This is a genomic window from Uliginosibacterium gangwonense DSM 18521 (assembly GCF_000373965.1).
GTDB classification, from domain to species: Bacteria; Pseudomonadota; Gammaproteobacteria; order Burkholderiales; family Rhodocyclaceae; genus Uliginosibacterium; species Uliginosibacterium gangwonense.
On the sequence record NZ_KB892842.1, the window covers coordinates 54829 to 96701 of the forward strand.

The window sequence follows — 41873 nt, forward strand, 5'->3', positions numbered from 1 at the left end:
AATCAATGCTTGGGTGTTCGAGAGATAATTACGTCGGTGATCCGCCACAGCAGATTTGACCGCGAAATCCGACCGCAAAAATTGCGTCCATTGATCTAGATGCGGCGTTGTCCAACGATTACGCCAGACCTCAACATAGGGGTCCGTAAAGACGAGGTCGACCGTGATTCGGAGCAAGGCCTGATTTCGTGCAAAGAGTGCAACATCGTTGAATTTGCGTTCGAAAGGCAAGGCCAGATCGGATGTGTGAAACGCCCCGGCCGCAATGTAGGCGCCGGTGTCGCGTGCAGCAAGCGGAAAGCGCTGGCCTGCAATCAAGCCCTTGCGCAGAATGATATGCGGTTCAAGTTTCTCCATCACTATCACGTAGTTGATGGGGTCGAAGTGATACGCTTTCGGAGCGAGGCACCCAACAAAAGGCTCAAGGCGCGCCATGTAAGAATACTCAAAGAGGGCACGTTCTGCGGTAAGAGGCCAACTCTCCCCGTGTACGCGCACCCAGGGCAGCGCCTGTTTTACGCAAAGCCCCCCTGCAGGAGAATCAACGAGGAAGACCGCATTCAAATTCCCATCAGCTACATCGCGTACTCGCCAATCACTTGGCGTTCCGCCCAAAACCTCTCGTACCCCAGGCAAACTATCCAGATAGTCGGGCAACTCTGATGCGGATAGAACGCGGTAGGCAGAATTCAAATCGTTATGCATAGTTCCACAACTCCGGATGGGCTCGATTCGCACTGAATTCAGAGCAGCATGGTATTTTCCATGAAATGGGAAAGCGACGAACAAATGATTGCTTATTAGATTCTGTCTATATGCATATTACTTTTCTAAAAATAAGGCGGTGCAACAACGCCAGAACCATTTGTTTACGTCCTCTTATACCCAGCCCAAAATAACTCAGCAGTATTTCTTTGTTTGTTCTTGGCTGCAGACACCGCAAAATCCAGACGTCTGGCCCCATAGTTTATGAGCAGCAAGGATTTCGCCAGAAAATTCCCTTTCACGGGTGATGGCTGTTCATGGGTTGAATGAGCACAAATAATGAACGCTAGAGCACCATTTGCCGCAGCCTCCTCTCATACTCCACAAAACAGTGAAGAGCTACCTGGCGAGGCGCGGCAAGGCATACCGATGGTTGAGTTGGAGAATATCTCGGTCAGTTTCCGCTCACCAGATGGCAAATTGGTGCAAGCCGTGCGCGATGTATCTCTACAGATCGCAAGCGGGGAGATTTTCGGCATCATTGGCCGAAGTGGTGCGGGCAAGAGCACTTTGGTACGCACGCTGAATCTGCTTGCCCGCCCTGAAAAGGGCCACGTGAGTATCAACGGGCAAAACTTGTTGTCTCTCGGCGAAAACGAATTACGCCATGCACGACGTGAGATTGGCATGGTCTTCCAGCATTTTAATCTGCTCTCGTCGCGCACTGTATTTGAGAATGTAGCCTTCCCCCTGGAGCTAGCAGGTCACGACAAAGCCTACATCGCAAGAGAGGTGGGGCAGCTACTCGATTTGGTTGGTCTTCATGAACAGGCCTGGCGCTATCCGCACCAACTCAGCGGAGGCCAAAAGCAGCGCGTTGGAATCGCCCGCGCCCTGGCCAGCAAGCCCAAAGTGCTGCTCTCGGATGAGGCCACCTCTGCGCTCGACCCGGAGACCACCCGTAACATCCTGGACCTGCTCCGCCGCATCAACCGGGAACTTGGGCTCACCATCGTACTCATCACGCACGAAATGCAGGTGGTCAAGCAGATATGTGATCGCATCGCCGTCATGGATTCCGGGCGCATTGTTGAAAGCGGCAAGGTCATTGATGTATTCCGCGCCCCCCAAACGGCGATCACCCGCACCATGATTGGCGAGGTGATTGCCCATGAGTTGCCCAGCTCGGTACTGACACGCATCCAGCGCAGGCGCTTGGCGCGCGGCAACACAGCAGGGCCTGAATGCCTCCTGCGGCTATCGTTTGCCGGTGACGACGTGGATCGTCCGCTCCTGTCGGAAGCGGTCAAACGATACGGATTGGACTTTAACATTCTGCATGGTCAGATCGATGAGATTCAGGGCCAGGCCTTTGCCTCACTTACCCTGCTCGCGCACGCGGGTGAAGAAGCGCTGCAAGGAGCCAAGGAATTTCTGCGCAACCACGACGTCAGCATAGAGGAGTTGAATCATGTCGTCTGAATTGCTGAACCTGCTGTGGAGCTCTTTTTTTGAAACGTTGGTGATGGTAGGCGTTGCAGGCGCCGCAGGGGCTCTGCTCGGCATCCCCCTCGGAATCAGTCTACATATCACTTCAGCCAATGGCATATTGCCGAGGCCATTTTTCAACCGGATCGCAGGCCTGCTCGTCAATGCCGTGCGCTCAACGCCTTTCATCATCCTGCTGGTCGCGGTCATTCCCCTCACCCGGTTGATTGCAGGCACTTCCATCGGCACAGCGGCTGCAGTGGTGCCGTTGAGCATTGCCTCCTGCCCTTTCGTTGCACGGCTGGTCGAAACCGCCTTGCGCGAGGTGGCCCCGGGGCTTGTGGAAGCCGCACAGGCCATGGGCGCAACGCGTTTGCAGATTGTTAGAAAAGTGCTGTTGCCCGAAGCCTTATCCGGCATCGTGGCAGGCCTGACGGTTACCTTTGTCAGCCTTGTAGGATATTCAGCCATGGCCGGGGCCATAGGCGGTGGTGGGCTGGGCGATCTTGGTATTCGATATGGTTATCAGCGTTTCCTGCCTGAAGTCATGTTGGTTGTGGTGCTGGTGTTGATTGCCTTTGTGCAGATTGTCCAATCGCTGGGCGACTATTTCGTGGCGAGAATCTCGCACCGGAATCAGTCTTCACCAACCAGCGCGTAGCACCACCCTTCCCCTTTTCAATGGAGCAATACAATGAATACTCGAAAGCTCATTACCTCTCTTCTCGTCGGCCTGCATCTTGCAACCGCGGCACTCACTGCTCAGGCAGAAGAAAAAACAATCAAGGTTGGGGTCACCGCTGGCCCTCACGCACAGATCCTTGAGGTTGTAAAAAAAGTGGCCGAACATGATGGCCTCAAGATCCAGATTATTGAATTCACCGACTATATCCAGCCCAATGCCGCGCTGGCTTCAAACGACCTGGATGCAAACAGCTACCAGCACCTGCCCTTCCTGCAACAGCAGATCAAAGATCGCGGTTACAAGTTCGCTTCCGTAGGCACTACCGTTGCCTACCCCATTGGCATTTATTCTCACAAAGTAAAATCCTTGGCTGACCTCAAGGAAGGCGCCCGTGTTGGGATTCCCAATGATCCCACCAACGGTGGCCGTGTGCTGTTGCTGCTGCAAACCAAGGGGCTCATCAAGCTCAAGGCAGATGCCGGATTACGGGCAACCCCACTGGATGTTGTTGAGAACCCCAAGAAGCTCAAGATCGTGGAACTGGATGCAGCACAACTGCCCCGCTCGCTTGATGATCTGGACGCAGCAGCCGTCAATGGCAACTACGCCGAAACAGCCGGGCTGATTCCGACCCGTGATGCGATCGCACTGGAGGCTGCACAAAGCCCATATGCCAACATAATCGCCGTGCGCGACCAAGACAAGAACCAGCCCTGGGTGGCCAAGCTCGTAAAGGCCTATCACTCTGATGAAGTCCGGCATTACATCCAGACCGCGTTCAAGGGCAATGTGATTGCAACATTCTAGGGATGCCGCACACCAGTTCCCGCATGGCAGGCAATTCATTCATTGAGGCCCTTAGCGCAGCTCTTCCCGCAGGCCGAATCAAGATAGGGAACAATATCCCTGCGGGAGCTGAGCATGATTGGAGCCATGAATCCCACGCAGCACCTTTGGCCTGGGTTGCCCCTCAAAGCACCGAGGAAGTGGCTGCCACGCTACGTGTGTGCCATGCTTACCGTATCGGCGTAGTGCCCCAAGGAGGCCTCACAGGCCTCACGGGAGGCGCCAATACCCAACAAGGCATCGTGGCATTATCCCTTTCCGCCATGCACGCGATTGAGGAAATCGATGCCCGTACCGCCGTGGCACAAGTGCAAGCGGGTGTCGTCCTGCAGCGCTTACAAGAAGCGCTACTCCCCTACGATCTGGTCTTCGGCGTAGATCTGGGGCCACGCGGCAGTTGTCAGATTGGTGGGCTCATTGCAACCAACGCTGGCGGATCAGGTGTTATTCAATACGGCACCACCCGCGCCCAGATACTGGGGCTGGAAGTAGTACTGGCAGATGGCTCCATTCTGCCTATGATGCGCGCATTGCCAAAGAACAACAGCGGCTATGATCTGAACCAGATCTTTATCGGCTCCGAGGGTACGCTGGGCATCATCACCCGGGCCATCTTGCGTCTTCACCCTTGTGCCCCTGCGCGCCATACGGCACTTCTGGCCCTGAAGGACTACAACGCCAGCTTGGCTGTTTTACAGCATCTACGCGCCAAATTTCCACAAGGAATTGCCGCTTTCGAGCTGATGTGGGAGGACTACGTCAGCGCAGTCCAGCAAGCTACCGGACTTCCTCTGCCCTTTGCTACGCAGGCGCCACTGGCGGCCTTGCTTGAAATCTGTGGTCAGAACAAGGACGCTCTCCTTACGGAATTCGAAAATGCCCTGAGTGAGGCCCTGGATCAAAACTGGATCGAAGACGCCGTGATTGCAGCATCACAGGCCCAGACAACACAACTGTGGAAACTACGCGAGAGCGTGCCAGAGCTTTTCGCACTGCGCCAACCCATAAATTTCGATCTGAGTCTGCCAATCTCGCAAGGAGGCGCCTTCGTGGCCCGCTGCCGCGAGTTACTGCTGCAGCGCTGGCCACTCTGCAATCCATTGTTCTTTGGTCACCTGGGGGATGGGAATCTTCACATCATCGCAGATGCCAAGGGGCTACCCGCTGCCATCGAAGCTGACGCACTGTGCGAAGCGGTGTATCAACTACTCCCGGAATTTGGGGGAGCCATCTCGGCTGAGCATGGAATTGGCAGCCTGCGTACCTCCCAATTGCGTTACTGCCGCACCACCGCAGAAATTGCTGCCATGCGTGCGCTTAAACATGCATTTGATCCGAATAACATCTTGAACCCTGGCAAGGTACTGCCAGCACAATGACGCTTTCCCGCTTGCTCAATATTGACGATCTGCGCAATCTGGCACGCCAGCGCCTGCCAGGCTTTGCTTTTGATTACCTGGATGGTGGCGCAGAAGCGGAACAGACGCTCCTGCACAACCGCTCGATTTTCTCGCAGTGGCGGTTCCAGCCTGCCGCCCTGGTCGACACCAGCCAATGTTCAGCAGCCGCCAAGCTGCTAGGCGTACCAGCGACAGCCCCTGTTGCTGTCGCTCCGACAGGCTTCAACGGAATGTTATGGCCAGACGCAGACATCCTGCTTGCCCGTGCTGCCAGAGACGCTGGCGTTCCCTTTACGCTGAGCACCATGGCAAGCAGATCGCTTGAAGATGTAGCCAATGAGGCAAAAGGCGTGCGCCTATGGTTTCAGCTCTATGTACTCAAGGATCGCGGGATTGCCAAAGACCTGCTCAAACGAGCACTCAGCGTAAATTGTGACACCTTGATCGTAACAACCGACTGTGCCCACTATGGCAAACGGGAGCGAGAACAAAGGCATTTTCGCGCCCCGCTCAAACTCAGCCTTCCCGCGATCATTGACGTAGCCTGCCACCCACGCTGGCTGCAGCGCGTAGTTTGGCCAACGCGCGGGCTTCCTGGCTTTGGCAATCTAGCCCCTTATCTGCCTACAGGTGAGCAAGGGCGTGGCGCCCAATTCATCGCAAAACAACTTGATCCAAGCCTGAATTGGAGTGCCCTTGAAAACATGCGCCAGGCGTGGCCGGGAAAGCTCGTGATCAAAGGCATTCTGAACCGGGCAGATGTGCAGCGTGCTGCGGCAATAGGCGTAGATGCAGTCGTGCTCAGCAATCACGGTGGGCGCCAGCTTGATAGCAGCATTTCTCCAATGGAAATCCTTGCCTCTGTGCATAAGGAATTCGCCGGCAGAATCCAGATCCTGATTGACAGCGGCTTCCGACGCGGCACAGATATCATCAAGGCCCTAGCGCTCGGCGCAGATGGTGTACTAATTGGCCGACCACTTCTATATGGTGTGGCCGCCGCAGGCCAAAATGGCGCGCAGCATGCGCTGCAGATTTTGCTCAACGAACTCAGACTGGGTTTGGCGCAACTAGGCGCGCCTGACATAGCATCCTTGCGAGCGGGCGATTTCTTGAGAAGCCACTCACAAGAGTTTGCGCCACTATCGCCCCCCTGAGCGTGCAGAGCGGGGAAAATGCGCGGACTCTCCTGGCGACCAAAGAAAAAGTTCTTTCCTTATATGATTCAAAAATAGCAAACAGCTATCTTTGGTACTGCCAGATTCCTAATTTGTAAATCAGAAAAGGATCGTTCCATCCCATGTGATTTGATGGCGTAATAACCATATTGGAGAAACGGGAATGCCGTTTCGCTTTTTGCTATATGCGGAGGAAATCCACTATGAAACGTCTTCTTGCCTCTCTTCTGCTTGGAACTGTCCTGGCTGCCTCTTCACTGCCTGCATTGGCTGCGGGCAAAACGATTGTATTTGGTATCTCACCAGGCCCCTATGGCGATCTCATCAAGCAGGCGATCCAGCCCGGCCTGGAAAGGAAAGGCTACAAGGTTGAAGTCAAGGAATTCAGTGACTACGTTCAACCCAACCTTGCGCTGGCAAATGGGGCACTGGATGCCAACTTGTTCCAGCACCGCCTCTACCTGGAGAAGTTCTCTGCGGATAAGGGCTTGAAACTTTCCGCCGTCATCAATGTACCCACTGCAGGGCTTGGACTGTATTCGCACAAGATCAAATCGCTGGACGAACTGAAGAAAGGTGATGTGGTCACCCTAGCCAACGATCCGACGAACTTGGCTCGGGCCCTGCGATTCCTGGCAAAACTGAATTTGCTAACCTTTAAGAAGGATATTGATCCTACCACTGCATCCGAGAAGGATATCGAACAAAATCCACGTGGTCTTGTATTCAAGCCGCTTGAAGCAGCACAACTCCCCCGAACGCTCGATACCGCAACGGTATCGGTGGTTAACGGCAATTTCGCAATCGCAGCAGGCTTGAAGTTATCTGAAGCACTGAAGCTGGAGGAGCTTGATGAGAACATCAAGAATCTGATTGCTGTTCGCACGGAAGACCTGAATAAGCCTTTTGCAAAAGACATCAAGGCTGTTGTGGAATCTGACGACTTCCTCAAAGTCATTGATGATCCCAAATACATTTTCAAATCCTTCCAACGTCCTGAATGGGTCAAGACACGTCTTGCCACTCATACGGCTCAAAAGTAAGCATTTTCCGAATGGTGCAACAGCGGGCTGACACTCAGCCCGCTATGAATTCTACGTAAAAGACATGTCAAAACCTATTCTGTTCGAAGAACTCACGCTCGACGAAGCGGTAGAAATTGCCGAAAAACGGGGCATCATCATTTTCCCGGTAGCCACCACCGAAGCGCATGGGGAGCATCTGCCACTGGCCACAGATACGATCACGGCCGAATGGATCGCTCTTGAACTCAGCCGCCGTACCGGCCTGCCCGTGCTATCGCCCACGCCGATTCGTGCCGGAACATCGCCTACGTTCCATTACGACATCAAGGGAGACCCGATACCGGGAACCCTGGCGATCTCACAACAAACAATGTTCTTGCTGATCAAGGACATTCTGCGAGGGTTGTGGGCAACGGGTTTCCGCAAGATCATCATTGTGCAAGGACATGGTCAGGAGCCCAACTTCCAGGTCATTACCCATGAGACCGCGACTGAACTAAGGCGTGAGGGTAAAAACCTGTTCATTGCTGCCGCAACGTATTGGGAACTGGCTGTAGAAACCCTAAGGCGCGAGCTGAACACCCCCTTTTACCATTCTGGTGAAGAAGAAACGAGCAACGTCTTGTTTGCCCGTCCCGATTTGGTAAAGCTCGACAAGGTAAATGGCAAGGAATTCCGGCCGCTGGTGGATAAATCTCTCCTCAAACGGTCAATCACCCAGGATAGTTCCGAAACATTCCAGGTATTCGATATTGCACAAGTACTGCCCATTCCAAACCCTGGGCACTTAAGCCGTGGTGGCATCGGGAAAACCGAGGAGATCCTTACAGCCAGTGCCAATAAAGGGCGAAAGATTCTGGAACGCGCAACCGAGCGGTATCTTGACCTGATTCGTGACCTGGAAGAGAACTACGCACCACAGGAAGTACCGGGAATTGATGTGCGAGCAAGGCCAGAAGAAAAACGATTCCGCGTGGAGTATTGATTAGGCATGATTGATCTACGCAACATATCAGTGCGCTATCGTGGAAGAGGTGGTGAAGTACTGGCCGTCAATGACGTTTCGCTCCATATAGGCGAAGCTCAAATCTACGGCATCGTAGGTGCCAGCGGTGCGGGGAAAAGCTCACTATTAAGAACCATCAATCTGCTTGAGCGCCCGGATCTTGGTCAGGTGCTCATCGACGGGCAAGACATCACCCCGTTGAAGGGCGCAGCACTCCGCCAACAGCGCCAAAAGATCGGAATGGTATTTCAGCATTTCAATCTGATGCACACCAGTACGGTATATGACAATGCAGCATTTGCATTGCGTGCTGCAAGCAAGTCCGAAGAAGAGGTTTGCCAACGCGTACCCGAGATTCTGGAACTTGTTGGATTGAGTGACAAAGCAACAGCCTATCCATCTCAACTCTCAGGGGGCCAAAAACAACGTGTGGGTATAGCACGAGCCATTGCCAACCGCCCCGCCGTTCTGCTGTGCGACGAACCCACCTCGGCACTTGATCTGGAAACTGCTGCATCCATTCTCGACCTGCTCCGCGAAGTCAATCAACGCCTGAGGATCACGATTGTATTGATCTCTCATGAAATGGCAGTGATCAAGAAAATCTGCTCGCGTGTGGCCGTCATGGAGGGGGGCAAAGTTGTAGAAGAAGGGGATGTTTATGACATTTTTGCAAGTCCCAAACATCCCTTCACACGGCAACTTGTCGACCACACCTTAAATCTTGATCTACCTGCCCATCTTACTGAAGACCTGCAAGGGACTTTACTCAAGATCACATTTCTTGGCGAACGTGCGGAAAACCCCGTGCTTTCTGAAACCACGCTAAGGTTTGGGGTATCAGTCAATATCCTCCATGGGAGGATCGAGTACATCAACGGGCGCGCTCTAGGCCTGCTTGTCGCACTCCTTGAGGATCGCCAAACCCACTCCCCGGCCAAGGTTGCACAAGCTGTCGATTACATTACCCAGAATACAGCCCAGGTGGAGGTGTTGCATGGCTAGCGAATGGCTATCCCTGTTTGATGATCTATACAAAGCCTTTGGCGAGACCGCACTCATGGTTGGGGTTTCCACGGTATTTGCGATTATCGGCGGGCTTCCCGTAGGCTTTCTGCTCTACATCGCCGATCGAAAACTGTTTTGGGACAATCCCCTTGTCAGCTCAGTTGGCAGTCTCCTGGTCAACGTAATCCGCTCTGTACCATTTGTCATACTTCTTGTTTTGCTTTTGCCACTCACGCAGTTTGTGCTTGGTACAACAATTGGCCCAGCAGCAGCCTCAGTGCCACTCTCGGTCGCCGCCATTGCGTTTTACGCACGGCTCGTACAAAGCGCACTGTTTGAGGTTGATCCCGGCATCATTGAAGCAGCTCAGGCTTTTGGTGCCAGTCCAGCAAGGATTCTGGGGATCGTGCTTTTCCGCGAAGCCATGCCGGGATTTTTACGTGGGCTGACCATCACGCTCATCAGCCTGATTGGCTACTCGGCCATGGCCGGAATTGTTGGCGGTGGCGGCGTAGGCGATCTGGCCATCCGCTTTGGCTACTATCGCTATCAAACCAACGTCATGCTGGTAACGGTTTTTATTCTTATTGTTCTGGTACAGTTCGTCCAGATAGCAGGAGACCGGCTGGCCACATATTCTGATCGGAAAGGTTCCTGACATGGGAGTCGCAGAACACGTCACCACCGGCAAGTACTGGGATGAAGAGATTGAAACACTGCCACGCAGCCAGTTGGAAAGCTTGCAGCTTGAAAAACTGAAAATACACCTGGATTTTGCTTACCGTCACTCACCTTACTACAAGGCAGCATTTGATGCTGCGGGTGTTCGCCCGGAACAACTGAATCGCCTCTCAGATCTCAGGGCATTCCCGTTTGTAAATAAACAGGTTGAACGTGAGCGGCAACTGGCTTCCCCGATGCTGGGAGATATGCTGGCGGTGCCAGAACGCGACGTGGTGTTTGTGTCAGCCTCATCTGGTTCAACGGGTGTGCCCACGCTGAGTCCTTTTACATCGAAAGACTTTGAAACATTCCAGAACAATCAGGCCCGTCTGTTTTGGGCTGTTGGCATGCGCCCGGAAGACCGCTATGTGCATGCATTGAATTTCACCCTTTTTGTGGGCGGGCCCGATGTCATCGGCGCCCAAAAACTGGGAGCCCTATGTTTCTGGGCGGGAACAGTACCTTCAGACAGGTTGCTGTTCATCATGAAGGAATTTCAGCCCACCGTCACGTGGACGACTCCATCTTATGCATGGCATCTAGGGGAAACAGCGCGTGCCCACGGGATCGACCCAGCCACTGATCTGGGCATCCGCAAGATCATCGTGGCAGGCGAACCGGGGGGCTCAATCCCTGCTACGCGTGCAGCAATCGAGCGCATCTGGAACGCACAACTGTACGACTTCTATGGGATATCTGATATCTACGGGGCCTGCGCAGGCATGTGTGAGGCACGCGATGGCTTACATCTGGTTGAAGACGACATCTTGCTTGAGGTGCTGGACCCTGCAACACTTGAGCCCGTGCCCGATGGAACCCCCGGTGAGATGGTGCTGACAACGCTGACCAAGGCTGCGCGTCCGATGATCCGCTTCCGTACCGGCGATATCATCACGGCAGACCACACGCGCTGCACATGCGGCAGAACACATGTCCGCATCAAGGTGATCGGGCGGATAGATGACATGTTCATTATCAATGGGGTGAATGTGTTCCCCAGCGACGTAGAATTCGTTATTCGTAGCATCCCTGGCTTGACGGGCGAATTCCGCATCACCGTGACCGACCAGAAACATCTTTCGCGCTATAGCCTGGAAGTGGAGCGCGGAGAAAGCACGGAAAGTGATGCAAGCCTGATTGAGCGCATCCTGCACGACGCCAAGACACGCCTCGGCGTTCGCCCCAAGGAGGTGAGCATTCTTGACCCGCACACTCTGCCCCGCAGCACACACAAGGCGAAACGGGTCATCGATCTGCGTAAAAAATCATAGCCATGGCATCCGATACACTCGGTCTTCATGAAACGGTATGGCTGGGCCGCGGCGGACAAGGGGCGTTTACTGCGTCCCGCCTGCTTGGGCTGTCCGCCGTTCAATTTGGTGGGCAGCATGCAATTGCATTTCCCTCCTTTGGGCCGGAAAGGCGAGGCGCGCCGGTATTTGCCTATACGCGTATCGCACCTCAGCCAATTCATGCACGTAGCGCGATACGCAGAGCAGATGCCTTGGTTGTACTTGATGCCTCTCTGTTGGATCAAGTGAGTACTCCGTTTGTTCATGACGGCACCGTAGTGATCGTCAATACACCGTCCCAAGAGCGCTCACCAGGATTGCGCGGACAAATAGTGTGCGTTGACGCCGACACAATCGCGCGTAAAACGCTTGGCACTTCACATACGAATACAGTGTTGCTGGGCTTTCTGGTTGGGCTGACCGGATGGCTCCCAGCAGAATCCGTTGCGGCAGGAATTGCACAGGAATTTGGGCAAGGCAGCAAGACACAGAAAAACATTCTGGCATTTCAACATGCCTTTGCACTGGGTCAGCAGAAAAAGCAGGCATCATGAAAAAGCCCGAGGAAGTCTCAAATCCGCCTTGCCATCTACGCCCCTTCAAACGCAGCACATCTCTTGCCATATGGCCCAATAGCCCTCAGGCTGATTCAGGGCATCTTGCTTTCAGCAATAAAGATTGGCGTAACATGTGGCCACAAATCGAATGGCAGGCCTGCAACAGCTGTAGCTTGTGCTTGCTCTTCTGCCCAGAGGGAGCAATAAGCTGGAATGCCAATAGATTGCCAATCGTGCAAGAGGATTGGTGCAAGGGCTGTGGCCTGTGCGCGCGTGAGTGCCCTAAAAATCTGATCGCAATGATCCCACAAACGCATCGTTAAAATATGGCAAGCGTTGAATTCCTCTCCGGCAACGAGGCTGTTGCACAGGCCGTGCGCCTGGCAAGACCACGAGTGATTGCTGCCTACCCGATTACCCCCCAGACCACCGTGGTCGAGCGTCTGTCTGAAATTGTTGAGGCAGGTGAATTGGACGCCCAGTTCGTGCATGTGGAGTCAGAACACTCCGCACTTGCACTTCTGATGGGCAGCGCCGCAATGGGCGCCCGAACTTTCACGGCAACCTCATCTCAGGGGCTGCTCTATATGGCAGAGTGCCTCTATTATGCCTCCGGTGGACGTTGGCCCTTGGTCATGATGAATGCCAATCGCGCACTCGCCTTGCCGTGGAACATCTACGGTGACCAAAGCGACTCACTCGCCCTGATCTCCTCTGGCTGGATTCAAGCGTATGCAGAGGACGCACAGGAAGCATTGGACATGATTATCCAGGCCTATGCTGTGGCCGAAGATATAGAAGTCCGCACACCGGTACTGGTCAATCTGGATGGCTTTGTACTCACCCACACTTATGAGGCGGTGTCCGTGCCCGATCAGTTGGAGGTGGACCGGTTTCTGCCCCCACCCGATCTACCCGAAGGCTATCCTGGCACTTTCAGCATGTCCAAGCCTCAAAGCCTTGCTATCACAGCAGGCCCGGGAGACTATACAGTATTCAAATACCAACAGCATGCAGCAGTGATGCATTCGGCAGCAGTCATTCGCAGTGTTGGCGAGAAATTTCATCAACATTTTGGTCGTGGCGCAACTGGGCTGATAGAAGGGTATAGAAGCGAGGACGCCGAGTTCATTTTGATCACACTTGGCAGTGTCTCAGGTACCGTTCGCCAAGCCATAGATGAGCTCAGGCGCCAAGGAGTGGCTGTAGGCATGCTGCGGCTGCGATATCTGCGCCCATTTCCAACTGAAGAACTTGTGGAGTACCTATACTCCTCTACCCGTACTCGCCATGTCCAAAACATCGGCGTACTAGAGAAAGACATCTCGTTTGGCCACCAAGGCAGTGTCAGCTTGGAGGTCAAATCAGCACTCTATGAATATGCCAGCCGACAAGGCGGTGCAGCTGTACCAGTGCTGAATTTCGTTGCAGGCTTGGGGGGGCAAGACATCTCTGGCGAGGATGTGCAAAACATCTTCCTTGAGCTTGCCTCATCCGTTAACGCAGCAAATCAATCTCAGCAAACGCTTTCTGCACCGGGATTTTCCGATGTAAGGTTTTTAGGTTTGGAGCCGTTCCGTGAAGAAAATCAGCATCAAGATGCTGCCTGACGACGAATATTTTGTTGGGCATAAAGGCTGCGGCGGTTGCGGGGGCAGCCTGATACTGCGCTGGACATTGAAGGCACTAGGGGAGCGTTGTCATATAGTCATCCCCGCTGGTTGCATGTCTGCCATTGGGTTCATCTACCCACAAATGGCATTGGGCGTGAACGCGATGATCGCACCTTTTGCTGCCACCGGCGCAGTACTTTCCGGCATCGCAGCGGTCATTCGTGCCAAAGGACTGACGGACATACCCGTGGTAGGTTTTGCAGGTGATGGGGCCACTGCAGATATTGGCTTGCAATCCCTATCCGGCGCCCTGGATCGCCGTGAGAAGATCATCTATATCTGCTATGACAACGAAGCCTACATGAACACAGGCATCCAGCGCAGCAGTGCCACACCTCAGGGCGCGCGTACCACCACATCACCGTCTGGCCAAACCGCCTTTGCAGGAAGCAAGAAAGATCTGTTGCGAATCGCCGCAGCACATGGCATTCCCTATGCGGCCACCGCCTCAGTGGGCCACCCTGCTGATTTCCTGCGCAAACTTGATCGGGCTCGTCAGATTGATGGGCCGTCTTTTCTGCATGTTTTTGCCCCCTGCCCCACAGGTTGGGGGTGCGCTACGGATGCCACCACAGAATTGGGGAGATCAGTCGTCACCACAGGCTTGTGGCCGCTGCTGGAATGGGATCATGGCAAAATACGAATCAACCAGGCTCCACACTCTTTCGCCCCACTCGCCACCTATCTCGCCCCCCAGGCACGCTTTCGAGGCCTTGAGGCCAATCAGATTGAAGCACTGGCAGCAGAGCGTGATCGTACATGGGTCGCACTGCGCGCCTGGGAACGGGAAACCACCAATTCTGTGCTAGCCTGATACATTGGCTCTCCACACTATTGAGTACGCAATATGTCTATACGCTCAAAGCTGCCCGAAGTTGGCACCACCATTTTTACGACCATGAGTGCGTTGGCGGCCCAACATGGGGCCATCAATCTGTCTCAAGGATTTCCTGACTACCCCTGCGCGCCCGGCCTGCTTGATGCGTTGTCGGCAGCCACGCAGGCCGGCCACAACCAATATGCGCCCATGGCGGGCTTGCCCGCTTTGCGCCAGGCAATAACGGACAAACTCAAAATTCAGCATGCTATCGAGATCAACCCGGAAACCGAGATCACAATCACAGCAGGAGCCACCCAGGCGTTGTTTACAGCGATCGCGGCAGTACTGCATGCCGGCGATGAGGCGATCCTGTTGGACCCATCGTACGACAGCTACGCGCCAAGCATACTTGCCCAAGGTGCAAAGCCTGTTCACATTGCACTCAGTGCGCCGGATTTCTCTGTTGATTGGCAACGTGTTGAATCCACGATCACGCCAAGAACCCGCCTGATTCTCATCAACAATCCGAACAATCCGGCAACCTCAACGCTTTCATCCGAGGACTTGGACATACTCGCCAGTATTGCGGAAAAACACGATCTGATCATTCTGGCCGATGAAGTCTACGAGCATCTCATCTACGATGGCGCAACACACCATAGCGTCTTGGCACATCCCGCCTTGCGTGAGCGCAGCTTTGCCGTCTATTCTTTTGGCAAAACCTTTCATGCCACCGGCTGGAAAGTTGGTTACTGTGTCGCCCCGCCTGCTTTGACAAGCGAATTCCGCAAGATTCACCAGTTCCTGGTTTTTGCAGTCAACACTCCCGCACAGCACGCTCTGGCTGCACACTTGAGCCAGGCTTCCAGCTGGCAAGGACTGCCTGCCTTTTTTGAAACCAAGCGCGCATTGCTGACCCCCGGACTGGTCACCGCAGGCTTTAAACTTCTGCGCTGCCGTGGCACATATTTCCAACTGGCTGACTATAGCGACATCCGCCCGGATCTGAATGACATAGATTTTGCACGCTGGCTCACCATTGAACATGGGGTGGCCAGCATCCCCATCTCTGCATTCTACAAGAGTGCACCCGATCAGCAGATCGTGCGGTTTTGCTTTGCCAAACAGGAACAGACATTGCTCAACGCTATTGATCGCCTGAAACGTATTCGAAACTAATTCAACATGTTTCCTATGGCATTTTCTGCATAAGCAAAGCAAAAACAATTCTTTCCAGAAAGATTTTTTTCTACCTAGAGTGGCCAGATTATTTGTGCATAAACACGATGCCAGCATCCGAGCCCTATATGTCAAAAATTTCGCGGCCTGCCGTACTCAACCTGATTGGAAACACCCCTCTTATAGAAGTCACCCGCCTGGATACGGGCCCCTGCCAACTCTTCCTCAAGCTCGAGTCACAAAACCCTGGAGGCTCAATCAAAGACCGCGTTGGTCTCTGGATGATTGAAGCAGCTGAGAACGACGGTCGCCTCAAACCCGGCGGCACCATTATCGAGGCAACAGCAGGCAACACCGGGCTGGGTTTGGCACTCGTCGCACAAGCCAAGGGGTATCGCATCATTCTTGTGGTGCCTGACAAGATGTCCCCCGAAAAGATTCTGCATCTCAAAGCCTTGGGTGCGGATGTTCGCATCACACGTTCAGATGTTGGCAAAGGCCACCCCGAATACTATCAGGACTATGCGGCGCGTCTGGCAGCAGAAATACCCGGTGCGTTTTTCGCTGACCAATTCAACAACCCCGCCAATCCTGCTGCGCATGAACAATCAACTGCACCCGAGATCTGGGCACAAACCGGCCATGCCGTCGATGCCATTGTTGTAGGCGTCGGCTCCGCAGGCACAATTACCGGATTGACACGTTTCTTCCAGCGTGCGAACCCTGCAACCGAATTTGTACTCGCAGATCCCGCTGGCTCAATCCTGCGCGACTATATCGAAAAGGGACAATACGATACGGCAGGCTCCTGGGCCGTTGAGGGTATCGGCGAAGATTTCGTGCCCCCCATTGCTGATCTATCTGCAGTCAAGAAAGCCTATTCCATTACGGATGAAGAAAGTTTTGCCACCGCCAGAGCACTCCTCCGGGCTGAAGGTGTGCTGGCGGGCTCCTCAACGGGCACGCTCGTTGCTGCCGCATTGCGTTACTGCCAAGAGCAAACGCATCCAAAGCGCGTTGTGTCTTTCGTGTGCGATACAGGTACCCGGTATCTTTCCAAGATTTACAACGACAACTGGATGATTGATCAAGGCCTCCTGCGCAGGCATACCTACGGAGACCTGCGTGACATCATCGCTCGCCGGTACGAAGACGGGTCTGTAATCAGCGTAAAGCCTGACGACAATTTGCAGACTGTGTTCCAACGCATGCGTTATGCAGATGTCTCGCAACTTCCAGTCATCGAGGATGGAAAAATTGTCGGCCTGGTTGATGAGTCGGACCTGCTCCTGCGCATCCAGGCAGACCCGAGCAGCTTCAAGGCGAGCGCAGCCAGCACCATGACCCTTGCACTGGAAACACTCTCGCCTGATGCAAGTCTGGAAAAACTGCGCGAAACACTCGATCGTGGCTTGGTTGCCATCATTGCCGACAACGCTCATTTCTACGGTTTGATCACCCGTTTTGATCTGCTCAACCATCTCCGGAAACATCAGGCATGAACACCAACAGTAAGAAACCGCATGGCTTTGGCACACGAGTCATCCACGCAGGGCAACACCCTGATCCATCAACCGGGGCAATCATGCCACCCATTTACGCTACATCGACTTTCGTGCAAGAAAGCCCGGGCGTACATAAGGGGCTGGACTACGGAAGATCGCACAATCCCACACGCTGGGCGCTAGAGCGCTGTGTAGCGAACCTTGAGGGCGGCGCGGGTGCCTTTGCCTTCGCTTCGGGTCTGGCGGCCATTTCAACTGTATTGGAACTACTGGATTCCGGCGCCCACGTCATCGCGGGGGACGATCTGTATGGTGGAACCTATCGCCTGCTGGAACGCGTTAAGCGACGCAGTGCCGGGCTCTCATTCAGCTTTGTTGACCTGAGCAATCCTTCCGCGCTACAGGCCGCAATTCGCCCAGAAACGAGAATGGTCCTGGTCGAAACGCCCACAAATCCTCTATTGCGCCTGGTTGATCTGCAGGCGATTGCAGACGTTGCACACGCCAACAATCTCATCACGGTTGCCGACAACACCTTTGCCAGCCCTTGGGTGCAACGACCACTGGAACACGGCTTTGACATTGTCGTCCACTCCACAACAAAGTATCTCAACGGCCATTCAGACATCATAGGTGGCGTAGCAGTCATCAGTACAGAAAATCGCAATGCAGAACTTCTTGAGAGGCTCAAATTTCTGCAAAATGCAGTCGGCGCAATCTCAAGCCCCTTTGACAGTTTCTTAACCCTGCGTGGGATCAAGACGCTTAATCTGCGCATGCAGCGACATTGCGAAAACGCCTTGGAACTTGCCAATTGGCTGGAACGCCAGCCACAAGTCCGTGCTGTGCGTTATCCAGGGCTTGTCAGTCATCCGCAACATGAACTTGCAAAACGCCAAATGCATGGATTTGGCGGAATGATTGCGGTGGAATTGGCTACGAACCAAGCAGGCTCACGCCGCTTCCTGGAAGCATGTGAATTGTTTGCTCTGGCGGAAAGCCTCGGCGGAGTGGAGAGTCTGATTGAGCACCCTGCAATCATGACTCACGCAAGCATCCCAGCGGAACAACGCGAACGGCTGGGAATCGGTGACGCCTTGGTACGCTTGTCTGTCGGGATTGAGGACCTAGATGACCTGCGTAATGATTTACTGTACGCACTTCAAAAAATCTAAAAGCTCGCAAAACAATCCCCCCTTGAACGCATCAAGGGGGATTTCTGTATATACATCTACACCATTAAAAATCAAATAACTGGAAGACCTGCGCAGCAAGCATTCCATTAAGAATGCTTGCTGTCATTCACACACCTTATTCCTTGGAAAGGGTGATTCTCCAGTCAGTTCCTGAGCCGATGTGGTGCTCCTTGGCGAAGTTCCCCTGATTGATGGCAAGCGCAAAATTCATCAGGCTGTTGATATACGCCAAAGGCTTACCAACAGGCACCTCACCAAACGTATGCCTGTAAGGAACAACCACTTCCTCAACCAGTTGATCCTTGTTAAATACCCGAACACGCACAGACTCACCCACTTTAATGCCAAGTTCATCAAAAAGCTTTTGGGGAATATTGGTCCATACGTTTCCATACTGCACATCAAGCACCGGAATAATGCCTTCTACACCGCCTGCAGTGCGTTGCACATGTGTATAGGGCAATTTGACCAGCAAATCTGACGATAGCTTTGGCCCCACCTGCGAAAACTGGATAACGCCCGCTGCCAAACGGGCTCCCGTGTATCCAAACACATCGCGGCCATGAAAGGTGTATGAATCTTCCGAGCCTTTTCTGCGATTGATACGTTCATCAATCTGCCTGAGCTCTTCTACCCCCTCCTGTTCCGCAACCAGTGTCAGCACACCATTGTTGGGTGCCACAAAATAGTGGCCTTTGCGTGTCTTCAGCACGACCGAAAGACGCTCTGTTCCTACGCCCGGATCAATGACCGTGACAAATACGGTGCCTTTAGGCCAAAACGGCGCGACCTGAAACAATCGATACGCCCCGGCAAAAATAGACCCGGGATCTTCGTGACTCAGATCAGAAATCAACAGCTTTTCAGATACGCCATAAGCCACGCCCTTGAGCGCAGAGACAGCCCCATCCTTCTGGCCAAAGTCCGTATAGAGCACCACGGGAGATGCACCGAAAGATGCTTGCAGACAAAGCATCAAGGCAAAGGGAAGCACTCTTTTTAAACTTAACATCAAAAACAATTCCTCATTCTAGACTTTCAAAATGCGTGTTACCTGATCAGGCAAGATTACGCTACAACGTTTTGCTGGGGCTGTTCAGAACGATGCGGACAAACGCAAATAATAATATCCACCATTGATCCCATACGGGGAAACGTGCGAGTACTGATCATAATTCAGACTCTGATAAACAGAAGAAGAAACCTTATTGGGATACACGTTGAACAGGTTGTTTGCTCCCACATTAAGCTTGATGTGATCTGTGAAATTGTATCCCACGTCCAGATCCGTGATATATGCCGGGCGTGTCGTATAGGTGTAATACGGCCCTGGTGCATAACCTTGAACCTGACTGGTTTTGCTGTAATAAGTTTCACGCAACGTTACTTCCCAATCATTATGCAAGTATGTGGCAGCCACCGAGACCTTGACATGAGGCGTTGCACTTGTAAGATTGGACGCCTGCACCACATCCACTAGGGATATTCCTGCTGCTTGAAGGCTTGCTGGCGCATCATGAATACGACGAATCGTAGTTCTGTTGTACCCCGCATCCAACTTCCATTTCACAGATCCAATGCCAGACAAGGTTGAAAGATAATTCAGCCCGAAATCGATCCCACGGGTACGTGTATCCACGCCATTGGTAAAGAAGGCCGCGCTGACATTGCTGCTTGATACACCAGACGGAATCACAGAGCCATTTGCGGCGACAGCCGCCGCTGCCAAGCTACCAGATATGGAACCGGATTGAATAATTCTGTTGTCAATATCAATTTGGTAAATATCAATATTTGCGTGCAGGTTCTTGATTGGCTCAGCCACCAAGCCCAAACTGAAATTCCTGGACTTTTCCGGTTTCAAATCTGGAGCGCCTAACACGCGTGCCCCGGCAGAGCCCAACGGCACCTGGATTTGTGCAAAACCATTCGTAACCGTAGTTGCCGAATAGTATTGCTGGGCCAAGGATGGTGCGTGAAAACCATTACTGGCTGTACCCCGCACGGCCAAAGCGGGATTGAAGTTGTAGCGGGAAGACAGTTTGCCCGTCAGAGTGTCCCCAACACTGTCGTAGTGCTCAAGGCGGGTAGCCAACCCAAGTTCCCATTGAGGCGTGATACGCGTGGAGAAATCCGCGTAGCCTGCCACACTATTTCGGTTGGCATCCGCCTGATCGGAAACCCGGAAGCCTGGAAACGCTTGAGACCCGCCGAGATAATATGAATTTGCTTCGCCGGAGCCTATTTTGAAGGTTTCATATCGATCCTCAAGGCCGAGCGCAACATTCAGTGGCGCGGCCAAGCCGCTTACCTCAAACGGTCGGCGTATATCCAGATTCGTTGTCGACTCAGATGAAGTAAATGAGCCCACACGAAAATTGCTCTGAGCATTTCCAAAATCATTGAGCAGATCTGGGTTGATGGTGTTCTTATTGCGTAGCTTGACATCGTCACGACCATAGCTGGTACTCAGATCCCAATTCCATTGAGCGGGCCCCGCGCCTTTGATCCCAGCAGTGAGCCCGAAATCATTTTCTTCACTACTCTCAATCGGTGTAAAGCCTTGCGGGTACACAGCGTCCACAGCCGCACTGAACCAGCCAGGCTGACGCGGATTTTCATACGCCTGCGCACCTCGATGGGCAACTGTGCCAAAACTATACAGGCTCAAGCCTGAGTTGATAGGCTTCTCAAGGTTATAGCCGACTGTTTCCAGCGTGCTTTTGGGATCACCCTGCACCTTGGCGGGCTGCACACCGCCACTGTCGCCGCTACGATTGGAGTAGTCATGCTGACGAACACCCGCACTGATATGTAATGTCCCTGTCTCGCCCAGGGTTAAACCACTATCAACATCCAACTGTTTGGTTTCACCACCCCCATCATAGTACCCCCCCAATGATGTAGATACTGTATTGCCTTCGCCAGAGTTCTTAAGAATGACATTTATGACACCTGCAATGGCATCTGAACCATATTGCGCAGCTGCGCCATCCCGTAGTACCTCAATACGCTCAACTGCGGCAAGAGGAATCATGTCCAGATCCACCGCATTTGACCCCTGCGCTGGATCAGAATCCGCATAAAGGCTTGCAGACAAATGGCGGCGCTTACCATTGACCAGCACCAGGGTATGGCTAGGCGCCAGGCCCCGCAACTGGAAAGTGCGCGCCAATGCACCCACATCATAGCCTACAGCTGGCGCGTTCAATGAGGGCAGTACGCTTTTTAGCGCATCAAGCAAATTGCTTTGCCCAGTGGCTGTAAGCTCTTCCGCCCGCACAACATCAATCGGAGTTGCACTGTCGCGCGCTTTCCGTCCTACCTCGCGAGTCCCGGTTACCACAACTTGATCAAGTTGCTGACTGGCAGTAGCCTGCGCATGAACAACCTGGGGCAATACCCCAGCAAACAAACTCATGACTGCCAGGTAGTAGTGATTATATTTATGTTCAGACACAGCACATCCCCGTGAATACTGATTGAGCGAAAGAGCTATGTTAGAAAGATTTGAGGCCAGGCTAAATCTCATTTTTTTATATCTTAAGGCAGAACCACGCCCCAACTTCGCTACGTAAAAATTCGCTGCATTTACATATCAATTCATGTTCTTTGGAATTGATTCCGGCTGTTGCTACATTGAAAATCACTCTTTCATGACTAGGTACCACCATGAGACTTCTGAACCAAACTCTATTTTTGGCTGGGCTGGCGCTATCCTCGCTGACGATCTCTGCGCAAGCTGCAGATGAAGTAACGGTGGCCTATCAAACAGTAATCGACCCGTCCAAAGTGGCGCAAGCTGACGGCCTGTATGAAAAGCTCACAGGTGTAAAAATCAACTGGCGGAAATTTGATACGGGTGCGGAAGTCATCACAGCAGTCGCCTCAGGCGATGTACAGGTCGGCTACGTAGGCTCCAGCCCTATCGCCGCAGCTGCCAGTCGGGACCTGCCCATCACGACCTTCCTGATTGCCGCCAAACTTGGGGAATCCGAGGCGCTAGTTGTTCGCAATGGCAGCAAGATCAATCAGCCACAAGACTTGATTGGCAAGAAAATTGCGGTGCCATTTGTATCTACTGGACATTACAGTCTGCTGGCAGCCCTGAAACACTGGAAGATTTCCCCCGCCAAAGTGCAAATCATCAATCTGCGCCCGCCAGAAATTACAGCAGCATGGCAACGAGGCGATATTGATGCCGCCTATGTTTGGGACCCTGCCCTGGGCAAGGCCAAACAAAGTGGCAAGGTGCTGACGACTTCGGCAGAAGTCGCCAAATGGGGCTCACCCACGTTTGACGCATGGATTGTGCGAAAAGACTTTGCCGAGAAGCATCCAGATTTTCTGGAAAAATTTTCCCGTGTCACTTTGGATGCCTATGCGGCGTATCGAAATAACCCGAATGCATGGATTTCCAATGCAGACAACCTGGATAAAGTGATTCGCCTCACAGGTGCCAACAAGGAGGAAATCCCCGGTGTTCTTGCCAGCAACATTTTCCCCTTGGTGAATGAGCAGATCGAACTACTTGGCCCAACCACGGCCAAGGCTCTGGCGGATACCTCTGACTTTCTTAAGGAGCAAGGGAAGGTTGATAGCGTACAGAAGAACTATCTGCCTTTTGTCAGCAATGCCTTCGTTAAAGGCGGCAAACAGGTCGCAACAAAGTAATCCGGAGCCGCGTCATGCCACACGTATTGGTTGATCGGGTTACTGTTCGCTACTCTGATGCAAACGCCAAGCAAGCCGCGCTTGACAACGTCAGCTTGCAACTGGAGCCCGATCAGCTAGTGGTGGCACTAGGCCCTTCTGGGTGCGGAAAAACCACCTTGCTGAATCTTCTTGCCGGTTTTTTACGCCCCACTCAAGGACGAGTACTCTTCGATGGAAAACCAATTAATGGCCCTGCTGCAGATCGAGGCGTGATCTTCCAGGATGATGCCTTGCTGCCCTGGCTCAACGTAGTCGACAACATCGCTTTCGGGTTAAAACTCCAAGGCTTGGAGAAACACCAGCGCAAAGCAAGCGCGGAGGCAACGCTCAAACAGGTCCATCTTGATGGGTTTTCTGGGCACATGCTGTGGCAACTTTCTGGCGGCATGCGCCAAAGGGTTGGGCTCGCACGTGCTCTGGCTTCTGATCCCGCAATGCTTCTTCTTGACGAGCCATTTGCAGCGCTCGACGCATTCACGCGAGAACAGATGCAGGAGTTACTGCTGCAATTATGGCATCAAACGCATAAACAGATTTTCCTGATCACCCATGATCTTGAGGAAGCCGTGTTCCTCGCGAGCGATCTGATTCTGCTCTCTCCCCGACCTGGTCGAGTCGTAGAGCGCATCAAGCTCGATTTCTGCCATCGCTATACGGATGGCGAGTCAGCTCGCAGCATCAAATCAGATCCGCATTTCATTGCCATGCGCGAACATGTGCTGAACCTCATCTTTGCCCAAAGGGAGCCCATCCCAGCATGATCTCCACGGAACTCGCACACGAGCAGCATGCCTTTGAAATACCCTTGCTACCTCGGCATGAAGAGGAGGCTAGCGCCACTCCATCACGACGCTTGAGCACCACAACAATCAGCACCCTTACCATTGCCACACTATTGGTTCTGTGGTGGGGCGTGACAAGTGCTGGTTTGATTGCTCCTCTTTTTCTGCCGCCACCGCAGAATATCCTCATCAAATTCTGGCAAGTCTCAACGCACGGCTTCATGGATTCAACGCTCTGGCAGCATCTTGGAGCAAGCTTGGCCCGCGTATTCTCAGCCCTTGTTGCATCGGTATTGCTAGGCATTCCTGTGGGGGTGGCAATAGGCCAATCGCGCATCGCCAAGGGGATTCTTGACCCCTTGATCGAGATCTACCGCCCCATTCCGCCACTTGCGTATCTACCACTCGTTGTCATCTGGTTCGGAATCGGTGAATTTTCAAAAATACTGTTGATATTCCTCGCCATTTTTGCGCCTATCGTAATAGGGACAGCAAATGGCGTGCGCCAAGTTTCCAACAACCGAATTCGCGTAGCGCAATCCCTGGGTGCTACACCTTGGCAGCTCATACGTCATGTTGTCTTACCCAGTGCGTTACCGGATATTCTGGTTGGCATTCGGATTGGTCTGGGAACGGGCTGGTCAACGCTGGTTGCCGCTGAACTTGTAGCAGCCACAAGCGGTATGGGATTCATGGTGCAATCTGCGGCACAGTTTCTAGTGACAGACGTTGTCATTCTCGGCATTGCGGTGATCGCAATCATTGCCTTCGGACTTGAGCTCGGGCTGCGTTACCTGCACAAACGCCTTGCGCCATGGAGCCTTCCAAACAGAGACCTAGGCTGAGGTATCCAAAGATGGACCAGTCATTCTCATCGCTGACGCACGTTGTTCTTGGAAGCCTCGCCATACTGGTGCTTGTACTCTCCATCCTCTATCCCCTTTATGACAAGGATAGCAAGGCTGACAAAGAATAGACGATGCACTTTATTACCCGTGATCACACCCGCCTGTACTATGAGCAAACGGGCGAAGGTTTTCCGCTGCTGATGCTGAGCGGACTGTGGAGCGACACCCAAATCTGGGATAAGCAGGTAGATGAGTTTAAGGACCTGTATTGCTGCATTCGGCTAGAGCACCGGGGGATTGCTCGCTCAGACAAATGGCAAGGCACCTATTCCTATGATCTACATGCCCAGGATGTGTGTGACTTGCTTGATCACCTGAAAATCGACAAAGCAATTGTAAGCGGCGTATGCCATGGTGGTATGACGGCTGTGCGCCTTGCCCATCGCTATCCGCATCGTTGCACTGCCTTGGTTATCAACGGAACACAGGTGCTACGTTCCGGCAAGCAAAGTCTGCGTTTCCAGGGTTGGCGAACCCTTATAGAACAGAGCAGTTTCGAGACTTTCTATCAGACTGAATTGATCCCCAGTCTCTATTCCGAGTCATTTTTAGCGCATAACAGCTCACGTTTAGAAGCAATCACCGCCGGGGCAAGTGCCCGAATGGAACTAGGCTCCACGCTCTCGATGCTTGACGCTTGCAGCCGCTTCGGTCTGGAAGAGACCGAGCTAAAGGGCATACAAATTCCTGCCTTGATCATGGCGGGGGACGAAGATGCATTTGTTTTGCAAAGCGCAGTGGAACACTCCGCATCTCTCTGGCCCCATAGCCAATATCACCTATTCAAACGCTGCGGCCATTTCCCCCAACGAGAAGCGACCGCAGAGTACAACAGGGTTGTGAAAAATTACCTCGCCACCCTTACGCAGCCTTCACACCTGTGCAGCGGGCAAACTCCGGTTTTTTCAGAATAAGTTCAGACAAAACAATTGGTTTTTCATCTCTTCGGCATCGGTTAAGGTTTAGCATAAACCTTTCCCCTTGCATGGATTTAGAAGCCATCGCACCTTTGCTTGGTGTGACAAATCCAAAAACGTCTGGAGATGCCATGAATGCGCCAAACGAGCTGAAAAGCCATCAGTTGTCGTACCACGAGATTGTCGCAAAGTATCCGACCGTATCGCCTTTCGTCATCCTGAAAACCGACGTGCAACGTCGGGGCGTCACCTATACCACTCAAGCCATCGAACGGGCCAATCCGGCTTTGCATTTGCTTCAGTTCAGAAGCATTTTCCATACAATTGGTGAAAAACAAACCCCACAAATCCCAGTCTCATTGTTACTACGCGATGGTACATCTATCCTGACGGGAATGCGCCCTGATGCGCCAGCCCCCTACCTTGTCGACTTCGTTGACGGTCGCCTGGTTCTCACTGATCACGGCCAGATTTTGGAAGAGGTAGAATATTGGCATAAGCCACAATATGTGGACAAACATACCAGTGCAGGCACCCCCATGTGGCAGGTTGCTACGCCAAGGCCTCAAAGACTGGACATCAATCCTTACTCATATTGTCACTTCTGGGATGATGGCGGGGGCTGCAAGTATTGCAACATCTCATCGCATTTTAACAAGGAACGCAAGAATAACGGCAAGCCCTTGCGCATTGCACCACGAGACATTTATGAAACGGTGCGTGAAGCCGTTAAGCAACCGGGGCGATTCGCCAATATCATGCTGACTGGCGGCTCCATTCTATCGGGTTCTCAGCTCTTTGATGACGAGCTTCAAGTCTACATTGAAACGCTACAGGCGATTGGCGAGAACTTCACAACGCGACGCTTCCCGAGCCAATTGATTGCGTCTGCATTTTCTCTGGATCAGCTTGCTCGCCTATATGAAGAGACAGGATTACTCACCTACACCTCCGATCTGGAAGTGCTTGATGACGCCCTCTTCAACTGGATCTGCCCCGGCAAAGCTGGCAAGCTGGGTTATCAAGCCTGGAAGCGGCGCCTGATAGATGCCGTTCAAATATTTGGCACTGGGCGCGTCAACACCGGCATTGTCGGTGGCGTTGAAACCGCGACACCCCATGGTTTCGCCTCAGAGGATGAAGCCTTAGATGCTACGTTGACCGAGGCGGAAGATCTTGCCCAACACGGAGTAACCGTTGTGCAATGCGTGTGGTCTCCCACCCGGGGCTCAGCGTTCGCCAAACAGCACCCGCCTTCGCTTGAATACTATGTGCGTCTGTCTCAAGGGCTGGATGCACTGCGTCGACATTACAACCTGAATGCGGATATGGATAGCTATCGGATTTGCGGCAATCACCCGGATACAGATTTATCACGCATCTAATTTGGCTCGGAACAGGACTTGAATAATGGCACCAGAATTTAAACAAGATTTCTTTTCAGCGCTCCATGGGCCTGACAGCGTCAAACTCATTGCAACAACTGACGAAACAGGTACTCCGCATCTCGAGGAAGTCCCCTCCCTCACGTTCGATGCAAATGGTTATATTGTTCTGCTTGAAGAAAATGAGTATTCACACACCAATCGTAATCTGGTTGGAAGTTTATGGTTCAATCGCAAGCTCAGCATTTATGTTCGGAATGGTGCAACCCACCAATTCCAGGCCATCGCCAAACCCTACAAGGTCTTCATTACCGGCCCGGTATTTGAAGAGCACTATCGGGCAATACGTGCAAAACGCCCCAATGCAAAACTCTCAGCCGTATGGCTACTGGAAGTCGTACACATCACCGATGAGAACTTCAAAACTCGGCAAGCACATGAGGACCTTGGCAGATTAGCGTTGATTCACCTCGATCAAATCGCCCGTAGCACCGCACCCACGCCATCGTAGGAGTTCAGCCTGTTGTACACCATGGCGCAGCCCGTTGCCAACTCGTTGAAGCTAGAGCCACACAAGACCCAATTGAATGTACGACAGATGGCCTGGGTGTAAAACCAGTAAAAGCGGATATATATTCACAATTTCGCTGGTCCTGCTTCTGTGCAGGGAACGTGTATATACATAGTACTAGAAATTTGTTTTCCGCTCTTTTGGCTGTTGATATTGTGTAATGATCCGTTGCCACAGAATAGGTCTTACCAGATGTCTTTCTTGCACAACTCTCGACGCCCACACCTGCATTTGGTTGCCCTGTTAACGCTGTTGACGCCGACACTGGCACAAGCAACCAACGGCTATTTCAGTAATGGCTATGGTGCAATTTCGCAGGGAATCGCTGGCATCGGTATTGCCTTGCCACTGGATGGGTTGGCCGCTGCTTCCAATCCTGCCGGTACTGCGCTGGTCGGAGATCGCACTGATCTTGGCATTGATCTGTTCCGTCCGAAACGCGAAGCCACAATCAGTGGCAATGGCTTTGGTGCAAACGGGAATTACGATGGCAACGGGAAAAAGAACTTTTTCATTCCGGACCTTGCCCTGACCAAGCAAATTTCATCAACCACCGGCCTCGGACTCGCTGTGTACGGCAATGGGGGCATGAACACCGATTACAAGACCAACCCCTATGGTGCGTTTGGCAGCACGGGGCATGCCGGTGTCAACCTCTCGCAGCTGTTCATTACGCCTTCGCTTGCTTACCGTGTGACGCCCAAGCACAGCGTTGGCTTGGCACTGAATGTGGCTTATCAACGCTTCAAGGCTTACGGCCTGAGTGCATTCGACAATCCCGTTTTTTCCTCCAGTCCAGGGAATGTCACGGATCGTGGGGCTGACTCTTCTACCGGCGTTGGTGTGCGCCTTGGTTATATTGGTGAAATCCTGCCGGATGTCACCCTGGGCCTTACCTGGGCTTCGCGCATTCGTACTGGCAAACTGGATAGGTACAAGGGGCTCTTCGCAAACGAAGGCGGCTTTGATGTGCCGGAAAATTATGGCATTGGCTTGAGCTACCGGCCTACCTCCTCGCTCACGCTGGCGCTTGAGGGGCAGCACATCAACTACAGTGACATCAATTCGATTGCCACGCCGCTTGCGGGCTTGCTCAGCGGCAACAAGCTTGGCTCGGCAAATGGTCCCGGCTTTGGCTGGAAGGACGTCACCGTGTGGCGTGTCGGCGCCAGCTACGATGTCAACAGCACGCTGACACTGCGGGCTGGTTATAGCCACAGTGATCAACCCATTCCGCAGGGCCAGACTTTCTTCAATATTCTGGCTCCGGCCACAGTACGTGATCACCTGACTTTTGGTGCAACCTGGAAGGCCAGTGCTTCCAACGAAATCAGCGCTTTCTATGCCCATGGTTTCCGCGAGACCGTTAAAGGCAGCGGTTCGATTCCGGCAGCCTTCGGCGGTGGCGAAGCGAATATCAGTTTGGAAGAGAACATTTTGGGTTTAAGCTGGGGGCACAAGTTCTGATCACCTCGCCTTGGCATTTATGCACATCACCCACTTTACCCCTCTCAATGCGTTGCTCGGTGGCGTACTGATCGGCATTGCCGCGAGTCTCCTGCTGTGGCTCAACGGGCGCATAGCAGGCATCAGCGGTATCGTCGGGCATGTTGTTATACCGTGGCCGCCCAAAGAAAGCGTCTGGCGCTTGAGTTTCCTGTTTGGTTTGGTCGCAGGCGCGGCAATCTACTATTTCTTCTGGGGTGGTGCGCCCTTGGCACGCACAGAGTTCCCCGGGTGGCTTCTGGCGTTGGGTGGGCTGCTTGTCGGCTTTGGCACCTCGCTGGGCAGTGGATGCACCAGCGGGCACGGCGTGTGCGGGCTCGGGCGTCGGTCTTTGCGATCACTGGTTGCAACGATCGTTTTCCTGGTGGTCGCAATCCTCACCACCTTCGTCGTCAGACACATCGGAGGAGTGTACTCATGAAACGGGTGCTGGCTGCATTCTTCCCCGGCATGATCTTTGGTTTTGGCCTTGCCGCTGCACAGATGACAAATCCCCTGAAGGTGCTCGGATTCCTCGATCTGGCTGGAGCATGGGACCCTAGCCTGCTGTTCGTTCTCGGCGGCGCCGTGGCGGTTACTTTGCTGGCTTTTCGTTTCATCCTGCGGCAGCCCACGCCGATCTTTGACAGCCGATTTTATCTGCCAGCATCACAAGGCATCGACCGCGCGTTGCTACTCGGTGCTGCGATATTTGGTGTTGGTTGGGGCATCAGCGGTTACTGCCCTGGTCCGGCCATTGCATCTCTTGCCGCCCCTACCAGCGAAACCTGGGTCTTTCTACCCGCCTTACTGGTTGGTACAGGCCTTCATCGCTGGCGGACTTTTCACTCACGTTCGCACACGCCAACCTAAGTGCCAAGAAAATCCTTGCTTAGCAGATGGTTCTGCATAGATCCCTGTGAACCGAACTTTACACAGAATAGAGTTGAGAAAAGCGTGTCTGGGCCGCGGTCAATCCACAGGCAAGACAAAATGCTGAAAAATATTACATAAAAATTCTTATATCATATTTAGGCAATACCTTGGCCGCATGGCTTTTGGGCAAAACTTGTGGTGTTTCGGATCTCTACGTCCGCCCGCCCCCCGAAGCCCCGATCAATCTCATCAGTGCGCAGCACACGTGTGGTGTCAGTGACACGTTTGCCGGCTACTGTTTGGGGTGGCGCAATACAGCGTGCGGTTGTCTTTGTCGAGGAGTACCCGCAAATACATCGCCGCGTCTTTTCAGAAGTCCGATATGGCGGCCCCAACAGCAAGCGTGCGCAACTGTTTGCTTTGCTGATCTGACAATTGCGACAGTGAAGCGCCTTGGGGGCTGAGGCACTCAGCGGCAAATCAGAAATAACAATACGGATATCGTATTAAATTATTAACTGATATGTGTACAACCCGTTTAGAGTTTACCTTTGATTGTGCAGCCCTAGCGGCATGCTACGATCCAGCAAGGAAACATCATGCCCCTCTCTATGCGCTTAGCGATAAAATTATTCATTCGTGTTTTAGTTTGTTCTCTTTCGGTTGTCTGTTGCGTACATGCAGAAACAATCCGCGCCCCAGATCCGAGTCAAATTCCCGCAGAGGCTAAAGCTCGAAAAAATACTCTGATTGCAACGATAGCAGCTCCACAAGGGGTGTTTAATCCATATTTGATTTCAAATGGATGGGACGAAAATGTCACCGCTGCTATTTTTGGCAATCTAGTTGGGCTAGACCGCCAGGGCAAACCGGTGTCAGATCAGGCTGAGTCATGGACGATCAGTCCAGATGGATTGGTGTACACATTCAAGCTTGCTAAAAATTTGAAATTCAGCGACGGTAGTCCGCTGACTGCCAGTGATGTGGCATTTACCCTGACGTTCTTGTATGACCCGGCTTACGACGGCGAAACCGATATTAGCTTGGCTCATATCAAGGGAGGTGATGCGTACAAAAAGGGAGCCGCTACCAGCATCAGTGGGATTGTAGTGATCAACCCGCAAACAATCCAAATTACCGTCACCGAACCAGGTGCGACGACGCTTACTCGGCTGGGTGGGCCAATACTATCTAAAGCGTATTACGGGAAAAATTACCAAAAGGGCAAACTCGAGTCGCTACGTGCCCTCAGTAACAAACCAATCGGTTCGGGACCTTATGTGTATGAAAATTTTGTTCCGGGGCAGGAGGTGCGCTTCAAGGCCAATCCCTACTATTTCAAAGGCAAACCTGCGATTGAAAACTTCATCTATCGCATAACCACTGACGCTACCCGCTTACAGTTGTTCCAAACAGGTGGAACTGATATTGAGAGCTTTCCCGTCAATAGTGACAATATCGAGCAGCTCAAAGAAATGGGTTTCGCTAATATACACGTCTATCCCTCTAGCGACTTTAGCCTAATCGATTTCAACCACAAAAAACCTTACCTAAAAGACGCACGTGTACGACAAGCGCTGATTTATGGACTTGATCGCAAGAAGCTGGTTGACCTGATTTATCAGGGCAATGGTAGCGTTGCCAATCTACCGATTGCACCATTGTCGTGGGCTTACAATCCATCAGGTGTCAATACGTTTCTATTTGATCCAGCCAAGGCACGCGCCCTGCTCGACCAAGCTGGATTCAAACCAGGGAAAGACGGAGTGCGCGAGAAAAATGGGCAGCGCCTGTCACTGACACTGCTCGCAACTAAGAGTCAATTCAATGATGCATTAATACCAATTGCAAAGGAAAGCTACAAAGCGATTGGTGTGGAGCTCAATGCTGAAATCTCTGACTTCAATGCCCTGCTCGCCAAACGTAAAGCTGGTAGTTTCGATCTGGCCACCTACCGCACCTCTGGGTTGAGCGACCCGCATGATGGGGTCAAAGATTTCCGTACTAACGAAAATAAATTTGGTTATGGCAATCCTAAGGTCGATGATCTGATCACAAAGGGCAACGAAACCAGCAATATCACGCAACGTAAAGAGATTTACCACCAGCTGTATCAGGTTTTGGCCAACGATCCTCCGTGCATTTTCCTTGCATATCGCAACATACTTTCGGCCAGTAATAGCCGCGTCACCAACTACCAGCCCAATATCTATCTTGGACTAACGGGCATCCTGCCAGAACTGAGGCTAACAGGCGCCAAATAGGGACTGGAAATATCCGTACAGATCAATGAAATAGGCCTCATTTTTTGATGTTGGCTGCAGATATAACCGGCCGAAAGTTTACAGCTATGCGTGCTTTTGTTTTGCGTCGGGTGCTGGCAGCGATACCACTGCTGTTGGGCGCTTCACTATTGATATTTCTGGTGTTTGCTTTTACGCCAGGCGATTTTATCGACGGTAATATAAACCTCACTGCACAGCGTGCGGCCGAGCTTAAAGCGCTATACGGGCTGGATCAGCCGTGGTGGCTGCGCTATCTGCACTGGCTGGAAAAATTACTGCACGGCGATCTGGGCTTTTCGATGCAGTATCAGATTCCGGTCACCGAATTGCTGGGTCAATATGTATTCAATTCTTTCCTGCTAGCATCGGTTTCGATGGTGCTGTACTGGGGAATTGCGCTCTTGACTGGAGTGCTGGCTGCTGTGCAGCCGTATTCGTTGTTTGATAGATTGCTAACACTGGCAGTATTTGCCGCGATGTCGTTTCCGGTATTTTTTCTTTGCCTGCTTTTGATCAAATGGGCAGCGGTCGATCTGGGCTGGCTGCCGGTAGGCGGCATGCTGGCCACCGGCAGCGACACCAGAGGCTGGGCATATGTGCATGAAGTCGCCATCCATATGGTTTTGCCTGTGATTACGCTGGTTATGCTACAGGCGGGCGGGTTGACGCGCTATTTTCGCGCCAGCATGTTTGAAGCGCTGGCGATGGATTTTGTGCGAACCGCACGCGCAAAGGGTCTCAAAGAACGTACGGTGATTTTCAAACATGCGTTGCGCAATGCCTTGCTGCCAATGATCGCACTAGCGGGCTTTGAGTTGCCTGCGCTTTTTTCCGGCGCGATTATCACCGAAAAACTCTTCAACTGGCCCGGTGTAGGGCATGTGCATATCGATACGCTGGCCGCGCGCGACTATCCGGTGCTGATGGCTTTTACGCTATTTTTGGCCGCACTGACCATTCTGGGCAATCTAATGGCCGATATTGTTTACGCCTGTGTCGATCCACGTATCCGTCTGAGGTAATAAATGCGTTTTTTCAGCTCCAAAATGCGCCAGCGACAAGATATCGCGTTGGCCGCAAGCCTGACGCCTATGCGGCAAGCCTTGCGGCGCCTCAGGCATAATCGTGCTGCGATGAGCGCCCTGATTTTTTTGCTGTTACTGATCGCAGTATGCCTTGCCGGGCCTTGGTTTTCGTCATGGCAACTTGATACAACTAATGCCTTGCAAAGCCGACAGGCTCCGAGCATGGATCATTGGCTAGGTACTGATTTTCTTGGCCGTGATGTGCTCACACGCTTGATGTACGCCGGGCGAATATCACTGACAGTGGGCCTGATTTCGGTGGTTCTTTCTGTCGCGCTGGGTTTTGTTGCGGGCGCGCTTTCTGGTTACTGCGGCGGCTGGATTGATAGCCTAATTATGCGGGTGGCCGATCTATTGATGACGATACCAAGCTTACCATTGCTGATTGCTCTGGGTGCGCTGTTGTCCGAGCTGAAGATCGAGCCTGAGATCCGCATCTATATGGTGATGCTGATGCTCAGTCTGATCGGCTGGCCGGGATTAGCACGTATGGTACGAGGTCAGATTCTGTCGCTGCGGGAACGTGATTTCATGCTGGCGACTGAAGTATTGGGTCTTTCACTGCGCCGTCGTCTGTTTGGCCATTTGCTACCCAATACTGTACCGATCTTGTTGGTGGTGGCCACCACTGGCGTCGCTGGTGCGATTCTTGGCGAAGCGTCGCTGAGCTATCTAGGGCTGGGAGTTGTGCCCCCCACACCGTCGTGGGGCAATATGATGGATAGTGCTAATAGCTTTATCGACTTCAAACGTCGCCCTTGGTTGTGGATGCCACCAGGTATGGCGATTTTCCTGACTGTCATAGCGATTAATGTACTCGGCGACGGCATGCGAGATGCGCTGGACCCCAAATCATGAACCAGCCATTGATTGAATTTGATCGTCTCAGTGTGGAAATCCACACCAAGGCGGGTATTGTGCGTGCTGCGCAGGATGTAAGTTTCAGTATATCCGCCGGACAAACCGTAGCACTAGTGGGCGAATCGGGTTGCGGTAAAAGTATCAGTGCTTTATCTCTAATGGGTTTGTTGCCTTCTGCGGCCAGAGTAGCCAGTGGTGAAATTCGCTATCAGGGGGCGCCATTAACCGGCCAGCCGCGCGAAACTTTGCGCCGTCTGCGGGGCAATGATCTGGCGATGATTTTTCAGGAACCGATGAGCGCACTCAACCCGGTCCTGACCATTGGCGAGCAGATTGTCGAGCCGCTGATCAAGCATCAGCGCCTGAGACCCAAAGCTGCGTGGGTCAAAGCGGTGGCCTTGCTCGATAAAGTCGGACTGGCGCGGCCAGATAAAATCGCCGAAAGCTATCCGCATGAATTATCAGGTGGCATGTTGCAACGTGCGATGATCGCAATGTCTATGTCATGCCAACCCAAACTGCTGATTGCTGACGAGCCGACCACTGCGTTGGACGTAACCATTTCGGCCCAAATTTTGGATTTGCTGCAAACCTTGCAAAAAAGCGAGCAAATGGCTCTGCTGCTAATCACACATGATCTGGGTGTGGTGGCGCAAATGGCCGATTTTGTCGTGGTGATGTACGCTGGACGCGTGGTCGAAAGCGGGCCTGTGCGTGCCATTTTCAAACACCCGCAACATCCGTATACCCAAGGGCTACTTGCTGCTCGTCCCGTTCCTGGTGCCCGCCTGGCTCGCTTGCCGTCAATTCGTGGTCAAGTGCCTAATCCGATGAATCTGCCTGAGTATTGCTCTTTTGCCGAGCGTTGTGATCAGGCGCAAGCTCAATGCAGACAAGGCCAGCCAGAGTATGTTTCTTTGGGAGCGATGCACCAGAGTGCGTGCTTTGTGGTTCAAAAAAGAGAGTTTGCATGAATCAAAATCAGGACATCCTGCTGGAAGTGCGTAATTTAGCCAAACACTTCTCGGCACGCGAAGGCGTGTTTGGCCGTAGCATTGTGCGTGCGGTCGATGGTGTCAGCTTTTGCATTCGGCGCGGCTCCAGCTTAGGGCTGGTCGGTGAGTCAGGCAGTGGCAAAACTACTGTGGGCCGAACGGTTCTGGGCTTGCATCGGCGCACTGCAGGAGAGGTTTTATTTAATAACATTGATATCCATGCCCTCAAGGCCGAACAATTGCGCACTTTGCGGCCTCACTTTCAGCTAGTGTTTCAAGACCCGATGGGCTCACTGAACCCGCGTGTGCGCGTAGGTGATGCAATTGGTGAAGCATTACTCGAACATAAGCGGGCTCGTGCAGACGATGTACGCGATAAAGTGCTCGAAGTGATGCAGATCTGCGGACTGGCCCCCGAGCATTATGCACGTTACCCACACGAATTTTCAGGTGGGCAGCGGCAGCGCATCGGGATTGCCCGCGCCATTGCCTTAAAGCCAGAGCTGATAGTGGCCGACGAGCCGGTATCTGCGCTCGATGTCTCCATTCAAGCGCAGATTATTAACTTGTTCTCCGACTTGAAGGAACATCAGGGGGTAACTTTTCTCTTTATCTCGCACGATCTGGCTGTGGTAGAGCACTTGTGCGACGATATTGCGGTGATGTATTTGGGGCAGATTGTCGAAATGGCAAGCAAGGAGCAGCTATTTAGCCAGCCGCGTCACCCTTACACGCAAGGCTTGCTCTCGGCTATTCCGATTGCAGACCCGGACCAACGCCGCAGTCGCATTATTTTGAAAGGCGAGCAACCAAATCCCGCAAACCCACCAACAGGCTGCCGCTTTCATCCCCGCTGTTCATTTGTGTCAGAGAAATGTGTGAAAACTGCACCTGAACTAAGAACTTTACCAGATGGGCATCAAGTTCGCTGCCATCTAGCCTAGTAGCTAACAAGTTCAGTTATAGAGCAAGATCGGAAGTTGGCAAAACTTACAGATCAGGCTGTAGCTGAATTCTTGAATTGGAGCACTTTGCTTCAGTAACAACCTTCAAAGTGCAGAAATTCAATGCCTGCCAAACCTCTTGATTGTCTCCTGTCCTCACATCTGGTCAGAGCGCTTACCCCCAAGCGATAAGGCATTCAACGCGCATCAATAATCAGCACGCTTCATCATTTCAATAATATATTTTTTGCATTTAAAAAGGCACAAGGCCCATCCCCTGCCCTGATGTGTGATGGCAGAAGATAGGCCTTGCGGTCTGCGGTAGGGCTTGCTCAGATGACAAGCCCTTGGCGGGAAGTACTTAACTGCCGAAGTGGCTTTCCAGTGTCAGCCAAGCTTGTCTGCCGTAGGGGTTGTAGTTGCCCACGGGGTAGAACGGCCAACCTCCGGAGCTATCCTTCTTAACCGTATCAAGTAAATTATTGACAATCACCGAGACGGCTGTTTGCTTGGTAAAACGATACGCCACGCTCAAGTTCGCCAGCGCCAACGGCGTGGTGTAGCCACTCTGATCGGCATTGGGTACCTTGCCATAGCGGGTCACGTCCAAAGTCGTTCCCCAGGGGCCATTAGCCCAAGTAAGGCTGGTAATCGTTTTGTTAGACCAATCCATATTGCTGAGCGAGCGCAATAGATCGGTTTCCGGATCGTTCGCAAACTGCCGATATTTGTGGGTCAGCACTCGGGTGTAGGCCACACGGAATTGGAAGCTACCCACTTGCGGGATGCTCCAGCGCAACTTGCCGCTGATATCGATACCAGAGGTACGCTCGCTGGCGGCGTTGATTGGATTGACAGCAATATTGGTGACGGCATCAGGATTATTCGGTGAATTAGACGGGTTACGCGTGATGCGGCTAATCGCATCAACGCATTCAGCGCTGTGAATGTCCTTGACTCCGCTGCGGCAGTCGGCCTCGGTGCGTAGCAGTACATCGGGATCAAGATTGGTGACCAGATCCTTGATCTTGATGTTCCAGTAGTCGATAGAGGCATCGTAGTTGGCCGAAGGAGCAAACACCAAGCCGTAGCCGAAGGATGTACCGTTCTCAGACTTCAGGTCCTTGCTGCCGACCTGTGTGTAGTTATAGCCAGGTGATACATTGGCATAATCACAATTGGAAAGCGGCTGCCCTGCTTTCTGGCAAAGGTAATAATCGGTAGACGACGAATAGTAGCCTCGGGTGGTGGCGGAATACACATAGTTCATGTCTGGCGCGCGAAAGCTGGTCGCATAGTTGCTACGCAACAACAGGGAGCGCGTCGGTCGGTATTCGAGACCAGTTCCGTAGGTGAATTTCCCGTCGCTGCGACCAGCAAAGGAATAATCGTCGTAGCGACCAGCCAGCGTGCCAGAAAGCTGCTTTGTGATAGGAACGGCCAACTCCACCCCGGCAGCAAAGCGGGAGCGATTGCCGCCTGCATTCTGCACAGGTTTCACATTATAGAAGACCCCCTCATTGAGTGCCGGATCGGGGTGTGTGCCATAGCCTTGCGAGCCCACTTCCAGTACGCCGGCGAGCTTCAGAGGGCCGCTCGGCAACTCGAACAGCTCACCCGTGCCAGATAGTGCCAGCGTTTGCGTCCAGGCACGGTCATGGCTGGTTGTCTGCCCCACCAAGCTGTCGAACTCCGCTGGGGTGAGACTGCGATTGAAGTTGGCGGTGTTAGGGTTGTAAATGCTAATGCCATCAGCATCGACACCAAGTTTGTCACCCAAGTAAAATTGATCAATGCTTGAGCGTAAGCGCGATACAGTATTCCTGCTCTCATACGCTGAAGCGCTGTAAGCTGCCTCATAATTCCAGGTCGAGCTGGGCACCTTGCCGCGCACGCCCAAGTTGACTGTGGCGGATTGATCGTTCCAGACCCGGTTAAAGCGCTCTGCACTTCCGATTTCCTCCGGCGCAAAGCGACGTGACCACACTTCGTAATGCCCCGTGCTCTGGTTCAGGAAATAACCAGCCCCTGCCGCGTCGGACGTCCATGTGGGGCCACGGGTATTGTTCTGCGTGGAATTGAAACCCACCATCAAATCTGCAAACAAAGTTGCGGCGTCCGACAACTCATAGTTCAGCCCGGCATAGGCATTCTGGCTGTCATTTTTGGTTTGCGTCGTCCAGTAGCTGGGGCTTGCCTTGCCACTAGCGCAATACACCCCGGATTTGCTCTTCCAGGGCCGCACGCTGCCATCGAAGTTACCGGCAAGCCCGCCGCAAACACTATCTGCTCCAACATATCGACCGGTATCGAGATCGCGGCGCGACCAAACCGAGGTTGGATTCGCCCCTTCGAGCGTGGTATCAGACATAAAGCCGCGCTGCCGACTCCAGATTGGATCGCGTCGGCTCAGCTCAAGCCCGAACACAGCTGAAAATTTATCGTAATTGGCTCCGCCTACCAGCTGCAGGCGTCCGTTGCCACCACCACCATGCTCTGTGCCACCAAGCTTGACATTCACATCAATACCGCTGAGCTGCTTTTTCAGCACGATATTGACCACACCGGCGATGGCGTCCGAGCCATAGATGGCCGAGGCACCACCATTAAGAATCTCAACGCGGTCAATCATCGCCGAGGGGATGTTGGCCAGGTTAACAAAGTTGACCGTCCCATCATATGCCACTGGATATTCCGACACCCGATGGCCATTGACCAAAACCAACGTGTGATTGGGCCCCAAACCACGCAGGCTGATGGTATTGGCTGCGGGGGTGAACGTGTTGCCAAAGTCCGCCCCCTGGGTGAAGCCTGTATTCTGCGTTTGTTGCGCCAGCGCGTCGAATACATTGGTATAACCCATCGATTCGAGCTCTTTGCCCGTCACCACCGTCACGCCGGTGGGGCCTTCCTTTTCTGTGCGTGGGATGCGCGAGCCGGTGACCACTACATTGGAAAGCTGCGTCGCCTGCGTGTCGCGCGAAGCATCTTCGGAATCGGCAGCGCGTGCATTGATCGCTGCGGACATTAGTGCAAGCGCGAGACATGACAAGCGCGCTGGGGGAACAGTAACCATGATCTGCCTTTCTTCCTCATACACAATACAAATTTGCCTACCTACTGGCCCGTAAAATGTCCAGGCGACGCTGCAGGAATCCTTACGGATATTAACAACCCAACAGCATGCTTAATTAGACGCAATCCGATTATGTATATACGCGAAGTGGCGGATACTCGTACCAATCACCCTGAATTGGTACGCAGCTCAGTACTTAATTAATTCCTAAAGCATATGATTTTCTCACGATAAATATAGTCGTCTAACCCCTCCCCCGCCCGGACTTGCGCTGGACGAAGGAGGGGTGATGCAGTTAGCCGTGAGGAGTGCTCAGGGCACAGCGCCGGTGCTCTTGTTGTATTCCGCGAATTTTCGGTTGTCTGCACTGCCGCACTGGATGCTGTAGGCGTTAATGGTGAAGAGCTTTTTTAGCTTTTTGAGATTTTTGAGTACTCGTACTCGGAAAACATCTGAGTTCGGAACTTTGATAATACATTCCATGAGTTAGGCCTGCTCGGTAAAATAATAGCCCAGCCAAATTTAAAGGGGCAAGGCTGTAGCTATGTAGAAAATTTCGCCTAACAATTCCTATATGGATTCCCCCGAAAATCAAAGCTGATTGATTTTTGTTTTTTCGGGGTAAATCACTTGCAGTCGTATATCCGCCACCTAGAGTAAGTTCAGTATGCCCCGTGTCGACATGGAATCTACTTACAAAGCGCCAATTAGCCAAGTAAGGTGTGCAAGCCTTTAGCTTTCACACCCCACGAAAGGAATGACCGCTTTCCAAAGCGCCGAACGTCCGAATTGGGTCGGCTGAGTCGGTCAGTCCCACCGAAAGCAGCCTTTCTGCACCATTGCCATCAAGTGGCCGCTGTTAGCTGCATTGCTGCCATTTTTTTGGTAACGACCGACTGTCGGCTTTGGCCGACGTCGTGCCGGTGAGCGGTCCGTTTGAACGACTGCCGTATTTTGTTACCTGCCCGCTAACCTGTAACCGTTGGAAGGGCCGGATTGGGTCCAGACTGTGTAAAAAGGCACAAAAACAGTCTATGCTTAGTGCATGATTCGTATTTGGGGGAGGGCTGATGAAGCGTTTCGTAGAAGGCGAGAGTCGAGGCCAATGCACGCTACTCCCAGAATGCCTCGACGATTACATCACAGAGAACAACCCTGTCCGTGTCGTTGATGTCTTTGTTGACGAACTGGATCTGGGCAAGCTCGACTTCGAGGGTGTAGCGCCTGCGGCAACAGGGCGGCCTGCCTACCACCCCGCAATACTTCTGAAGCTATACATCTACGGCTACCTCAACCGCATCCAGTCGAGCCGACGTCTTGAGAAAGAAAGCCAACGTAACGTTGAGTTGATGTGGCTGACTGGACGCCTCATGCCAGATTTCAAGACCATCGCCAATTTTCGCAAAGATAACGGCAAAGCCATCCGCAACGTCTGCCGACAATTCGTCTTGATTTGCCGGAATCTGAACTTGTTCACTGATGCCATGGTTGCAATTGATGGGAGCAAGTTCAAGGCCGTCAATAATCGTGACCGCAACTTCACGGTCGCCAAGATTGAGCGGCGCCGGCAGCAGATCGAAGAAAGCATCGCCCGCTACTTGTCCGCATTGGATACAGCGGATCGGGCCGAGCCTGAAATTGCCAAGGCCAAGACAGTACGACTCAACGATAAGATCGCGTTGCTGAAAGCACAAATGGAACAGCTTCGTGATATCGAAACGAAGTTGGAGGCTACGCCTGACAGGCAGATTTCTCTGACAGATCCAGATGCACGCTCTATGGCAACGAGCGGACGCGGTAGCGGCATGGTAGGCTACAACGTACAAACAGCCGTAGATACCAAGCATCACCTAATCGTGGCACACGAAGTCACCAATGTCGGGCATGACCGCAGCCAATTGTCGAACATGGCAACACAAGCGCTCGATGCCATCGGCACAGAGCGTCTAATCGTCGCTGCGGATCGCGGCTACTTCCGGGGCGAAGAAATTCGCGCCTGCGATCAGGTCGGCATTACAACCTACCTGCCCAAACCCATGACCTCTGGTGCTAAGGCAAATGGGAGATTCGATCGAGCTGATTTCATCTATGACGCGCAGAAGAACGAGTACCGCTGCCCTGCGGATCAAGCATTGATCTGGCGATATTCAACGACAGAAAAAGCAATGCTGGTGCATCGCTACTGGAGTTCGCACTGCCAGCAATGCACGCTCAAAGAACAATGCACACCTAGCCCCGAGCGCCGTATCACTCGCTGGGAACACGAGTCCGTGATTGAAGCCTTGCAGCGTCGCCTGGATCAGGCACCGGAAATGATGCGAGTACGGCGTCAAACGGTTGAACATCCATTTGGTACTTTGAAAGTCTGGATGGGATACACCCACTTTCTGACGAAAACGCTAGATCGAGTCAGCACAGAAATGAGCTTGCATGTACTTGCCTATAATATCAAACGCTTGATAGCGATTCTTGGTATCGAAGGTGTAATACAGGCTGTTAGGGGCTAAGGCCTTTTAATCAACTTACGCCTCGATATTCGGGCTTTAGCGTCTTGGAGTGAGCCATCAAACGGGATTCAAAGCCGGAATTCTTTGCGACCCGAAAGCGCTCTATCACCTGTCAAACGAGCAAGTATCGACCACCTTCGACAGCCTAAGCGGAAAATTTGTGTTTTTACACAATCTGGACCCGGTGCGGACGT

At 52.7% G+C, this 41873-nt stretch carries 36 protein-coding genes (1 of these 36 running past the window's edge); 32 read left to right on the forward strand and 4 right to left on the reverse strand.

Annotation, left to right across the window (positions count from 1 at the left end; translation table 11 throughout):
- Nucleotides 1-705 carry the 5' portion of an S-methyl-5-thioribose kinase gene (gene mtnK / locus B145_RS0110545; RefSeq protein WP_026259018.1) on the reverse strand. It extends 594 nt beyond the left edge of the window, so 705 of the gene's 1299 nt are visible here — the first part of the coding sequence; the start codon lies at nucleotides 703-705; its stop codon lies off the left edge, out of view.
- 339 nt (nucleotides 706-1044) lie between these two features.
- On the opposite strand from mtnK, the gene B145_RS0110550 reads away from it, so the two are divergent.
- The 17 genes from B145_RS0110550 (at nucleotide 1045) to B145_RS0110630 (ending at nucleotide 18265) form a co-directional block, all read left to right on the forward strand.
- Nucleotides 1045-2187, forward strand: coding sequence for a methionine ABC transporter ATP-binding protein (locus tag B145_RS0110550; RefSeq protein ID WP_281167667.1), 1143 nt, complete (start codon nucleotides 1045-1047; stop codon nucleotides 2185-2187).
- Nucleotides 2177-2854 carry a methionine ABC transporter permease gene (locus tag B145_RS0110555; RefSeq protein WP_018607232.1) on the forward strand — a complete coding sequence of 226 codons (678 nt, stop codon included), beginning with the start codon at nucleotides 2177-2179 and terminating at the stop codon, nucleotides 2852-2854. The genes B145_RS0110550 and B145_RS0110555 overlap by 11 nt, the downstream gene beginning before the upstream one ends.
- A 33-nt stretch (nucleotides 2855-2887) precedes the next feature.
- Nucleotides 2888-3685 carry a MetQ/NlpA family ABC transporter substrate-binding protein gene (locus B145_RS0110560; protein ID WP_018607234.1) on the forward strand — a complete coding sequence of 266 codons (798 nt, stop codon included), beginning with the start codon at nucleotides 2888-2890 and terminating at the stop codon, nucleotides 3683-3685.
- 23 nt (nucleotides 3686-3708) lie between these two features.
- Nucleotides 3709-5103 carry an FAD-binding oxidoreductase gene (locus B145_RS0110565; protein WP_026259019.1) on the forward strand — a complete coding sequence of 465 codons (1395 nt, stop codon included), beginning with the start codon at nucleotides 3709-3711 and terminating at the stop codon, nucleotides 5101-5103.
- A complete protein-coding gene (locus tag B145_RS0110570) occupies nucleotides 5100-6281 on the forward strand; it encodes an alpha-hydroxy acid oxidase (RefSeq protein ID WP_018607240.1) in 1182 nt (393 codons plus the stop codon). The genes B145_RS0110565 and B145_RS0110570 overlap by 4 nt, the downstream gene beginning before the upstream one ends.
- 206 nt (nucleotides 6282-6487) lie before the next feature.
- The gene (locus B145_RS0110575; protein WP_051082576.1) at nucleotides 6488-7345 is read left to right on the forward strand and encodes a MetQ/NlpA family ABC transporter substrate-binding protein; all 858 of its coding nucleotides are present in this window, start codon (nucleotides 6488-6490) and stop codon (nucleotides 7343-7345) included.
- Between the two features lie 64 nt (nucleotides 7346-7409).
- On the forward strand, nucleotides 7410-8312 hold the full coding sequence (locus tag B145_RS0110580) for a creatininase family protein (RefSeq protein ID WP_018607243.1): 903 nt from the start codon (nucleotides 7410-7412) through the stop codon (nucleotides 8310-8312).
- Between the two features lie 6 nt (nucleotides 8313-8318).
- Nucleotides 8319-9338 (forward strand): methionine ABC transporter ATP-binding protein, encoded by a 1020-nt coding sequence (locus B145_RS0110585; protein ID WP_018607244.1) that lies wholly within the window; start codon nucleotides 8319-8321, stop codon nucleotides 9336-9338.
- Entirely contained in the window at nucleotides 9331-9999 is a 669-nt protein-coding gene (locus B145_RS0110590) for a methionine ABC transporter permease (protein WP_018607245.1), read from the forward strand. Before B145_RS0110585 ends, B145_RS0110590 begins: the two co-directional genes overlap by 8 nt.
- Nucleotide 10000: 1 nt before the next feature.
- Nucleotides 10001-11335 carry a phenylacetate--CoA ligase family protein gene (locus B145_RS0110595; protein ID WP_018607246.1) on the forward strand — a complete coding sequence of 445 codons (1335 nt, stop codon included), beginning with the start codon at nucleotides 10001-10003 and terminating at the stop codon, nucleotides 11333-11335.
- 2 nt (nucleotides 11336-11337) lie between these two features.
- Nucleotides 11338-11910, forward strand: coding sequence for a 2-oxoacid:acceptor oxidoreductase family protein (locus tag B145_RS0110600; protein ID WP_018607247.1), 573 nt, complete (start codon nucleotides 11338-11340; stop codon nucleotides 11908-11910).
- Nucleotides 11907-12236, forward strand: coding sequence for a 4Fe-4S binding protein (locus B145_RS29635; protein ID WP_086010494.1), 330 nt, complete (start codon nucleotides 11907-11909; stop codon nucleotides 12234-12236). Before B145_RS0110600 ends, B145_RS29635 begins: the two co-directional genes overlap by 4 nt.
- 3 nt (nucleotides 12237-12239) lie before the next feature.
- Complete coding sequence (gene porA, locus B145_RS0110610) at nucleotides 12240-13523, forward strand: hypothetical protein (RefSeq protein ID WP_018607249.1); 1284 nt, start codon at nucleotides 12240-12242, stop codon at nucleotides 13521-13523.
- Complete coding sequence (locus B145_RS0110615; RefSeq protein WP_018607250.1) at nucleotides 13492-14400, forward strand: thiamine pyrophosphate-dependent enzyme; 909 nt, start codon at nucleotides 13492-13494, stop codon at nucleotides 14398-14400. The genes porA and B145_RS0110615 overlap by 32 nt, the downstream gene beginning before the upstream one ends.
- Before the next feature lie 33 nt (nucleotides 14401-14433).
- Nucleotides 14434-15585 (forward strand): methionine aminotransferase, encoded by a 1152-nt coding sequence (locus B145_RS0110620; RefSeq protein ID WP_018607251.1) that lies wholly within the window; start codon nucleotides 14434-14436, stop codon nucleotides 15583-15585.
- Nucleotides 15586-15713: 128 nt separating this feature from the next.
- Nucleotides 15714-17087, forward strand: a complete 1374-nt coding sequence (locus B145_RS0110625; RefSeq protein ID WP_026259022.1) for a pyridoxal-phosphate dependent enzyme — start codon at nucleotides 15714-15716, stop codon at nucleotides 17085-17087.
- Entirely contained in the window at nucleotides 17084-18265 is a 1182-nt protein-coding gene (locus B145_RS0110630; RefSeq protein WP_018607253.1) for a trans-sulfuration enzyme family protein, read from the forward strand. The genes B145_RS0110625 and B145_RS0110630 overlap by 4 nt, the downstream gene beginning before the upstream one ends.
- Before the next feature lie 136 nt (nucleotides 18266-18401).
- On the opposite strand, the gene B145_RS0110635 is transcribed toward B145_RS0110630, so the two are convergent.
- The gene (locus B145_RS0110635; RefSeq protein ID WP_033406902.1) at nucleotides 18402-19298 is read right to left on the reverse strand and encodes an SAM hydrolase/SAM-dependent halogenase family protein; all 897 of its coding nucleotides are present in this window, start codon (nucleotides 19296-19298) and stop codon (nucleotides 18402-18404) included.
- A gap of 84 nt (nucleotides 19299-19382) precedes the next feature.
- Nucleotides 19383-21818 carry a TonB-dependent receptor plug domain-containing protein gene (locus tag B145_RS0110640; RefSeq protein ID WP_026259024.1) on the reverse strand — a complete coding sequence of 812 codons (2436 nt, stop codon included), beginning with the start codon at nucleotides 21816-21818 and terminating at the stop codon, nucleotides 19383-19385.
- A gap of 140 nt (nucleotides 21819-21958) precedes the next feature.
- Between B145_RS0110640 and tauA the strand changes: the two genes are divergently transcribed.
- The 14 genes from tauA to B145_RS0110715 all read left to right on the forward strand — a co-directional run bounded on the left by tauA (nucleotide 21959) and on the right by B145_RS0110715 (nucleotide 36096).
- On the forward strand, nucleotides 21959-22960 hold the full coding sequence (gene tauA / locus B145_RS0110645; protein WP_018607256.1) for a taurine ABC transporter substrate-binding protein: 1002 nt from the start codon (nucleotides 21959-21961) through the stop codon (nucleotides 22958-22960).
- Between the two features lie 14 nt (nucleotides 22961-22974).
- Nucleotides 22975-23763: a taurine ABC transporter ATP-binding subunit gene (gene tauB / locus B145_RS0110650; RefSeq protein ID WP_018607257.1), complete on the forward strand. Its 789-nt coding sequence runs from the start codon at nucleotides 22975-22977 to the stop codon at nucleotides 23761-23763.
- Nucleotides 23760-24629 (forward strand): taurine ABC transporter permease TauC, encoded by an 870-nt coding sequence (gene tauC, locus B145_RS0110655; RefSeq protein WP_018607258.1) that lies wholly within the window; start codon nucleotides 23760-23762, stop codon nucleotides 24627-24629. The genes tauB and tauC overlap by 4 nt, the downstream gene beginning before the upstream one ends.
- Before the next feature lie 134 nt (nucleotides 24630-24763).
- On the forward strand, nucleotides 24764-25606 hold the full coding sequence (locus B145_RS0110660) for an alpha/beta fold hydrolase (protein ID WP_018607259.1): 843 nt from the start codon (nucleotides 24764-24766) through the stop codon (nucleotides 25604-25606).
- Nucleotides 25573-26994 (forward strand): radical SAM protein, encoded by a 1422-nt coding sequence (locus B145_RS0110665; RefSeq protein WP_211209806.1) that lies wholly within the window; start codon nucleotides 25573-25575, stop codon nucleotides 26992-26994. Before B145_RS0110660 ends, B145_RS0110665 begins: the two co-directional genes overlap by 34 nt.
- A 25-nt stretch (nucleotides 26995-27019) precedes the next feature.
- Nucleotides 27020-27505, forward strand: a complete 486-nt coding sequence (locus B145_RS0110670; protein WP_018607261.1) for a hypothetical protein — start codon at nucleotides 27020-27022, stop codon at nucleotides 27503-27505.
- A gap of 252 nt (nucleotides 27506-27757) precedes the next feature.
- On the forward strand, nucleotides 27758-29032 hold the full coding sequence (locus B145_RS0110675; RefSeq protein WP_018607262.1) for an OmpP1/FadL family transporter: 1275 nt from the start codon (nucleotides 27758-27760) through the stop codon (nucleotides 29030-29032).
- A gap of 19 nt (nucleotides 29033-29051) precedes the next feature.
- Nucleotides 29052-29492 (forward strand): YeeE/YedE family protein, encoded by a 441-nt coding sequence (locus B145_RS0110680; protein ID WP_018607263.1) that lies wholly within the window; start codon nucleotides 29052-29054, stop codon nucleotides 29490-29492.
- Nucleotides 29489-29923 carry a DUF6691 family protein gene (locus B145_RS0110685; RefSeq protein WP_018607264.1) on the forward strand — a complete coding sequence of 145 codons (435 nt, stop codon included), beginning with the start codon at nucleotides 29489-29491 and terminating at the stop codon, nucleotides 29921-29923. Before B145_RS0110680 ends, B145_RS0110685 begins: the two co-directional genes overlap by 4 nt.
- 602 nt (nucleotides 29924-30525) lie before the next feature.
- The gene (locus B145_RS0110695; RefSeq protein ID WP_051082577.1) at nucleotides 30526-32190 is read left to right on the forward strand and encodes an ABC transporter substrate-binding protein; all 1665 of its coding nucleotides are present in this window, start codon (nucleotides 30526-30528) and stop codon (nucleotides 32188-32190) included.
- A 47-nt stretch (nucleotides 32191-32237) separates the two neighbouring features.
- Nucleotides 32238-33233: an ABC transporter permease gene (locus B145_RS0110700; RefSeq protein WP_211209807.1), complete on the forward strand. Its 996-nt coding sequence runs from the start codon at nucleotides 32238-32240 to the stop codon at nucleotides 33231-33233.
- A gap of 3 nt (nucleotides 33234-33236) precedes the next feature.
- Nucleotides 33237-34154, forward strand: coding sequence for an oligopeptide ABC transporter permease (opp4C, locus tag B145_RS0110705; protein ID WP_018607267.1), 918 nt, complete (start codon nucleotides 33237-33239; stop codon nucleotides 34152-34154).
- Nucleotides 34151-35131: an ABC transporter ATP-binding protein gene (locus B145_RS0110710; protein WP_018607268.1), complete on the forward strand. Its 981-nt coding sequence runs from the start codon at nucleotides 34151-34153 to the stop codon at nucleotides 35129-35131. The genes opp4C and B145_RS0110710 overlap by 4 nt, the downstream gene beginning before the upstream one ends.
- Entirely contained in the window at nucleotides 35128-36096 is a 969-nt protein-coding gene (locus tag B145_RS0110715) for an ABC transporter ATP-binding protein (RefSeq protein ID WP_018607269.1), read from the forward strand. The genes B145_RS0110710 and B145_RS0110715 overlap by 4 nt, the downstream gene beginning before the upstream one ends.
- A gap of 361 nt (nucleotides 36097-36457) precedes the next feature.
- Here B145_RS0110715 and B145_RS0110720 read toward each other — a convergent pair whose 3' ends face one another.
- Nucleotides 36458-39172 carry a TonB-dependent receptor plug domain-containing protein gene (locus B145_RS0110720; RefSeq protein ID WP_157288368.1) on the reverse strand — a complete coding sequence of 905 codons (2715 nt, stop codon included), beginning with the start codon at nucleotides 39170-39172 and terminating at the stop codon, nucleotides 36458-36460.
- A 1070-nt stretch (nucleotides 39173-40242) separates the two neighbouring features.
- On the opposite strand from B145_RS0110720, the gene B145_RS0110730 reads away from it, so the two are divergent.
- Nucleotides 40243-41679: an IS1182 family transposase gene (locus B145_RS0110730; RefSeq protein WP_018605750.1), complete on the forward strand. Its 1437-nt coding sequence runs from the start codon at nucleotides 40243-40245 to the stop codon at nucleotides 41677-41679.
- Nucleotides 41680-41873 lie beyond the last annotated feature (194 nt).

Excerpts from the sequence above, each read along its gene's own strand:
- B145_RS0110550 (WP_281167667.1), top strand. The coding sequence starts at position 1,045 with ATGAACGCTAGAGCACCATTTGCCGCAGCCTCCTCTCATACTCCACAA.
- B145_RS0110555 (WP_018607232.1), top strand. The coding sequence starts at position 2,177 with ATGTCGTCTGAATTGCTGAACCTGCTGTGGAGCTCTTTTTTTGAAACG.
- B145_RS0110560 (WP_018607234.1), top strand. The coding sequence starts at position 2,888 with ATGAATACTCGAAAGCTCATTACCTCTCTTCTCGTCGGCCTGCATCTT.
- B145_RS0110565 (WP_026259019.1), top strand. The coding sequence starts at position 3,709 with ATGGCAGGCAATTCATTCATTGAGGCCCTTAGCGCAGCTCTTCCCGCA.
- B145_RS0110570 (WP_018607240.1), top strand. The coding sequence starts at position 5,100 with ATGACGCTTTCCCGCTTGCTCAATATTGACGATCTGCGCAATCTGGCA.
- B145_RS0110575 (WP_051082576.1), top strand. The coding sequence starts at position 6,488 with ATGCGGAGGAAATCCACTATGAAACGTCTTCTTGCCTCTCTTCTGCTT.
- B145_RS0110580 (WP_018607243.1), top strand. The coding sequence starts at position 7,410 with ATGTCAAAACCTATTCTGTTCGAAGAACTCACGCTCGACGAAGCGGTA.
- B145_RS0110585 (WP_018607244.1), top strand. The coding sequence starts at position 8,319 with ATGATTGATCTACGCAACATATCAGTGCGCTATCGTGGAAGAGGTGGT.
- B145_RS0110590 (WP_018607245.1), top strand. The coding sequence starts at position 9,331 with ATGGCTAGCGAATGGCTATCCCTGTTTGATGATCTATACAAAGCCTTT.
- B145_RS0110595 (WP_018607246.1), top strand. The coding sequence starts at position 10,001 with ATGGGAGTCGCAGAACACGTCACCACCGGCAAGTACTGGGATGAAGAG.
- B145_RS0110600 (WP_018607247.1), top strand. The coding sequence starts at position 11,338 with ATGGCATCCGATACACTCGGTCTTCATGAAACGGTATGGCTGGGCCGC.
- B145_RS29635 (WP_086010494.1), top strand. The coding sequence starts at position 11,907 with ATGAAAAAGCCCGAGGAAGTCTCAAATCCGCCTTGCCATCTACGCCCC.
- porA (WP_018607249.1), top strand. The coding sequence starts at position 12,240 with ATGGCAAGCGTTGAATTCCTCTCCGGCAACGAGGCTGTTGCACAGGCC.
- B145_RS0110620 (WP_018607251.1), top strand. The coding sequence starts at position 14,434 with ATGTCTATACGCTCAAAGCTGCCCGAAGTTGGCACCACCATTTTTACG.
- B145_RS0110625 (WP_026259022.1), top strand. The coding sequence starts at position 15,714 with ATGTCAAAAATTTCGCGGCCTGCCGTACTCAACCTGATTGGAAACACC.
- B145_RS0110630 (WP_018607253.1), top strand. The coding sequence starts at position 17,084 with ATGAACACCAACAGTAAGAAACCGCATGGCTTTGGCACACGAGTCATC.
- B145_RS0110635 (WP_033406902.1), bottom strand. The coding sequence starts at position 19,298 with ATGTTAAGTTTAAAAAGAGTGCTTCCCTTTGCCTTGATGCTTTGTCTG.
- B145_RS0110640 (WP_026259024.1), bottom strand. The coding sequence starts at position 21,818 with ATGAGATTTAGCCTGGCCTCAAATCTTTCTAACATAGCTCTTTCGCTC.
- tauA (WP_018607256.1), top strand. The coding sequence starts at position 21,959 with ATGAGACTTCTGAACCAAACTCTATTTTTGGCTGGGCTGGCGCTATCC.
- tauB (WP_018607257.1), top strand. The coding sequence starts at position 22,975 with ATGCCACACGTATTGGTTGATCGGGTTACTGTTCGCTACTCTGATGCA.
- tauC (WP_018607258.1), top strand. The coding sequence starts at position 23,760 with ATGATCTCCACGGAACTCGCACACGAGCAGCATGCCTTTGAAATACCC.
- B145_RS0110660 (WP_018607259.1), top strand. The coding sequence starts at position 24,764 with ATGCACTTTATTACCCGTGATCACACCCGCCTGTACTATGAGCAAACG.
- B145_RS0110670 (WP_018607261.1), top strand. The coding sequence starts at position 27,020 with ATGGCACCAGAATTTAAACAAGATTTCTTTTCAGCGCTCCATGGGCCT.
- B145_RS0110675 (WP_018607262.1), top strand. The coding sequence starts at position 27,758 with ATGTCTTTCTTGCACAACTCTCGACGCCCACACCTGCATTTGGTTGCC.
- B145_RS0110680 (WP_018607263.1), top strand. The coding sequence starts at position 29,052 with ATGCACATCACCCACTTTACCCCTCTCAATGCGTTGCTCGGTGGCGTA.
- B145_RS0110685 (WP_018607264.1), top strand. The coding sequence starts at position 29,489 with ATGAAACGGGTGCTGGCTGCATTCTTCCCCGGCATGATCTTTGGTTTT.
- B145_RS0110695 (WP_051082577.1), top strand. The coding sequence starts at position 30,526 with ATGCCCCTCTCTATGCGCTTAGCGATAAAATTATTCATTCGTGTTTTA.
- B145_RS0110700 (WP_211209807.1), top strand. The coding sequence starts at position 32,238 with ATGTTGGCTGCAGATATAACCGGCCGAAAGTTTACAGCTATGCGTGCT.
- opp4C (WP_018607267.1), top strand. The coding sequence starts at position 33,237 with ATGCGTTTTTTCAGCTCCAAAATGCGCCAGCGACAAGATATCGCGTTG.
- B145_RS0110710 (WP_018607268.1), top strand. The coding sequence starts at position 34,151 with ATGAACCAGCCATTGATTGAATTTGATCGTCTCAGTGTGGAAATCCAC.
- B145_RS0110715 (WP_018607269.1), top strand. The coding sequence starts at position 35,128 with ATGAATCAAAATCAGGACATCCTGCTGGAAGTGCGTAATTTAGCCAAA.
- B145_RS0110720 (WP_157288368.1), bottom strand. The coding sequence starts at position 39,172 with ATGGTTACTGTTCCCCCAGCGCGCTTGTCATGTCTCGCGCTTGCACTA.
- B145_RS0110730 (WP_018605750.1), top strand. The coding sequence starts at position 40,243 with ATGAAGCGTTTCGTAGAAGGCGAGAGTCGAGGCCAATGCACGCTACTC.